Below are 55976 nucleotides of genomic sequence, written 5' to 3'. Positions count from 1 at the left end.
CGCTGGTGGTGGCGCCGGGGTTGGAGCTCGACTGGCAGGCGATCGAGGGGCTCGAAGAGAGCCTGGGCAGCCATGGCGTCACCTCCAACTACCGTTTCGATCTGGCGCCCTACACCTGGTCGCTGGTGCAGGCCATGCGCGGCGGCAAGGCGCTGTTCACTCAGCCGCCGATGCCGATCAAGTGCGCCGGGGCGCCGCAGAAGGCGATGTATCTCGCCTGCCATGAATGGGAAAAGCAGGGCGTCCTGGGCGATATCGAGGTCAACTTCCACAACGCCGGCGGGGCGATGTTCGGCGTTGCGGATTTCGTCCCGGCGCTGGATGCCTACGTTCAGCGCTACGGTATCCACAAACAGTTCCAGCAGGATCTCATCGCCGTGGATGGCTCGGCGCAGAAGGCGCGCTTTCGCGTCACCGCCGGGGAGACCAGCGAGGAGATCGAGACCGATTTCGACATGCTCCACGTGGTGCCGCCCCAGCGTGCCCCGCGGCTGGTGCGTGAATCGCCTCTGGCCAACGCCGGCGGCTGGCTCGATCTCGATGCCGAGACCCTTCAGCACAACCGTTTCAGCGATGTCTTCGGGCTCGGCGATGCCAGCGGTACCGGCAACGCCAAGACCGCCGCGGCGGTGCGCAAGCAGGCCCCGGTGGTGGCGGACAACCTGCTGGCGGCCCTCGATGGCAAGCCGATGCCCTCCGGCTATGCGGGCTATGGCGCCTGCCCGCTGACGGTCGAAAGGGGGCGCGTGGTGCTGGCGGAGTTCGGTTACGGCGGCCAATTGCAGCCGACATTCCCGTCCTGGCTCAATCAGGCCACCCGGCCGACCCGGCTCGGCTGGCACCTCAAGGCGCAGCAGTTGCCCTTCATCTACTGGCACCTGCTGCTCAAGGGGCGCGAATGGCTGGCCAGGCCGCAGGCGCGGGGGTGAGCATGCCGACGTGTCTGGGCCGGGGGTGCGCGGGTGGCGGGGGCGAGAACCGATGACCCCGCTGCCTCGGCGCGGCTGGGCACGCTGGCTGCCGATCCTCGACTGGGGGCGGCACTATCACGCCGGCTTGCTGGGTCAGGATCTGCTGGCGTCGGTCATCGTCGCGCTGATGCTGATTCCCCAGGCGCTGGCCTACGCCATGCTCGCCGGCCTGCCGCCGGTGGTGGGGCTCTACGCCAGTCTGGTACCGCTGGTGGTCTACACCCTGCTCGGCAGCAGCGCGACGCTCTCGGTCGGCCCGATGGCGGTGGTCTCGCTGATGACCGCCGCGGCCCTGGCACCGGTCGCCCCCGCCGGGTCGGCGGCGTATATCGCCGCGGCGCTGGTGCTGGCGCTGCTCTCCGGCGCCATTCTGCTGATCATGGGGCTGTGCCGGCTGGGCTTTCTGGTCAACTTTCTGAGCCACCCGGTGATGACCGGCTTCGTCAGCGCCTCGGGGCTGCTGATCGCGGCGAGCCAGCTCAAGTCGCTGCTCGGCATCGAGCTTGCCGGCGCCACGCTACCGGCACTGACGCAGGCGCTGCCCGCCGCACTGCCGGGGCTGAACCCGCCGACGCTGCTGGTCGGGCTGGGCTCGCTGGTGCTGTTGTGGGCGATCCGCCGCCACGGCAAGGCGCTGCTGGTGCGCTGCGGCGTACCCGCGCGCGTGGCCGCCGTGCTGGTCAAGCTGGGGCCGATCGTGACCATCGCGCTGGCCGCCGTCATTGCCGGGGCCGCCGGCTGGCTGGGCGGCGAGGTCGCGGTGATCGGCCCGATCCCCGCCGGGTTGCCGCCGCTGCACCTGCCCGCGTGGGACCCGGCGCTGTGGCGCTCGCTGCTGGGCTCGGCGGTTCTGATCAGCATCGTCGGCTATGTGGAGTCGGTCTCGGTGGCTCAGGCGCTGGCGCTGCGCCGCGGCGAGCGGGTCGACCCGGACCAGGAGCTGATCGGTCTGGGCGGCGCCAATCTGGCGGCGGCCTTCACCGGCGGCATGCCGATCACCGGCGGCTTCTCACGCTCAGTGGTCAACTTCGAGGCCGGCGCCCGCACCCCGGCGGCCAGCGCCTTCACCGCGGTAGGGGTCGCCCTGGCCATGCTGTGCCTGTCGCCGTGGCTGGGCGTGCTGCCGCTGGCGACCCTGGCGGCGATCATCGTCATCGCCACCCTGTCGCTGATCGATCTGCCGGCGTTCGCGCGGGTGTGGCGCTACGCCCGCGGCGAGGGCGTGGCGATGACCGCCACCGCCGTGGCGACGCTGATGCTGGGGGTGGACGTGGGCATCCTGGTCGGCGTGGGTATGTCGCTGGCGCTGCATCTCTACGGCACCAGCCGCCCGCACAGCGCCGAGGTGGGGCGCATTCCGGGGACCGAGCACTTTCGCAACGTGCGCCGCCACGCGGTGGAGACCGACACTGGGGTGGCCATTCTGCGCGTCGACGAGAGCCTCTATTTCGCCAACGTGCGCCATCTGGAAGATCTGGTCACTGCGGTGGTCAATCGCACGCCGCCGCCCCACGATCTGGTGCTGGCGTGCCAGGCGATCAACGTGATCGACGCCAGTGCGCTGGAGAGTCTCGAGGCGCTCAATCGGCGCCTGCGGGAGCGCGGCATCGGGCTGCATCTGGCCGAAGTGAAGGGGCCGGTGATGGATCGCCTGAGCCGCACCGAGCTGCTGGCGACGCTCAACGGCCGGGTCTTCCTGAGCACCTTCGACGCCTGGTGCGCCCTGCACGGCCGCGGGGCGGCGCCCTTGAGTCACCCCTGTATCGCCACGCCGGCCTGCCCGGCGACGAAGTGAGTCCGACCATCGCGGTATCGCGAATGTCATGAGAGGGGAGTGGTGATGGACCTATCGAGTGCACTGCACGGGTTGCTGGGCGGGGGGCTGATCGGGCTCGCCGCCACGCTGCTGATGGCGCTGCTGGGGCGGATCGCCGGTATCAGCGGCATTCTTTCCGGCGCGCTGTTCGAGCGCGGCAGTGACCGCGGTTGGCGGCTGGCGTTCCTGCTGGGGCTGGTCTCCGGCCCGGCGTTACTGCTGCTGTTGGGGCTCGACTGGGGCAATGTGGCGCCTCGCGGTGACGTGGCAGCGCTCGGCAGCGCGGTGGTCGGCACACCGCTCGCAGGCATGCCGACGATGCTGCTCGCCGGGCTGCTGGTCGGGCTGGGCACCGGGCTCGGCAGCGGCTGCACCAGCGGCCACGGGGTGTGCGGGCTGGCCCGGCTCTCGCCGCGCTCGCTGGCCGCCACGCTGGTCTTTCTGCTGATGGCGATGCTCACCGTATTCAGCGTGCACCAGCTGGCGGGAGGTGGTGCATGAAGCCCGTGGCCGGTTATCTCGCCGGGCTGCTGTTCGGGCTGGGTTTGGCGATCAGCGGCATGACCGACCCCGCCCGGGTGATCGGTTTTCTCGATGTCACTGGCGCCTGGGACCCGACCCTGATCTTCGTGCTCGGCGCGGCCGTGGTCACCACCTTCATCGGCTACCGCCTGGTGTGGCGCCGTGCCACGCCGCTGCTGGCGGGGCGCTTTCAACTGCCGAGCCGGCGCGACCTGGATGCCCGGCTGCTGGGCGGTGCCGCACTCTTCGGTATCGGCTGGGGGCTCTCCGGCTACTGCCCGGGCCCGGCGGTGGCCTCGTTGCCGGGGCTGAGCGGGCCGCTGGCGGCCTTCCTGGTGGCGCTGGTCATCGGCTGGTGGCTGGCGTGCCGGCTGGCGCCGGGCCATTGAAGGGCGGGTCGGCAATGCTCCTCCATCAGCGGGTGACCACCAGGAGCCCGATCAGCAGCGCCGCGCCACCCGCCAGGAAATTGGCGGTCAGCGGCTCGTCGAGCAGCAGCGCACCGAACAGGACACCGAAGATCGGTGAGAGGAACGAGAAGATGCCGAGCTGGGAGGCAAAATAGCGTCGCAGCAGGGCGAACCACAGCAGCAGGGCGGCGCAGGAGATCACCAGAGTCTGGAAGGCCAGGCTGGCGATCGCCACGCCGCTCAGCCGAATCTCGCCGAGATCCCCCAGCAGCGCGCTCGCCGGGAGCAGCAGCAGGCCTGCGACAATGAGCTGGTAGCAGAGTGTCTGCTCCGGTGGCACCTCGGAGAGCGAGGAGCGGCGAATCACCAGCGTGGTCGCCGCCCAGGCCAGCCCGGCCAGCAGCCCCAGCAGGTCACCGCGCAGGATGTCCGCGGTGTGCGCCAGCTCGGTCGCCGGGGCCAGCGCGAGGACCATGCCAGCGAAGGCGATACCCATCCCCAGCCACTGGCGCCGTGTCAGCTGCTCGCCCGGCACCAGCAGATGCAGCCCCAGGGCGGCGAAGATCGGCGCGGTGTAGAGGAACACCGACATGTGCGATGCCAGGGTGTAGTCGAGCCCCCAGGCGACGAACCCGAACTCGGCCACGAACCCCAGCCCCACCAGGATGCCTGGCCCGAGATGGGCGCGGAAATGGGTAACGCGTATCCCCCGGCGATAGGCCAGCGCCAGCACCAGCAGTGCCGCCATGGATGAGCGCAGGGCAATCTGGGTCAGTGGCGAGACATCCGCCGCGGCGAGCTTGATCGCTACCTGCTGAAAGCCCAGCGCCAGGCAGAACAGCACCATCAGGGCCCCGGCCTGCGCATCCAGACGCCGGCGTAGCGGGGCGTTGGCGTGTGGCGATGGCGGCCGGCGCGACGCTCGCGTCTGTGGCATGTCACTCTCCTGTGGGCATCGAGGCCCCATCAGAGCAGCTGGGCGCCGCGCCGCCAAGCGACTAATGTGGTGGCCAAGGCTCAGGAAAACTCACCCTATGAAAGTCGAACGTCTACCGCTGAATGCGCTGCGCGCCTTTGCCGAGGCGGCTCGGGCAGAGAGTTTCAAGCACGCCGCTGCGCGCCTGGGCGTCACGCCCGGCGCGGTGAGTCGGCAGATCAAGCAGCTCGAAGACCGGCTCGGCGTGGCGCTCTTCGCCCGCCACGCCAACGGCGTGGTGCTGAACGACGCCGGGCGGCATCTGGCCCGAGAGATCGACGGCGGCCTCGAGCGCATTGCCGCCGGGGTGAGAGCGGTGCGCGAGCGTGCCCGGCACGGGCCGATGCTCACGCTCAGTGCACCGCCCTCGTTTACCCAGCTCTGGCTGTTGCCGCGGCTGATGGGTTTCGAGGCCAGGGTCGGCGGTATCGAAATCTCGCTGGAGGCCACGCAGTCATTCACGCTGCCCGTCTGGCAGGGCGATGGCGCGCGTCTGGCGATTCGCTATGGCCGTGGCCCCTGGCCCGACGTCGCCAGCTACCCGCTGTTCGGCGACGTGCTGTTCCCGGTGTGCGCCCCGACACTGCTGGCGCATCAGGTTCGGCCCATGAGGCCCGCCGACCTGGCTCAGCATACCCTGCTCGAGGTCGGCTGGGATTCGCCCCAGGGCGTCGTCTTTCCCGGCTGGCGCGAATGGCTCGAGGCTGCCGGTGTCGCCGACCGCGTGGCGGCGCCGCAACGGCGCTACTCGCTCTCGGGGCTGGCCCTGGACCAGGCCATCGCCGGGCGCGGGGTCATGCTGGCCAATGCCCCGGTGGCGATGGATCGGCTGAAGAGCGGCGTATTGGTGCGCCCTTTCGGCGAGCGCTACGTGCTCGCCTCGCCGATGACCTACGAATTGCTGACCCCGCCCTCGGGCGACATGCCGCCCGCGGTGGCACGCTTCGTCGACTGGCTGCTGGCCGAGGCCAATGCCTTCTCTCGGCAGACGGCCGGGTAAGCGCCCCGGGGTGGCTGGCGCCTCGGGGGAATTCTTTCGCACCTTTCTCTGGCTGGGTCTTACTGCTTTCGGCGGCGCGGTGGGGCACCCGGGCTATTGCCGCCAGGCGTTGGGGGTACGCCTGCGCTGGGCTGGAGGACTAGATCAGCCGAGCGGTGACGAGAATATCGGCGATCTGCTGGAAGGTGCCGTCCGGGATGGGGTCGCCGTTACCCGCTCGGGTGGCGATCCTCTCCGCCAGCAGCGGGTCGTCGACCCGCGGGATGCGCCGCTGGTAGGCACTCTCCAGCAGGGCCGGGGCCTGGGCGGCGTTGGCCTTGCAGGTGATCACCGGCACCGGGGTTTCACCGCGCACGTAGCGGATGCCGACCAGCCAGCCGTCGCCGGTACCGACCATGAGCGAGGCGTGCTGCACGCCGAGCTTGGCGTTGAGCGTATGCATCTCGCGGCGCTGCTTGCGCCGCGCCTGATTCATCGTCGGGTCGCCCTCCTGATCCTTGCGCTCGCGCTTCTGCTCGGTCTTGGTCATGCGCTGATCGCGGCGGAACAGCCAGCGCTGCAGCAACACGTCGCCGGCGCCGACGATCAGGAAGGCGAGCAGGGCGGTGATCACCAGCGGCTGCAGCAGCGCCAGGAAAGTGCCCTGAACGCAGCCCAGCCCGCAGCGCGAGGACTCCATCAGCGCTTGCAGGCCCAGGCGATAGACCACGATCAGCGCCACCGCGAGCGCGGTCATCTTGAACAGCGACTTGAGGAACTCGGTCACCCCGCGCACCGAGAAGATGCGCTTGAAGCCTTCCACCGGGTTGATCTTCTCCGCCTTGGGCAGGACCGGCTCGGCGGCGAAGACGAACCCCTGGGAGGTGACCACGTTGGTCAGGATCACCACCAGCACGCTCAGTGCCACCAGCGGCAGGATCGACAGCACCAGTATCTCGCCGGCGGCCGTCACCAGGCGCGGCCACAGGGTGGCGAACGGCTCGGTATAGAGCCGGGCGGTCAGATCGATCAGCCCTTCGATACGGGCGACGATAGCGCCGGCGCTGATCGCGATATAGAGCGTACAGGCCAGCATCACCATCGCCGTGACCAGGTCGGCGCTCTTCACCACCTGGCCCTTCTTGCGCGCGTCGCGCAGCTTTTTCGCCGAGGGCGGCAGCGACTTCTCTTCGGAGGGCTGCTGGCTCATGGCGCTCCTCTCGCAAGATCAGGCACCGACTGTCGAGCCCTCATCCATGATGGTCTGCAGATTGTCGCCATCACCGGCATAGTCCTCGTGGGTGAAATCGTCCCAGCCCGCTTCGGGCAGATGGCCCTCGCGCAGGAAGAACTCGTATTCGTCGCGGCGGTAGTCGAAAAGGCTCTCGCCCTCGGGCGCATCGCGCTGGCCATAGCTTTGCACGTAGGCTTCCAGAAAGGCGTAGCGTTTGGCGCCGTCCTCGGTCAGCACGCCATCCTGATCGAGCGCCTCGATGAGGTCTTTCAGATCCGCCTCATGGCCTTCGAGGGCGCTGGTGCGCTTGATGTCCTGGACGATCGAGAAGGGCAGGGTGGCGAGCGTCAACGCGGCGGAGACCCAGAACAGTGGCCCGGAGGCGGCGCGCGCCACGGCGATGCCCTTGAGGGCGGCCAGCGATGAGGCGCCGCCGGCGAGGCCGAAGGCGCCGGCGGCGACGGTCACCGCCCCCTGGCCGATGGTGGCGCCGTCGCCGCTGTCGGCGCCGCGCTTGATCATCAGCCCTCCGAGAGCGATATCCAGGGCCCCGGTGGCCGAATTGGCCGCGCCGTCGAGCACGCGCAGGAAGGAGCTGATGGTGCGTGTCGTCGTCGTGGCTGCGGGCAGGGCCGGGTTCTTGGCGTATCCGTTCTGGGCACCCTCGACTATTTTCTTGGCGTCTTCGTAGGAAATATCCAGCTTCTTGGCCAGTGCCTTCTGATCCCCTACCGGGACATCATCGATGATCTGCTGGATGTTCTCGCTGAAACGCTCCCAGGTGTGGGCATCGGGTGCGGGCGCCTTGCCCTTGACCTTGTCGTCGGCCCAGATCTGCGGCAGCGTCTTGTCCAGCCCCAGCATGGCGTTGACGTTGGTGCCCTTGACCTTGTCCTTGATGTGGCTGCCAAGGTTGGTGAAGTGCTGGCTGGCGCCGAGGAAACTGATGAACTCCTTGGCCACGGCCATCCGCGCCTCGTCGCTGTCGGCCAGCTTGCTGCCGCCGCCGGCGAGTTGGTAGATGCCCGAGGCGAGCGAGATCAACCCGCCGGTCGAGCCCAGCGCGCCGTTGCTGTTGAGCGTGCTGATCAGTGACAGCATGCCACCGTTGGTCTTCTCGTTGAGCGCCTTGTAGACGCCGTTCTTCATCAGGCCGTCGATATCCGCCCGGGTGATGGCACCGTTTTTCTGGAAGCGGTCGCCGAGCTCCTGCAGCGCCTTGCCGAAGTTCTTCGCCGTCTGCTGATCGTTGAGATATTCGTTGACGAACTTGTCGATCGACTCCGCCGTGCGCCGCGGGATATCGACGCCACCACGCTTGAGCGCGGTCAGCACCATCTTGACCACGTCTTGGGTGGCGGTCGCGGTGTTGGCGTCGTTGATGTCATCGGGATTGGCGATCAGGTCGTCGAGATCGGTGATCATCGAGTCGAGCTGCAGGCTCTGGGCGAATTCGGCTGCCTTATCGCTCTCTTCCGTCGCCGGGAACAGCGCCGCGAGCGCATTGTAGGTTCGCGAGATATCCTGTTCGGCGAGTTCGCCCTGGCCGCTTTCACGCAGATCGTTGATGTAATCGATGTACGCCTCGCTGAAGGCGGTCTCCTCCAGTTGCGATGCGATCGTGTCCTTGTCGGCGACCTTGTCGATCGCGCCGCTCTGGGCTTTTACGTAATCCTTTTGCACCGACTCGGACGCGAACAGCTCGCCGAGGCGCTCGTCGAGCTTCTCGCCATCGATGACCGAGGCCAGATCATCACCGGTGACGTGATCGAGGCTCAGGCCTTCCGAGACATCGAGACCGACCAGGTCCAGCCCGTTGTCGAGCGCGCCCTGGGCGCGTAGCGCACGGTAGAACTGGGCGCGCTCGTCGTCGGCTGCGATGCTGCCGTCCTCGATCCCCGTCTTCCACGCTTCGATCAGGTTCTGCCAGGTCAGCTCGCTGACGGTCAGCTTGCGTGAACTGTCGTCCGGGTCGCTCTCGCTGGTCTCCATCGACTGGATATCGACATCGCTGAAGGCCGGCAGATCGTGATCGCGCCGCGCCGTGTCCAGCGCCGCGTTGTCGGACAAACGCTGGGCGTCGGTCTCGCCGCCGTGCCGCGACCAGTAACCGTCGAAGACATTCTGCACCGCCTTGCCATCGTCTCCGGCGGCGTGCTCGATCCGCTCGCGCAGGTCGTCGTTGACCTGGGCGGTGGCCTCCTCGCGGGAGGCACCGTCGCTCAGCTTGCTGTCGATCAGGTTCTGGTAGAGCTGTGACAGCGTCTCCGATGAATCGATATGCAGAATCTGGCGCGAGTCGGTCAGCGTACTCCCGGCCAGGCCGGATGAGAGCGCGTTGAGGTTGTCCTCGTAACTGGGGTTGTCGGTCACGGTGTGGTCGGCGAGGAAGTCGTCATAGGCGGCGTAGCCGGCAGCGATGGCGGCGTCCTCGCCGCCGTGGCGCTCCCAGTAGCCGTTGAGCACGTCGAGTCCGTCGGCGCTGTCCTTGTCGTTATCGGTCAAGGCGTTGCCGGTACGCACGAAGAGGTCTTCCCTGGCGTCGTCGATGGCCGCCTGGAGATCCGGGGCGTCGCCTCGCTCACGCTGCTGGTCGAGTTGATACGCCACCAGCTGGCGGAACTGGCTGGCGGCGTCTCCCGTCAGCGGCCTCACCGTGCGCGCATCGATATCGATGCCTTCGGCCATGTCTGCGGCGAGGGCATTCAGCGTGTCGTCGTAGGCGATGTCGGCCTCGTCGCGATTGGCCAGGTAGCTCTCCTGGGCAAGCTTCTCGGTGTCGGCTTCACCGCCGTGACGCTTGAAATAGCCGTCGAAGACATTGGCGACGTCGCCACCGCCGACGCTGTCGATGCGCTCGCGCAGATCGTCGTTGACGTGATCCATCGCTTCCTGGGGATCGTCGCCCTGATCGATCCGGTTCTGGATCAGATTCTTGTAGAGCTGGGAGAGCGTATCCGAGGCGTCGAGATGCAGGATCTTGCGCTGGTCGGTCAGCGTGGCGCCGGCCATCCCCAGGGCCAGCGCATTGAGGTTGTCCTCGTAATCGGGGTTGTCGGTCAGCGTGGTATCGGCCAGAAAGCCGTCGTAGGCGGCATAACCCGCGTCGATCGCGGCCTCTTCGCCACCATGGCGCTTCCAATAGCCTGCGAAGACATCCAGACCCTTGTCGGCGTCACGGTCGGCGTTGTCGAGGGCATGCCCGATGCGCGCGAACAGCGCTTCCTTGGCGTCGTCGATCGCCTGGGCAAGATCGGGGTTGTCGCCGTCGGCGCGCTGGGCATTGAGCTCAGCGACGACCAGCGTCTCGAACCTGTCCGCGGCGCCTCCCGTCAGGCTGGCAACCCGGCGCTTGTCGATGTCGATGCCGTCCGCCATGTCCTCTGCCAGCGAGTTCAGCGTCTCCTCGTAGGCCTGGCTGCCGGGTTCGAGAGTGTCTTTCTCCGCGCCGCCATCCTTGGCCATTTTCTGCGCCAGCTCGAGCAGACGGGAGAAGGCGCGCGGGGCGACGGACGAATTCGAGGGGCTGACCGGGGTGACATCGGGATCGACGCGCATGGTGCTCTCCTTGGCCGGGGGCTCGGGGCGGGGCGGAGAGCTCAGTCTGGGGCGCCCGGATGACGCCGGGATGGCAGCACGGCAACGCCGTGTAACACCCTGTTGGCCTAGGGTATCGGCGGGGCGGCGGTTCACTGCATCGCCCCGAGGATGGCCGCGAGGCGGGCCAGGTTGAGCTTGAGCACGTCGAGCTGATCCACCATCAGCGGGATCAGGAAGACCACGTAGAGCAGCATCAGGAAGCTGAACAGCAGGTTCTTGATCGGCAGCGATAGATCGAAGGCGTGCAGATTGGGTGCCATGCGTGCGACATAGGCGAGCATCAGGTCGGCCACCAGCAGGGCGATCACCAGCGGGGAGATCATCAGCACGCCGATTCGCATTACCTGATCGAGCAGGCCGAGCACCGCCATTGCCGAGGCGCGCGTCATCAGCGGGGTGAAGTCGATCGCCGGCCACAGCGCATAGCTGCGATAGAAGCCGTCGAGCAGCAGCATGAAACCGCCGGTGAGAAAGAACAGCGCCAGCAGGATGATCGACAGCAGCGTCGAGGTGACGCCGGTTTCGCTGGCGCCCATCGGGTCGAGAATCTGCGCCATGGTCGAACCGCGCTGCAGGTCGATCAGCTCGCCGGCCACCTCCGCGGCCCAGAACGGCACGCCGAAGACCAGACCGATCGCCACGCCGATCACCAGCTCCTTGATCACCAGCCCCATCAGCGCAACGCTCGCGATGTCGCGCAGGGCGGTGAAATCGGCGAACAGTGCGGCCATCAGCGGCAGCGAGATCGTCACTGCCACCGCCGAGCGGATCATGCCGGTCAGCCCGAGGCGGTTGAACGCCGGGGTCATCATCACCAGGCCCAGCGCCCGCGCGGTGCCGATCGCCAGCGCCGCGATCAGCGGGTAGGCGAAGTCGTTGAGGAAGTGGGCAAACGCTTCGTAGTTCATTGGTCTCCCGGATCTCGCGCGCCGCGTAACGTCACGATCCGCGCCTGCAGCCGGTCAGGCAGCGTTGCCTCAGCGCGACCAGGCGGCAAAATTGTCCAGCACCTGATCTGCCACGTTGACGATCTGCCCGGCCAGCAGCGGCCCGGTCAGGATCAGCACCAGCAGCACCGCGACCAGCTTCACCGCCTGTGGCAGCGTCTGGTCCTGAATCTGCGTCAGCGCCTGCAGCAGGCCGACGCCGAAGCCGATCACGATGGCCACCACCAGCGCCGGTGCCGAGACCAGCAGCACCGTCCACAGCGCGCTCTTCAGCAGTGACAGGAAGATAGCGTCGTCCATGTCAGCCTCCGCCATAGCTGAGAATGAGCCCGTGCATCAGCCGCGACCAGCCGTCCACGGCGACGAACAGGAAGATCTTCAACGGAATCGAGATCAGGGTCGGCGAGACCATCATCATGCCCATGGCCATCAGCACGTTGGAGACGATCAGGTCGATGATCAGAAACGGGATGTAGAGCAGAAAGCCGATCTCGAAGGCGCGGGTCAGCTCGGAGCTGACGAACGCCGGAATCAGTACGATCAGGTCGTCGTCGCGGAGCTCGCGGCGCGCCTCCTCGGACCACAGGCTGCGGGTGGCATCGATGAAGAAGGCCCGCTCGTGCTCGTTGGCGTAGCGCGAGAGATAGTCCTTGAGCGGTTCTCGCAGCGCCTCCCCGGCCTCCTTGATCTCGGTGATGCTGCCAAGCCCGGCCTGATGCGCCTCGAAGCGATGGGTCATCTCGCCGATCAGCGGCGTGGTGATATACACCGTCAGGATCAGGGCGATGCCGTAGAGCACCAGATTGGGTGGGGTCTGCTGCACGCCCAGGGCGTTGCGGATCAGGAACAGCACCACCGAGATCTTGAGAAAGCCGGTCATCGTCACCACCGCCAGCGGCACCAGGCCGATGGTGGCGACGACGATGATGATCGCGATCAGATTGGGCTGGAACTCGGTCATACGTCGGGCGCCTGGGTGTCGGGCGATTGGGCATCGGACGACGGGGCGTCGAGCGCCAGGCGCTCGATCTGCACGCCGAGATCATCGCCGATCATCACCAGGCGGCCCTGGCCCATACGCTGGCCGTTGACCATCAGATCGACCGCCCGCTCGGGTCGGCGAGCCAGCGGCAAGACGCTGCCCTGCCCCAGCTCGCGCAGCTCGCCCAGGGTCAGCGTCAGGCGTCCCAGTTCGCAGGTGAGCGCGACCGCCAGACTGTCGAAGTTATCCACATCCGGTTCCGGGGCGGTGTCGTCGCGCGGGCTATCCACAGGCGGTTGGGTCATGGCGGCAGCTTCCTGGTCTCGTTGGCGGGGAGCGGGGCGAGTGGCCGGGTGGCCACCCGCAGGGACGCGTGGCGGCGCCAGCAGACGCACGCCCTCGGCGGTCGGCGTGGCGGCGGCGCAACGGCCGGCGACACTGACGGCGAGCGTGTCCGGTTCGGCGTAGGGGGGCTCGAGCATGACCACGTCGCCGGGGCCCAGCGAGCGCCACTCGGCGAGGGTCAGCCACTGCTGACCGGCGTGGACGCGAGCGGTCACGGGCAGCGCCTGCGCCGGCGCGGGGCACGGCGGAAAGCGCGCCTCGAACAGCGGATGCAGACGCTCGGCCAGGGGCGCGCTCAGCGCCAGCGCCAGCGGGTAGCTGGTGGTGCCGAGGGTGTACGCCAGCGTTAGCGTCACGCTATTGGCGTGCGCTGTGTCGGCAGCGTCGCCGGCCTGGCCCTGAGGGTTAGCCATGGCCGGGGCGGGGGGCGCCAGCGGGTCGAGGCGGATGTCACAGTCGAGTGCGGCTTCCAGCGGCGCCAGCCAGGGCTGCCACAGCGCTTCCAGCCATAGCGCGGCCAATTCGGCATCGACGCTCGCCAGCGACCGGCGGCGGCCGGGATGGGCGCCGAGCGCTTCCAGCGTGCGCCAGCTCGTCGTCACGACCAGCATCTCGTCACCGATATGCAGCGGGCAGGCGATCTCGCGGGTGATGTCGGCTTGCTCGCCGAGCAGGCGTAGCTGCGCCGGCTCGGCGCTCGCCCCCGAGCGGGTGGGCAGCGTCAGCGGCTGGCGAGGGCGGTGCAGGGCGTTGTGCAATGCCAGCGTCTGCGGCGCGACGCGGGGCAGCCGGTAGGCGAGCGTGTCAGGGTCGATGCGCGGCGGTGAGTTCATGGGCGCGGCTCCCGGCCGCCGTGGCCCTCTTCGTGCTCCAGCTCGGCCAGACACTCGGCCGCACGCGTGTCACGCCGCTGCTGGTCCGCCTGCAGCTGCGCCAGCGCCTGCTGACGCTGGCGGCAGCGAGCCCACTCGCCACGCTGCGTCTGCTCACGCTGATGGGCCAGGCGAGCGGCCTGCTGACAGCGCTGCTGACGCTGGGCCAGAGCCGCCTGCAGCGCGGCCTGCTCAGCTCGGCTCTGCTGCCAGGCCAGGGTCTCGGCGGCGCTCAGCGGGCGCCCCGCGGCGGTATCGAAGCGCGCCTGCTCCTGCTGCTGCGCGGTGTGTGCCAGGCGCTGGCGCGCAGTGTCGAAGCGCTGGGTCTCGCGTGCCAGGTCGCGGCAGCGTGCCCGTTCGGCGGCCAGTTCGCGTTCGGCCAGGCGGGTGCGCTGGCGGCGCAGCGCGAGAAGACGTTCGAGGGCGTGTCGGGTCGTCATCGGGCCAGTCCTCCCAGGCGGTCGAGGGTGTCGTCGAAGGCGGCCGTTTCGCCCCGCGGCTGGCGCAGGAACGCTTCGATCTCGGCATGCTTGCGAATCGCCTCGTCGGTGGCCGCATCGCTGCCCTCGCGGTACTCGCCCACCTGCAGCAGCAGCTCGACTTCCTGATAGCGGGCCAGCAGGTCGCGCACCTTGGCGGCGTCACGACGGTGGGCCTCGGTGGCGACGCTATCCATCAGCCGGCTACGGCTGGCGAGCACGTCGATCGCCGGGAAGTGGTCGCGGCGGGCGAGTTCGGCACTGAGCACGATATGACCATCGAGAATGGCGCGGACTTCCTCGGCCACCGGGTCCAGGCTGGCATCGCCTTCGGTGAGCACCGTGTACAGCGCGGTGATGCTGCCCTGGCCCGAGATGCCCGGTCCGGCGCGTTCGAGCAGCCGCGGCAGGGCCGCGAACAGTGACGGCGGATAGCCGCGGCGGGTGGGCGGCTCGCCGGCGGCCAGGCCGATCTCGCGCTGGGCGCGGGCGAAGCGGGTGAGGCTGTCGACCAGCAGCAGCACGTCGCGGCCCTGATCGCGGAAGTACTCGGCCACGCTGGTGGCCACCAGGGCGGCGCGGGTGCGCTCGATGGCCGGGCGGTCCGAGGTGGCGACGACGCACACCGTGCGCGCCCGGGCCGCGGCATCGAGCTGGCCCTCGAGCAGTTCGCGCACCTCGCGGCCGCGCTCGCCGACCAGGCCGAGCACGACCACCTCGGCGCGGCTGCCGCGCACGATGGCGGAGAGCAGCGAGGACTTGCCCACGCCGGGTTCGCCGAATAGCCCCACGCGCTGGCCGCGGGCGACGGTGGTCAGCGCATCGATGGCGCGCACCCCCAGAGCCAGCGGTCGCTCGATCAACTGGCGTGTCAGGGGTGGCGGCGGCGCGGCGTGGACCGGGTAGTCGTGCAGCCCGCGGGGCGGCGGGGCCGCATCCAGCCACTCGCCGAGCGGGCTGATGACGCGGCCCAGTAGCGCCTCGCCGACCGCCACGCCCTGGGCGCACCCGGTGGCGATCACCTCGCTGCGGGTCGAAAGGCCGTGGAGTTCGCCGATCGGCGAGAGCACCGCATCTTCCTCTTCGAAGCCGATCACCTCAGCGGCCACGCGGCGGCCGCTGATCGGGTCGCGCAGATAGCACAGCTCGCCGATGCCGACGCCTTCGATGCTGGCGTGGATGAGCAGGCCGCGGATGCGCTTGACGCGACCGTTGGCCCGGCGCGTTTCTACCTCGGCCAGGCGTGCCTGGAGACGCGGCATGAGGCCGTCGAGCGGGGAGGTGGTCATGGGTCCTCCTGGGCCGGAGCCTGCAGTGCACTGGCCAGGGCATCGAGCTGGGCTTCCACGCCGATATCCATCACCGCGACGGGGCTGACCAGCAGGCACTGGGTCGGGCCGAGCTGCGGGTCGGCCTCGACCTGGTAGTCGACGCCCGCCGGTGGCCGCGCGGCCAGGCGCTCGCTCACCTGGCGTTCGAGCGACGGTGCGACCCGGATGCGCAGACGATGGGACTGATGCCACTCGCCGAGGGCGCGGCGCACGCTGCTGGCGATGCGCTCGGCGTCGTCGTACTCGTCCAGGATGCGTTGCACCAGGTCGAGGCAGAGCTGGGCCAGGGCCGGCTCCAGCTCGTCCAGGTAGCGCGCGACGTCGGCCTGGGTGGTGTCGAGCAGCGCTGCCGCCTGGCGCTCGCCGTCGCCGCGGCCGGCGGCGAACCCTTCGGCGTAGCCTGCCTCCCGCGCTGCCGCGGTGGCCGAGGCCTGGGCGTCGGCCTGTTCGCGGGCGCGCTCGAGAAAGGCGAAACCGTCGCGCCACGCCTGCGCTTCGGCGGCGCGCAGAATCACCTTGCCGGGGCGGCGGGGAAGCGTGTTCATGGTCTCTCCTCGTCGGCTGTGGCGTCGGCGCGAGTGCCCCCGCCGGGCGCCGGAGTCGGGTCGGCGTCCGTGACCAGGGTGGCGGCGTGTCGGGCGATGGCGCTGGCGGCGTCGCGCTGCGCCGTGGGGGGTAAGGCGTCGTCGTCGGTGGCGTCAGTGAACGCGACCGCGGGTGTGGTACGCCAGGCCAGCGCCAGCCAGGCTTGCCAGCCGCGCGGCTGGGCGTGGTACCAGGCGCCGACACAGCGCCAGCCGTCACGCTCGACCGCCGCCGCCAGCGCTTCGAGATCGCTGGCGGGCGGTGTGGTCTGCGGCTCGGGGCGGAGCTGGTCACGCTGCTCTAGTGCCAATCGATGCAGGACGTCGCCGAAACGTGCCCGCAGCGCGCTGACCAGTGGGGCTTCGATGGTGCCGGCGAAGGCATCGGCATGCACGATGACGCCGGCCGCTCGGGCGCAGGCCGCGAGCGCTGTCGTGTCGAGCCGGCAGAGACAGCGGTCCGCCGCGTCCAGCGGCGGCAGCTCGTCGGTTGCGGGCAGCCGGTGACGCGCCCTCAGGCGGGCGATCAGGCGCTGGCGGAAGCGCGCTTGCGCCAGCCACGGGCGCAGCTGGTCGTCGTCGGCGATGGCATCCAGGCAGTCGAGCCAGTGGCGTTCGCCGAGTGCGACCGGCAGCGCTGCGTCGGGCGGTATGGGCGGAGCCGGGGTGGGCGCGGGTGTCATGATTCGCGCTCCGCGCCGCTGGGTGACGTCGCCGGGGTAGCCAAGGCGTAGGGACGCTGGCGCTGCTGACGCCACACCAGCCAGATCACCGCGGCGGCGAGCGCGAGCAGAGCGGCGACCAGGGCGCCGACGAGCCAGGTGATCCGGGTCGCGCTGGTGGCGGGCATGGCGATTCCCAGGAAGGCGTCCATCGCCGGGAGTGCCTTGCCCTGGGGGGCTTCGGCGAGCTTCGAGGCGACCGGCACCACCGAGACGTTGTCGTAGGAGAGGCCGGCGATGCCGTTGGCGACCAGTGTCTTGATCTGCGGGATCAGCGGGTCGATGTCCAGCGATGCCAGGTAGCGGACGAAGACCGATGCCGACGAGGGCGTACTGTTGCGCTTCAGCAGGTCGTTGTCCGGCAGCACCACATGGACCCGTGCCGCGAGCACGCCATCGATCTGCGACACGGTGTGGGAGAGCTCCTGGCTCAGCGCATAGATCATCTGGGCCCGTTCCTGCACCGGCGAGGAGACCAGGCCGTTGCCCTTGAACACCTCACCGAGGTTGGCGAACTTGTGCGTCGGCAGCCCCGCGCGGTCGAGGATATCCACGGCATCGGCAAAACGGCTCTCGTCGACACTGACCGTCATCTGCCCCGACTCTTCCGCGTGTCGCTGGGCGGCGATGCCGTGGCGCGCCAGCGTGGCCACGATCACGTTGGCCTCGCGCTCGTCGAGATGGGTGTAGAGCTCGGTGTCGCACGCCTGCAGCAGCAGCGCCAGAGCGATCAGCAGCAGCCACCGGCCCGGGCGACGCAGGGCGGCGGTGAACGGATGGGGAAGCAGCGATTCGTAGCGCAAGCGTCATTGACCTCGCAGCAGCGTATTGGCCGAGCCCGAGACCTGGGTCGCGCCACGCACGACCATGGTGGTCTCGATCGAGTGGTCGAATACCCGAGCCAGGGTATCGGCGACCCGGGTCACGCTGGCGTCGTCGAGCGCCGTAGGGGTGTCGCTGGCATCGCCGGGCGCGGTGGCCTGCGCCGCGCTGTCGGGGGCATGGCCTGGCAGCGTCGAGGTCAGGCGCTCGGGGGCCTCGGCGGTGGCGGGCACCTGGGCATCGCGCGAGAAGGCGTTGACGCGTTCGATGAAGCCATCGAGGTTGTCGAGCAGATCACTGCCCAACTGGCCGGGGCTGGGGCCCTGCGCCGGCTGGCCGGCCAGGTTCGCCATGTGCTCGAACAGGTTCTGCGACTCGAGCGTCTGGGTGTCTGGCGTCGGCAGCGGCATGGGCGTGCCGGCGCCGGGGGGAGTCACCGGTGTCATGGGTCACCTCTGTGCGCGGCACGCCGGCCGGTGGCAAGCGTGTCTGACGCGTTGGTTGAATGGAGCGCCGCCGTCGTCGGCAGCGTGACTGGCTGGCCAGGCCGAGACCTGGCCAGCCGCGGCAGCGCTGGCTCAGCCCTCGCCGCCGGACATCGCCTCGCCGAGCATCTCCTTCATCATCGGCATCAGAATCAGCTGCCCGCCGACCTGGACCATGCCCTTGACCATGGCGTCCTGGAACTCGGCCTGATCGAGGGCATCGTCGAAGGAGGGGGCGTTCGGCGTCCCGCCGTTGGGGTTGGTGCCATCTATGGAGTCGATTGCCATCTGGATTCTCCTGTCGTGGATCGTCGTCATGGAGCGTGTCAGCGGCTGACATAGCCGCTGCACGCCTGCCCGTTGGCCGCGGCCGCCGGGGTACCTCACTTGCTCGTCGCCGGCGGCGTGGCCACGCTGCCGCGGTAGATCTTGACGCCACCGCTGGGGGCTGCCGGCGGCGCCGGTCGGCGCAGCCCCTCGAGGCGCTGCGCGACGCTGGTGATCCAGGCCGGTGGGCCGGAGACTTCGAGGCGTGCGCCGTCGTCGATCAGGGTCGCGTCGAGCGGTGCGCCGATCTCGCTGCGCGCGAGGGCGGCCAGCAGCCGCTCGCGGTCGACACCGTCGAGATCGAACAGGCGCTGGCTCAGCTCGCCGCGGGTGGCGACGTGCAGCACATAGCCGTCGTAGAACCAGGCCAGGCCATTGGCGGCGCACACCTGGCGCAGAAAGTCGCCGGCCCGGGTGGCGTCGATGTCGCCGTTGACCTCGCCGGTGACGGCGTCGCTCATGGCCACCGGCAGTGACAGATTGCGGCCGAACTCCTTGAGCACCTCGCGTACGTCCTGCTGGATCACCACGTAGCGAAAGTCGCGTCCGGCCCAGGGGGCCTCGGCGGCGCGCACCGGCGCCGCGACCAGCAGCGTCACGATCAGCAGTGCTACGCTCGGCAGCGCCAGGGCCACGCCCAGCATCGGCCGCCGCTGCCCAAGCAGCGCCAATCTCGGGTAGGCTGTGGCTCTTCTTCCGCGACCGTTGGAGCCCTGGCTGCATGTCGTCATCGACCCTCTCCCCGACATTCGCGCTGGCCCGTGTACTGGCCACCGTCGTGCTCGGCCTGACGCTCACCGCCTGCGCCGGGGGGCCCACCTCGGCGCCGAGCGATGACGCCGGGCGCCTGATCCAGCTCGCCGACACGGTCGCCCAGCGCGGCGACCCGGCCACCGCCGCCGCCCTCTACGCGCGGGCGATCGACCAGGGCGATGACGCCGCCGACGTCCGACTCAAGCTCGGCAACGCGCGGCTGGCGAGCGGTGACGACGCCGGCGCCGCCGAGGCCTTTCGCGATGCCCTGCGTGAGCAGATCACGCTGGCGCCGGCGCTGCTCGGGCTGGGCACCGCCCAGCTGCGACTGGGCGAGCCGGAAGCGGCGCTGAAGAGTCTGACCCCGGCCGCACCGGTGGTGAACAGCGTCGCGGCCTGGAGCCGCCTGGGGGCCGCGCGCGCGCTGGCCGGGCAGAGCGAGGCGGCGGTCGAGGCCTTTGCGCGGGCCGCCGCGCTGGCCCCGAACGATCTCGACGTGCGCACCAATCTCGCTCTGGCGCAGGCCCTCGCCGGCGATGCCGAGCGCGCCAGCGACGGTATCCGGCGTATCGTCGACTCGCCGCTGGCGGAGCCGCGCCACTACCGCAATGCCCTGCTGGTACTGGTGCTGGCCGGGCGCGCGGCAGCGGCCGAACGGCTCACGATTCCCGATATGCGTGCTGCCGAACGTACGCGCCTGATCGCCCAGGCGCAGCGCATCGCGGCGCTGCCCACCCCCGCGGCGCGCGCCCGCGCGCTGAAACTGGCGCAGGCGGCCGCGGGATGAGCCGCGCGGCCCGCGTGGCGGCCGCGGGCGTCTAGAGACCATCGGTGGTCGCGCTGCTGCCCATCGCCTGGCGCGCCTCGTTTTCGAGCCTGACGCGCCGCTCATTGGCGCGCCCACGGTTGTCGAGCCGCTGACTGGCCGCGGCCGCGAGCGGTGCCGCCCGCGCCGGGCCCATCGCCCTGCCATGGGTCAGATCGCCCGGGTCGACCACCATCAGCTGCAGGTTGAGGTCGTTGGCACAGCCGGGTGGCAGGGGGATCAGCCCCGACTGCTCGGGTTCGCTCTGACACAGGTTCGCCAGCGTGCGCGTCGTCGTGCCCTGGCCGTCGGGTGTGGCGAGCGTTACCTCGCGATAGCCGCTGGTCCAGCTCATCGGCCCCAGCGACGACTGACAGCCGGCGAGCAGTGCCAGCGTCAGCAGCGTCGCGGCTTTCGTCGCCGGCGGCGTCATCAGGCCGACCTTGGGTGCGGCGGTGCGTGGGGTTGTCAGCATGGCGCGCCTCATTGCAGATAGAACCCGAACGGATCGTCGACGCCGGCTGAGCGGGCATGCTGGGCGCGGTCATCAGCGAGGCGCGGTGCGCTCGCCACCCGCGCCTGGTCGAGCGGGGTGCGCGGTGCCGGGGCCGAAGAGGGGGCGACCAGATAGGGTGTGATCAGGATCACCAGTTCGGTCTCGTTGCGCTGGAAGCGGCGCGAGCGGAACAGCTGGCCAAGGATCGGGATGTCGCCGAGTACCGGGATGCGCTCGAGCTGGTTGGAGGCCTGGCGCTGGAACAGCCCGGCGATGGCGAAGGTTTGACCGCTGCCGACCTCGACCACGGTGTCGGCGCGGCGCACCTGCAGCGAGGGCACGTCGTAGCCGGCGATCTGCACGTTCTCGCTGGCGATGCTGCTCACCTCGGGGCGCACCTCCATCGAGATCCGGCCGTTGGGCAGCAGCGTCGGCGTGCTCAGCAGCGAGACCCCGTACTGCTTGTACTGAATGCCGACCAGGTCGCGGTTGACCGGTACCGGGATCGGAATCTCGCCGCCGGCCAGGAAGCTCGCGGTCTGGCCCGAGACCGTGGTGATATTGGGCTCGGCCAGGATCTGCAGCAGGTTGTTCTGCTGCAGCGCCTGCAGCAGGCCATCGACACCTTCGGCGCTGGGGCTGCTGGCGATACTGCTGGTGAGCACACCGAACGAGAACGAGCCGTTGTTGATCAGCGCATTCCAGCTGATGCCGTAGCGCAGCAGCTCGTCCCGGGCGACCTCGGCGAAGCGCACGCGAATATTGATCTGGGTCGCGCCGGCATAGGTCGTGCGGTCCAGGCCGGCGCCATCCGGCGCCACCGCGTCGAGCGTGGAGCGGGTCGCCATGGCGCTGTCGAGGGAGCGCTGCTGACCCTCGGCGACGAGCCGGTCGCCGGCCATGCGCAGGTGAATCTGCGCCTCGCCACCGCTGCCGCGCAGCGTCTCGCGGGCGCCTTCGACGCCGTCGCGTACCCGCAGGCGCAGCGAGGCCTGGTTGCGATCGTCGGCGTCGAGCGCGATCAGGTTGGTATCACCGGCGCGCTTGCCGAACAGATAGATCACGCCGGGGGAGACGACCTGGACGTCGGCGACCTCAGGGTTGGCGACCAGCACCGAGGCGATCTCGCGCTCGAAGCGCAGGATGCGGCCCTGGCCGGTCTCGAGGGCCAGCCCCCGGCCGCCGGCATCCACCGTCACATCACCCCGGGCGGTGCCCGACAGCCCGGCGCACAGCGCGCACAGCAGCAGCGCCGCGGCGAGCAGTACCGGGGGCGCTTGCCACCGGGCAAGCGGGGAACGTCTCGTGGTCGAAGTCATGAGCTCTGTCGCCACCCGATCATGTGATGCCTCCCATCGCCAAGCTCCCTGAATCTGGTTGTCGTTGTGTGTCGTGCCAGCGTGAACGGCGCTGTCGTGAAGGTCATGGCGTCACCCTGCCCGGGCCGACGTTTCCGCCTCGCGGCGAGGACTTGGCTTGGCCAGGCGGAGCTGGGCGATGGCCTGCAGATGGAACTCCGGGGCGATCTCTTGCCAGGCGATCACCGCCAGCCCCAGCTCCTGCTGCCTGACCCACTGCTGCAGCGTCGCGCGCACATCATGGGCGATGACCACGACCGGCTTGAGCTCGCCTTCCAGCGCATCCAGGTGCTGTTCGAACCAGGCACTCAGCGCGCGCGACAAGGGAGACGGCAAACCGCCCCGCGCGGCGGGCGCTTCGGTATGGCGCTGGGCGCTGCGCAGCGCCTCTTCCAGCGGCCGCGTCGCGACCCAGGCCGGTAGCACGCGGTCGTGGCGGGCATGGCGGTGGCAGATCTGACGCGCCAGGGCGATGCGAATCTGATCGGCGAGCCGGGCGGTATTGGGCTCCTGGCTGCCGTTGGCCACCATTGCCTCCAGAATGGCGCGCAGGGCGCGTACCGGTACGCCCTCGCTGACCAGCCGGCGCAGGATGTCGGCCATCTTCTGCAGCGACACCACCCGTACCGCCTCACTGACCAGCTCGGCATAGTGGCTCTCCATCTCGGAGAGCAGCGTGCGCGCTTCCTGAATGCCCAGGAACTCGCCGGCATAGCGCGCGAACACCGATTCGAGGCAGCGTGCCAGCACCTGCACCGGGGTGAGGTAGCGGATGCCGGCGGCGTCGAGGGCGTCCGCACGGGTGTCGTCGAGCCACTGCCACTGGCCACGCCCCACCAGCGCCGGCCGCGGCGTGGCGGTGAGCTCGACCACCGCGAGCAGGCTGGGGTCGTCATCGAGCAGCAGCGTTTCCGGTGGCAGTTCGCCGGCGAGCACCGGGACGTCATCCAGCTCGATGGTGAAGTGTCCGGCCTCCAGCGTCGGTTCGATGCGCAGGCCCGGCGCGGGCAGGGCGATGCCCAGATCGCGCTCGATGCGCTGGGTGGCGTGCTGCAGCGCCTCGCGCAGCAGGTCGAGGGACAGGGTGTCGGCCAGCGGGGCGCTCAAGCCGAGCATGACGCGATGCTGGCGCGGATCGTCATCGGCCATGGCGAACGCCGCTGACTGGCCCTCCGCCTGCGGCGGCTGAGCGGCGGCGGAGGCCGTGGATGCCGGGCCAGTGGACGGGGCATGGGTGGAGAGATCGTTGGTGGACAGGGCGCTGGTGGAAGCATCGCCGCTGGATGGCGCTTCACTGGCCGCCGCACGGCGCTGACGGCGGCGCAGATAGAACGCCGCGCCACCGAGCAGGGCGGCGAGGGCAAGAAACACCCCGGTGGCGAAACCGGGTACGAAGGCGGCGCAGAAGAGCACGGCAGCGGTCAGCCCCAACGCCTTGGCATTGCTGCCGAGCTGGCCGACGATCTCGCTGCCCAGGTCGCTGGCGTTGTCGGAGCTGACGCGGGTCACCACGGTGCCGGCACCGATCGAGATCAACAGCGCCGGAATCTGCGCGATCAAGCCATCGCCGACGGTGAGCAGCGAGTAGGTTTCGACGGCATCGTTGAAGGCCATGTCGTGCTGCAGCATGCCGATCAGCAGGCCCCCGATCAGGTTGACGAAGAGGATCACCAGCCCGGCGATGGCGTCGCCCTTGACGAACTTCATGGCGCCGTCCATCGCGCCGTAGAGCTGGCTTTCACTCTCCAGGCGCGAGCGCCGCCGGCGCGCCTCCTGGGTGTCGATATCGCCGTTGCGCAGATCGTTGTCGATGCTCATCTGCTTGCCGGGCATGGCATCGAGGGTGAAGCGCGCGGCGACCTCGGCCACCCGCTCCGACCCTTTGGTGATCACCAGGAACTGCGCCACGGTGATGATCAGAAACACCACCATGCCGATGACCACTTCGCCGGCGATGACGAAGTTGCCGAAAGCGGCGACGATCTGGCCGGCATCGGCGTCGAGCAGAATCAGCCGCGTGGTGGTGATCGACAGCGCCAGGCGGAAGAGCGTGGCGAGGAGAATGATCGGTGGCAGCGAGGAGAACTCCACCGGATGGGAGATATAGAAGGCGACCACCAGGACCAGCAGGCTGAAGCCGATGTTGATGCCGATCAGCGCGTCGACCAGCGCGGTGGGCAGCGGAATGATCATCATCACCACTGCCAGCACCATGAAGGCGGCGATGATCACGTCGCTGCGCTGGGCGGCGCGCTGGGCCAGGCGGTTGAGCCGCGCGAGCAGGGGCATCATGCCTCACCTCCGGCACCGGTATGAGGTGTCGTTCTATCGGCGCTCGCCCGGCGGGCGAGATAGTCACGGTAGCTCTGCCGCGCCAGCTCGGGGGCGCCCACGAGGGTCTGGGCTCGCCCCCTCAGCAGCGCCAGCGCGGGATCGGCAGCCGCTCCGGCCTGTGCTTCGAGCCGCTCGATCGTGTGTAGTGCGCGCTGTCCCTGGCCGCTGGCCAGGAACCCTTGGCACAGCGCGTGCAGCAGGCCGCTGTGGTCCGGGGCCAGGCGCTGGGCGATGAGCAGTAGCACCAGACCACGCTGGGTCTGGCCGCTCTGCAGATAGAGGTGGCCGATGAGATGGAGCAGGTCGGCGGCGTCGCGATCGTCGCGCTGACTCATGATCTCTCCTCCGGTGTTTCGCCGTCGGTTGCGCGTTCGCTGGCGAGCGGCACGTGGAGGCGGTTCTCCCACGCCTGCCGCCAGGCGATCTCTTCGTCGAGAATCGTCGTGGCGTCGGCCAGCGTGGCGGCGTCGGCCTCGAGGCGCGGCAGGACGCTGTCGACGACGTGCTGGAGCAGGTCGAGGCTGCGCGCGGGCGAGAAGCTGGCCGGATCGCTGGGCGCCGGGCTGGCCAGGGCTGCCAGCTGTTGGTGCAGTGCCGGATGCTCCCCGCGCCGTTGCTGAGCGCGATCGACAGCGTGGGTGAAGTCACCACCGGCGGGCGTTTGACGCTCGCGCGGCGCTGGTGCGTCCGTCACCCCTGGCGCAAGGCGCTGGCCTGCGTCGGGCGCCTCCCGTTCGCCGATTCTCATGCCATCGTCCTCATCACGCTGTGGCTATAGCGTCAGCGCGTACTGCTCGTCGCCATGGCGGAGCAGGACGCGCTGGGCGTCGATGGAGGAGACGACCCAGCCCGAGGGCAGGGCCGCGCCGGGGTAGAGACGCTTGCCGTGGTGGTCGATCAGATAGGGGTTGTCACCGAGCCATACGGCGCTGAGCCGCAGATCGGGGGGGCTGGTGGCGGGCTGCGGCTCCACTGCGTTGAGCAGCACGTGGCGGCTGCCGAAGTGTTGATCGAACCAGCGCTGCGTCTCCTCCCAGGCCACGCGCTGCCCCGGCGTGTAATGCCCCGCGACGCTCAGGTAGCGGTCGTGCTGGCTGAGCGTGATGGTATTCAGGCCGGCCGCGGCGAGATGCGCGCGCAGTGCCTGCGCGGGCGACGAGGCCGCGCGCTCGGCCAGCTGTCGGGCACCGGCAATGGCCTGTTCGTCGATGCGTGAGTTGTCGCTTGCAGGCTCGGCATGCGGGGCGACGCTGCCGATGTTGGCGCCGGCCTGATTGACGTCGACGAACTCGTAAAGTCCCAGCACGCCCAGCGTGACGAGTAGTGCGCTCACGGGGGCGGCGCGGTTGAGCGAGCGTCTCCAGCGCAGGGTAAATGCCGGGAGACGCGGCAGGGCGCTCAGCAGCGACGGTGTGGCCGGGCGCGTCAGCGTCAGCGCCACCTCGCCGACGTGCAGCGTCGCTGGCGCGGTGCAGCGCAGCCCGGTCCCCTGCGTGACTCGCTGGCCGTTGACGACGATATCGCCGCCCACGGCTTCGACCGCCAGCTGGCGGCCATGAAATCTGAGCACGAGGTGCTCCGGCGACAGCCCCGTATCGCCCAGCCAGACATCGGCGTTATCGGCGCTGCCGATCCGGCAGACCGGCTCATGTAGCGTGATGACGGCGCCCCGGTGCAGGCCGGTGGTGACTGTCAGAATCATGACGACGTCCACTGTCGACGCCGTCGGGGCGTTGTCTGAGGCGTTGACGATGCTCATAAACGATCTCGCGCGATATACGAGAGGAGCGGCGTCCGGGGGCGATCAGTCTGCCGTTGGCGAAGACATGACCTGGACAATGCCGCAAACGGCCAGAGTGTCGGTGCCATCCGGTGCCTGGAGTCAGAACCGCCGCGGGTACCACGCCCCTTGCCGATGACACGACGGGTTGGCGAGATGGACCCCCGGCGGGGCCGGATGACGACGCGGGCCGTAGCGAGCCCGCGACAGGCCGATATCAGTTCTGCGGGCGCTGTTTGGTCGCGTCCAGCATGGTCTTTTTCTCGGTCGTGACCTTGGTGATTTCTGCCGATTTCTCGATGGCCTGATCGAAGACGGCTTTCAGCTGGCCGATAGCAGAATCGGCGCTGTCGTTGGAAGTGCTCGGGTCGATGGAGGGTACATCTGCCATGTCATGACTCCTGAGAAGTATTGGTTTGAGAAGTTCATCTCGCCCGGAAGCGTAGCGGTCATGAGAGCACGGGGCGGACTCGATGATCCGTTATCTTCCGGCACAATTCATACTAAGGAGCACGCAATGACAAAGCGAAGTTGTCGGCGTAATTTTTTTTATCGAAGTGTTTCTCTTTTCAGGCACGTTGCTGCGCGACTCGCTAAGCGAGATCGAATGTGATTCAAAATTATTATGATATTGAACGGTCAATCAAAAATACTTTTGAGATCATTGCTTTGTGAGATCTCAAATCGAATTCGACGAGGTGGTGCATCGAGCCGGGACGTGTCGTGATGGCAACTTGGCTGTCGCGCTCGGGTAAGCCCGCGGCGGCAGTAGTCGTGTAAGGCAATGTAGCTTTACGGATACAGTCAAATTTGGCGAATTGGTGCTTTTTTCCTGCTTTTGACATTTTTACAGTATTTTTTTCTGCTTCCATGGTTTTTTGATTTGTCTTGTTCCTGATTTCTTGGTTTTTCAAACTATGGTCATGTTGTCTTCATCCGCTTTTGCCGATGCCATTTACCCCTTATGTTTGAGGGAAAGATACGGATATCGGTGAGTGCCTAGCCGCCTCATGGGAGCGTTAGACAGGGGCTGGCTTATCTCGCGATCAGGGAGACATGCCGCTGGTGGCGTCTCGAGTAGGGGGTGGCCTTCACGCAAGGCGTACTCGATATCGGGACCATGGCAGATGCATCAGCCCGCTTGATGAGTCGCGCCATCGGCTTTTTTCTCATCGCTAAGGCTTTTTTCTCATCGCTAAAGTGGCGGCCTCGAGACGCGACGGTGGTGCCTTGGTCGCAAGCGAAAGGCTGACTATCGACAGGGGTTCTCGACGATCGACATCGGAGAGTGCCTTCGGAAACGACATGAAAAGACCGGGAGATCCTGACAATGGCTGGAGAAATTACGCTCAAGAATTCGTCTTATATCCCCGATGCGGATACTCCCGGCAGGCAGAATTCACCCCCCGAAGGCTGGCGAGTGAAGCTGTCACAGGCGATGTTGACGAGTCGAAAATCTGATCGTGAAGAGGGGTCGGAAACGCAACAGAAGGAGGTCGCTGACAGTAATACCAAAGCGCCCAGAAACCTGAAAGATTACAACCAGATCGTGACTATCGGCGAGGACCGCATCCGCTACGAGACCAAGGGCGGCAAGACCGTCGAGGTCGACCGCCACGCCACGCCGGCGCTGTTCGAGACGGTCAACCAGGACGCCGCCCAGATGACCGCGCTCAACCAGAGCGGGGAGGATGGCTACGGCGTATTGCCGCTGGATGCCGAGCCTCCCGGCAAGCTGAGCGACTACCGCTTCATCGGCCCTCCCGACGAAGTCGCCAAGGGCATCGTCCGCTACGAGATGCAGAACGGCGCCCGTGTCGTGGTTGCCGAACGCGCCAACCCAGAACTCTTCGCTGCCATCAAGAAGGATTATGAAAGCCTGATCGGCATCAATAAAAGCGAGTCGGATGGCTACGAGCGCATCACCGGCGACGCCACGCCACCGCCCTACTACAACACCGAAGTCGGCGCGCCCGGCGAGATGGGCCCGGAGGTGATTCGCTACGAGCATGACGGCAAGAAGTTCGTCGTCGCGCGCAGCGACAATCCGGAACTCTATGACTACCTGAGCGAGCAGCACGCCACCCTGGGGGGCAACGCCGAGCATCAGGATGCCATCGACATTGCGGTCGAGGATGGCGCCACCATTGCCGGCGCCGATACCGACGCACCCGACTTCAATGACTACAAGCGATTCCACTGGCAGAACGATGCACGGGACGACGTCATTCGCTTCACCACTCACGATGGCAAGGACGTGGTGGTATCGAAGGCGTTGACGCCGGCCCTGTTCGAGACGGTTTCCACCGCGCAGCAGACCTGGAAACGGATCCACGAACTCGAGGACGACGGCTACAAGCTGCGCTCCGCCGACGAGGACATCCCCGTGCTGGGCAAGGGCGACAGCGTCAAGAGTGCCACCGACGAGCACGGCGACGTCATCGAGGGACTCAAGCTGGTCGAGGTCGACGGCGAGAAGTTCATCGTCTCAAAGGGGGTGACGCCGGAGCATTTCGAGGCCGCCTCCAGCTTCCAGCAGACCTCGAGCGAGGATGTCATCGACGATGTGTTCGCCGACCACGACCTGCCCAGCTCGGAAGAGACCAACCTGATGGGCCAGGAGACCACCGTCGAGAACGACGATGGCGAGGCCAAGACGGTCACCGAACTCTACATGGAGAAGCTGGAGGAGAAGGCGGAGAACTCGGACAACGAGAACTTCAAGAAATATGCCCGGCTGCTCGAGCTCAAGTCCCAACTGGATGATGGTAGCTTCCAGTACCTGCCCTACATGACGGTCAATCACGGCGGCGACTGGACCTACTACGCCAGCGATACCCAGGGCATGGACCCGGCCGACCTGCGTGGCCTGATCCACGAGGAGAAGCTTGGCGAGGAGCTTGCCAAGCTGCTCGGGGACGAGGAGATCGCCAAGTTCACCGACGAGGCGATGGCGGAGGCCCAGAGCAAGATCAAGGATCGCGACGGGCTCGCCGACAAGATCTACGACTCGTTGACCGGCGACAAGGGCGCGGACTATCTCGATGCCATCGAGGACCTGCGCGACAAGGGTTTCGGGGACGAGGCCGCCACCCGGCTGAACAATGACCTGAATACGCTGCAGGCCCTCGACCCCGAGCGCGCGGCCGAGGCGAGAGGCAGCATCACGGCGGCCAGTACCGCCCGGGGCCTCGAGGAGGAACTCGCCGACATCGACGCCGAATACGATGCTTCTCAGAACGGCGACGACATATCGCCGGAGAGCGAGGAGGCCGCGGAGCAGGTCGCCGCCGACATGGTGCCGACCATTCTCACCGGCATCACCTACAGCACCTTCGGCATTCAAACCACCGATGGCGTCTGGAACGCGGTGAAGGATGCGCTCTCCGCCGACAAGACCGATCCCAAGGGCACGGTACCGCCCAATCTGTCGGCGGACGAGAAGCTGCAGTTCACCAAGATCATGGCGATCGCCGCCGGCCTCAAGGAGGTCATCAAGAAGGCGGCGTTGAGCGGGAGCAATGTCGAGACGGCGCTGAAGGATTCGTCTCTCATGCGCGATGTCATGAAGAAGGTGAACGAGCGGCTGCGCAACATGACTACCAGCCGCGACGGCCAGCCGCCCATCGTCGAGCTCAGCGACAGCGAGCGCGCCAACGTTCAGGGCTCGCTGAAATCCCAGTTCCGCAGCCTGATGAACTCGAACACGATGTTCGCGATCGGCGGCACCGCAGCGCTGGTCAACGCCATCTATCGCCGCTCGGGTGACGATTTCGGCGACACCTGGCAAGAGCGCATGACCGTCGCGCGCGGCATGCTGGTGTTCATCGGCACCACGCCTTTCGCGCTCAAGGGCATCACCGATGCGGTGGGCCCCAAGCTCGATGAAGGCGGCCGGCTGGGCAAGCTGTTCGGCACCACCAACATCACACAGGCGCTCGGTCTCGACAAGGAGATGGGCGATGTCCTGCGCGAGCGCTTCCCCGGCACCTTCAATGGCGACAAGGCGCCCTCTCTCAACCCGGGCGAGCAGGCGCGGGGCAAACTGGACGACATTCGCGGCAAGCTTGAGTCGTTCGACACCCTCCTCGATCAGCGGGATGCTCCCGACTTCGAGCAGAAGGCCCAGGGCCTGGTCGACGACATCCAGGGTCAACTCGACGAGGTCGACCGCATCGTCAAGGCATCCGACTCGCTCAGCGACGACGAGAAAAAGGAGATCCAGCAGCGCCTGGATACGATCGAGGATCGGCTCGACAAGGTCGAGATGAAGAAGGAGGGTCTGGCGCCCCAGAATGCGGACGACCTCAGGGGACTCGTCGACGACCTGTTCGAGGAGATCCAGCCTTTCGCCTCTTCGGTGACACCCTCGGAGCAGCGCTTCGCCCAGATCGACGACTTCGACCGGGCGGTGGCGGAGTACCGCGAGCTGCTGGATGCCGACGGCAAGGGTAAGGGCAAGATGCCGGAACAGGCGCCGGCACTATTTGATGACATCATGGAAAAGCACCGAGCCATTCGCTCGTCGATCGAATCCGACCCAACGCTCTCCGATGCCGATCGCGCGCAGCAGCTCGAGCGGCTGGACGATATCGCCAGCCGTCTGGATGATGTCCGCCCGACGGACGGCGGGACCCTGCCCAGCGGCGCCGGCGACGCGCTGGACGACCTCGACAGCCTCAGCGACGACCTGCACCAGCGCTTCGATCCGGCCAACGGCGAGTCGTCGAAATCCGCCATGCAACCCTTCAACCAGGCGCTGGATAGCGAAGCCGACGTGATGACCAATGGTGATCGCGCCGCGGGTGGCTCGTCGCCCGACAGCCCTGGAGGCACCGGTGGTACCAGCGGCGATGGCGATGTCGGCAGCAAGAAGAAGGCGCTCATCGGCCCGGCGCTCAAGGGCCTGGCCTATATGACGGACTTCGCCGGGGGGATTCTCGACACCGTCGTCGCGGGTGTCGGGCTGAACCAACTGATCAAGAACGGTGGCACGCCGATGGAGTTCGCCGCCAGCTCGACCGGGGTGGTCTCCGGCTCGTTCTTCACCATCGGCGGCGCCGCCGAAATCGGGGCATCGTTACAGACCGCGTCCCGGGTGCTTTCCGGGCTGGGCGCGGGCCTGCGCGCGGCCGGACCCATCGGCAACCTGATCGGGCTGGGCGTGGGCTTCGCCAGCCTGATCCTCAATGCCGTGATGGCGCAGAAGAAAGGCGCCGAGACCGAAGGCAAGATCCGCGACCAGTTCGAGCAGTTCGCCGAGGATGGCGTGACGGAGGATGATTGGGGCGAGAAGTTCAACTACCTGATCAACTCCAGCTATGGCTTCAAGGAGATGATGCACGCCGGCGACGACGACAAGGAGCCCGACCCCTTGTTCAAGGAGTGGTTCCCCGAGGACATGGCGGCGTGGGAAGCGCAGCCGGAGCAGTATGAGAAGTTCACCCAGGAGATCCGTGAGAACGGCAACGTCGGCGACTTCTTCTTCGACATCGACAAGGATCAGATGCAGCTCAATATCCACGGCCAGGCGTTCTATCAGGAGCACAAGGAGATCATCGATACTATTTTGACCAATTGGGGCAAGGGGGACGGCGGCAGCAATTGGGCAGGCTTGGAAGATGGCGATGATATTGTCAGCTGGGACGACCTCAAAGACATCTCGGAAGGTGAATACGGTTCCTCTCAGTCGGAAAAAGACGCTGCCGACTTCCTGCTCAAGAACGAAGAGTTCTTCGCCCTGCTGGATACGCTGCACAAGCAGGATGGCGCGGACAACAAGATCAGCAGCGCCGACATCGACTCCTGGATGCAGCTGATCGGCGAGCGCGAGATCACCGACGACAACCCCGCCTTCGAAGAGGGCAGCCCCTGGGACAACCCGGCGTGGTACAGAGGCTGAAGCTACGGGCCACGAGCTGCGGGCGATCAAAAGCGGGCCATACCTCTCCTCGAAACGTGGCCCGCCGTCGTTGCAGGTTGGGCTGACCGGCGAGGCTCACCCAAACTCAACGCTCACCCGAACTGGTTCATGGTGTTGAGCCCGCCGCCTTCGAGAGAGGTGGGCGCTACTCGATATTCTGGATCTGCTCGCGCATCTGTTCAATCAGCACCTTCAGCTCCACCGCGCAGCGGGTGGTTTCGGCCACCACGGCCTTGGAAGAGAGGGTATTGGCTTCGCGGTTGAGCTCCTGCATCAGAAAGTCCAGCCGCCGGCCGATGGGGCCTTTTTGCTTGAGTTGACGCTCGACCTCGCCGACATGGGTCTCCAGACGGTCGAGCTCTTCGGCGACGTCGGCCTTCTGCGCTACCAGCACCATCTCCGCTTCCAGCCGCTGCGGGTCGAGTTCGGCGCGGGCGCTTTCCAGGCGTTCGAGCAGCAGGGCGCGCTGGCGTTCGAGCATCGCCGGCAGGTGGGCACGCACGTTGGCGATCTGCTCGCGCACGCCGTCCAGACGTTCACGGATCAGCGCCGCCAGGCGCTCGCCCTCGCGGGCGCGGCCTTGTTCCAGATCGCTCAGCGCCGTCTCGAACAGCGCCAGGGCGGCGGCCTTGACCGCATCCAGGTCGAGGCGCTGGCTGGCCATGACGCCGGGGTGGGCGAGCAGTTCGAGCGCATTGGGCATCGCTGCTTCCGGCAGCGTGCGGCGTACTTGGCCGAGTGCCTGGGCCAGCGCTGCCAACTGAGCCTCGTTGATCTCCGGGGTGGCGCCGCCTTCCGCCGGCTCGAAGCGCAGCGCGCACTCCACCTTGCCGCGCGAGAGCCGCTGGCGCAGGGCATCGCGGTAGGCGGGTTCGAGATCGCGCAGCGCATCGGCGAGGCGAAAGTGCGGCTCCAGATAGCGCTGGTTCACCGAGCGCAGCTCCAGCTGCAGGCTGCCCCATTCGGCTTCATGGGTCTGGCGGGAGAAGGCGGTCATGCTGTGCGGCATGGGAAATCCTTGGCGGCGTTTGGCGTGCGTCGCACGCGTTTGGCATCGAGTGTAACCCATCGCCGTCGGGGGATACGCACCCGAGCCGGCGGGGAATTCGTCGCGTAGTCGGGTAGAATGCGGCGTCTCAATTCACAGGTTTTCGATGAGGCTTTCATGCGCCCGAGTGGACGACGCCCCGACCAGCCCCGCGAGGTCACACTGATCCGCGGTTTCACCCGCCACGCCGAGGGCTCGGTGCTGGTGAGCTTCGGTGACACCCAGGTGCTCTGCAACGCCAGCGTCGAGGCCGGCGTGCCGCGCTGGCTGCGCGGCAAGAACCAGGGCTGGGTCACCGCCGAGTACGGCATGCTGCCGCGCGCCACCCACACCCGCGGCGGGCGTGAGGCGGCGCGTGGCAAGCAGGGCGGTCGCACGCTGGAGATTCAGCGTCTGATCGGCCGCAGCCTGCGCGCCGCGGTGGATCTGAAGAAGCTGGGTGAGTTCACCATCACCGTCGACTGCGACGTGCTCCAGGCCGACGGCGGCACGCGTACCGCCTCGATCACCGGGGCCTGCGTGGCGCTGGTCGAGGCGCTGCAGCACATGCAGCGCAAGAAGTTGATCAAGTCCGACCCCTTTCGCCAGCTGGTCAGCTCGATCTCGGTCGGGGTCTACAAGAATACCCCGGTGCTCGATCTGGACTACCCCGAGGACAGCGCCGCCGATACCGACATGAACGTGGTGATGACCGAGGACGGCAAGCTGATCGAAGTGCAGGGCACCGCCGAGGCCGAGGCGTTCTCCCGCGCCGAACTCAACGCCATGCTCGATCTCGCCGAGAGCGGCTGTCAGACCCTGTTCGAAAAGCAGCGCGAGGTGCTCGGCGTGCTCCGCTGAGCGGGTGACTGCGCTTCCCGATCTGGCTCGCACGGTGAGTGGTGTCGACTAGACTAAAGTTCTGGTTGTCATCATCAGTCACCGGGCCGAGCCAGGCGCTGCGCCGGCGCGGCCACTATTGCCAGGAGAGCAGCGTGGCCGAGTTCACCATTGCGGATCTGATCGTCGATACCCTCGCCCGTGCCGGCGTGCGTCATATCTGGGGCCTGCCGGGGGATTCCCTCAACGGTCTCACCGAGAGTCTGCGGCGTCAGGAGCAGATTCGCTGGCGCGGCGTGCGCCACGAGGAGGTGGCGGCGCTGGCCGCCAGTGCCGAGGCCGATGCCACCCAGTCGCTGAGCGTGTGTGCCGGCTCCTGCGGGCCGGGTAACCTGCATCTGATCAACGGCCTCTACGAGGCCCAGCGCGCCGGCGTGCCGATGCTGGCGATCGCGGCGCAGATTCCCTCCAGCGAGATCGGCCTGGGCTATTTCCAGGAGACCCACCCCGAGACCCTGTTCCGCGAGTGCAGCGACTACTGCGAGCTGGTCTCTTCCCCCGAGCAGATGCCGCAGGTGCTGGAGACCGCCATGAACACCGCGCTGACCCAGCGCCGGGTGGCGGTGATCGTGGTGCCGGGGGATGTCGCGCTCAAGCCCGCACCGGTCAAGCAGGCGAGCTGGAATGCCCCGGTACGCGGCGTGACGGTGCCGCCAGCGGCGGCGCTGGATACGCTGGCCGAGCAGCTTTCCGGCCACTCCCGCATCGCGATTCTCGGCGGCTATGGCTGTCATGGTCATCATGCCCAGGTAATCGCGCTGGCCGAGCGGCTCAAGGCGCCGGTGATCCACGCGCTGCGCGGCAAGCAGTCGCTGGAGTATGACAACCCTTTCGATGTCGGCATGACCGGGCTGATCGGCTTCAGCTCCGGCTATCAGGCCCTCAAGCAGTGCGACTTCCTGCTGATGCTGGGGACCAACTTCCCCTATCGCGACTTCTTCCCCGAGCACGGCAATATCGTCCAGATCGACGAGCGCGGCGCGCATCTCGGGCGGCGCTGCCCGCTATTGCAGGGGCTCGTCGGGGATATCGGCGCGACGCTGGAGGCGCTGCTGCCGCGGCTGAGCGAGCAGACCGATCGCAGCTTCCTCGAAGAGACCCAGGCGCACTACCGCAAGGCGCGCCAGGGTCTCGACGAGTTGGCTACGCCGCGCGCCGAGGGCGAGCCGCTGCATCCGCAGTATCTGACCGCGCGGGTCAGCGCCCTGGCCGCCGCGGATACGGTATTCACCTGCGACGTGGGCACGCCGACGGTGTGGGCGGCGCGCTATCTGGCGATGAACGGCCAGCGGCGCCTGACCGGCTCGTTCATGCACGGCTCGATGGCCACCGCGACGCCGCAGGCGATGGGGTGGCAGGCAGCCTTTCCCGAGCGCCAGGTGGTGGCGCTGGCCGGCGACGGCGGTATCAGCATGCTGATGGGCGATCTGATCACCCTGGTCGAGCAGCAGCTGCCGGTGAAGATCGTGGTCTACAACAACCAGACCCTGGGGTTCGTGGCGATGGAGATGAAGGCGGCGGGGTTCGTCGACGAGGTGACCGATCTGCCGCCGGCGAACTTCGCCGAGGTGGCCGCATCGCTGGGCCTGTTCAGCCAGCGGGTGGACTCTTCCGAGCAGCTCGATGCGGCGCTGACGGCGGCATTCGAGCATCCGGGGCCGGCGCTGATCGACGTGCGCACGGCCAAGCAGGAGCTGTCGATTCCGCCGCGCATCCAGGCCGAGCAGGCCAAGGGCTTCAGCCTCTATACCCTGCGCGCGATCATGAGTGGCCGGGGTGACGAGGTGATCGATCTAGTCAAGACCAACTGGCCCTGGCAGCGCGGCTAGCCCCCGCTGCCAGGCGGTGCGCCGCTACATAGCGCTCAACGCAAGACGCCCCGCATTGGCGGGGCGTCTACGCGTCGAGACCAACGGTCTAGATCAGAGTTCGAGATCGTACTCCACGATCAGCGGGGCGAACTCGCTGAAGGTAGCCTCGGTATCGATCCAGGCGTCCTTCACGTGGCGGCGGAAGTTGGGGCCGACCACCTGATAGTCGAGACGCCAGCCTTCCTGGCGGGCACGCGGCACTTCCTGGTCGAGCTTGGGCCACCAGGTGTACTGGTTGGCGTCGCGGTTGACCTCGCGGAAGGTGTCGATGAACCCGGTGGGGCCGAAGACCTGATCCATCCACGCCCGCTCTTCCGGCTTGAAGCCCGGGGTCGTCTGGTTGTCGGTCCAGTTGGCCAGGTCGAGCGTCTTGTGCGCGATGTGCCAGGTGCCGCAGATGATGTACTCGCGCCGCTTGCGCGCCATCTTGTTCAGATACTCGAGGTACTGGGTCATGAACGTCTGCTTGGCGGCCGGGTCCTGGCCATCCGGCATCAGGAAGGTGGCGATGCTGAAGCGGTCGTAGTCCGCCTGCAGAAAGCGCCCTTCGTGATCGCACTGCTCGAAGCCCAGGCCATACATGATCGCCTTGGGGATCTTGCGACAATAGAGCCCGACGCCGGAGAAGCCGTCCTGCTCGGCGTCCAGGAAGTAGCCTTCGTAACCCTCCGGATAGAGGATGCTGTCGTCCAGCTCGAAGCTCTTGGCCTTCAGGTTCTGCACGCAGACGACATCGGCATCCTGCTCGGCCAGCCAATCGAGAAAGCCTCGTTCGACGGCGTCACGGATCCCGTTGACATTGATGCTGGCGATTTTCATACCGTGTTCCTTCTTCGTCGCGCGTGTATGATACCCGAGCTTGCGACATTTAGGTAAAAGCGAAACGCCCTAGATGGGGGCGCAAGCGACACAAGACAACGGCCGAGACTGACACAGGGGGGCTCGAGTGAGCGCGGAGATCCAACCATATCAACGGGAGTTCATCGAATTTGCCATCGCCGAAGGGGCGCTGCGGTTCGGTGAGTTCACGCTCAAGTCCGGTCGGGTCAGCCCCTATTTCTTCAATGCCGGCCTGTTCCGCTCCGGCCGCGCCCTGGCCAGGCTGGGGCGTTTCTACGCCAGCGCCATCGCCGACAGCGGGATCGAGACAGATGTACTGTTTGGTCCAGCTTACAAGGGTATCTCGCTGGCGGCGAGTGCAGCCATTGCCCTGGCCGACCACCATGACCGCGATATTCCCTTTGCTTTCAACCGCAAGGAAGCCAAGGATCACGGCGAGGGCGGCAACATCGTCGGCGCCGAACTGCGCGGCCGGGTGCTGATCGTCGACGATGTCATCACCGCTGGCACCGCCATTCGCGAAGTCATGCAGCTGATCGAGGCTGCCGGCGCGCGCGCCGCTGGCGTGGTGATCGCGCTGGACCGCCAGGAGCGTGGCCAAGCTGACGATGGCCTCAAGCCGCACAGCGCCATCCAGGAGGTCGAAGCGGCCTACGCCATGCCGGTGATCAGCATCGTCAATCTCGACCAGATGCTCGCCTATCTCGAAGCGCGCGAGCCCGGTGCCGGCGAACCCGACGACTTCAGCCGCCACGCCGAGGCGATCCGCGCTTACCGTGACCGCTACGGCGTAAACCCTGCGGCGTAACCCGGGCGCGCGGTTTTTGACGCCGGGTTTTCACGCATCGGCCGAGCCGCTCCCCCGGCGGCTCGGGCTGAACGTCGGGGGATTACAAACGGTTTAGAAAACACCGTTTGATAATTTGCCGGATTATGTCACGCTTAAACCGCAAGGCCAACGCGTTTCGGCGCGACTTTCTGGAGACGTGACATGATCAAGCGCAGCCATTTCAAACCTTTGGGCTTCGCCCTCGCTACCGCCACCTTCGTTTTCGCCAGTCAGCAGGCGATGGCGCTGAGCGTATCCGCCAACGGCGGCAAGGACTCCTTCGGGGTCGAGGCCAGCCAGACCATTCTGCCCAGCCTGCGTGCCGGGGTGGGTTATCTCAATACCGATGACAGCGGCCACAACGCCAAGGCGTACTCCGGCTCGCTGATGTTCACGCCGTGGCTGCCTGGGGTCGATCTCTCGGTCGGTGGGCGCTATCAGTACCAGGACACCCACTACGGCAACGGTGGCGGCCTGGGTCTGGGCGGTTCGGCCTTCGTCGATACCCCGATTCCGCTCACCTCGGTGGGTGCCTACGGCTTCTATACGCCCAAGGGCCTGGCCCATGGCGATATCGACAAGAGCTACGAGTACGGTGCCCAGGCGCGGGTGAACATCATCTCGCACACCTACCTCTACGGCGGTTACCGCTATATGCGCACCGATTTCGACAACGACGACGGTCACACCCTGGACAGCGGGCCGGTGCTGGGCGTCAGCGTCGGCTTCTGATGCCCCGTAGCTGCCGTCAGGCCGGCGACACCCAGCCTGTGTGACCGGCCACGCTAACTGGCCCCGCCATCGGCGCCCCATGTGGGCGCCGATGGCGTATCATGCGCTGGGCACTGTCTGAAAAGTACTGCGCTCGCCCATGCGGCGTTAAAAATCGGCTCAAAATGCTCATTTACACCCCGTAAACTCCGCGTCTTCGCCGATTTTTGCCTTGCCTGGCCTTCGCTCGTCGACTTTCAGACAGCACCCAGGTTTCGTACGAGTGGTTTTCGTACCAAGCCTAACGCCCGTCACCGCGAGGCTGCCGCCATGCTCGATATCGTCCTGTTCGAACCCGAGATTCCGCCCAATACCGGCAATATCATCCGGCTCTGTGCCAATACCGGCTTCCGGCTGCACCTGATCGAGCCGATGGCGTTCGAGCTGGAGGACAAGCGGCTGCGCCGCGCCGGGCTCGACTATCACGAGTGGGCGCGGGTCCAGGTGCACGCCAACTGGGCGGCGTTTCTCGAAACCGTCGGCCCGGAGCGGGTCTTTGCGGTCTCGACCCGCGGCCGCCACGGCTACCACCATATCCACTATCGCGAGGGCGATGCGCTGGTCTTCGGTCCCGAGACCCGCGGCCTGCCCCAGGAGATGCTGGATGCCCTGCCGCCGGCCCAGCGTCTGCGCATTCCCATGCTGGCCGACAGCCGCAGCCTGAACCTCTCCAACGCCTGCGCCATCATCGTCTTCGAGGCGTGGCGCCAGCTCGACTTCGCCGGCGCGGTGGATGTCTGAGCGCGGTATGGGGTGGCGGCCTCATAGGCGCCGGGTCATGAACACGCTGTAGGGGTCTTCGACGTAATCGCCGAAGGGCCCGCATTCGGCGAACCCCGCGGCCGCGTAGAAGTGTCGGGCGGGCACGAAGTGCGCTACCGAGCCGGTCTCCAGGCTCAGGCGCTCGAACCCCGCCGCCCGCGCTTCCGCGATCAGCCGGGTGAGCAGCGCTCGGGCCACGCCTCGGCGCAGATGCCGCGAGTCGGTGCGCATCGACTTGAGTTCAGCATGCCGCGCATCGAGGCGCTTGAACGCGCCGCAGCCGAGCAGCTCGCCATCTTCCCAGGCGGTATAGAAGTGAACCTCCGGGCGTCGCAGCCCGTCGAGATCCAGCGCGTGGCGGCTCTCCGGCGGGGAGTGGGGCGCAAAGTCGGCCAGATGCGCTTCAAGTAGCGCAGCGATCTCGGGGCCGCGTAAATCGTCTCGGATGATCTGCATGAGGTGTATCATTCCCCCTCTGTTGTTCTCACTGTCAGCGTTCTGATCTCACCGTTCCTACCTCAGCGATTCTGCCGCCATGTCCGATATTCGCCAACGCCTCGCCAAGCTCAACCCGCGCCAGCAGGAAGCGGTGCGCTATATCGATGGCCCCTGTCTGGTCCTGGCCGGGGCCGGTTCGGGCAAGACCAGCGTGATCACCACCAAGATCGCCTATCTGGTCCAGGAGTGCGGGATGAGCGCGCGCAAGATCGCCGCGGTCACCTTCACCAACAAGGCGGCCCGCGAGATGAAGGAGCGCGTGGGGCAGATGCTCAAGGGGCGCGAGGGGCACGGGCTCACCGTTTCCACCTTCCACAACCTGGGGCTCAACATCATCCGCCGCGAGCTCAAGGCGCTGGGCTTCCGCCCGGGCTTCTCGCTGTTCGACCCGGAAGATGCCAAGGCGCTGCTGCGCGACCTGATGCAGAAGGAGGCCGACACCGATGCCGAGCAGATCGGCGCGGTGCAGAGCCAGATCTCCCAGTGGAAGAACGACCTGGTGCTGCCGGGGCACGCGATCTCCCACGCTGCGGACGAGGACGAGCAGTACGCCGCGCGGGTCTACGAGGCCTACAACCGCCATCTCAAGGCCTACAACGCGGTCGACTTCGACGACCTGATCATGCTGCCGGTGGTGCTGCTGTCGAGCGACCCCGAGGCCCTGGCGCGCTGGCGCAAGCGTATCCACTACATGCTGGTGGACGAGTACCAGGACACCAACGTCAGCCAGTACCAGCTGGTGAAGATGCTGATGGACGAGCGCGCCACCTTCACCGTGGTCGGCGATGACGATCAGTCGATCTACGCCTGGCGTGGCGCCCGCCCGGAGAACCTGGTCACCCTGGGCGAGGACTTTCCACGCCTGAACGTGATCAAGCTGGAGCAGAACTACCGCTCCACCGCGACCATCCTGCGTGCCGCCAATACCCTGATCGCCAACAACCCCCACGTCTACGACAAGACGCTGTGGTCGGACATGGGCCAGGGCGACGCGATCCGCGTGATCGTCAATCGTCACGAAGAGGCCGAGGCCGAGCGCGTGGCCACCGAGATTCTCACCCGGCGGATCAAGGAGCGCGCCGAGTGGCGCGACTTCGCCGTGCTCTACCGCGGCAACTTCCAGGCGCGGCTTTTGGAACTCAAGCTGCAGCACCATCAGATCCCCTACAAGCTCTCCGGCGGTACCTCGTTCTTCTCGCGCAACGAGATCAAGGATGCGATGGCCTATCTGCGTCTGCTGATCAATCCGGACGACGACAACGCCTTCCTGCGTATCGTCAACGTGCCGCGCCGGGAGATCGGCCCCGGCACGCTGGAAAAACTCGCCAACTACGCCTCTGAACGCGGCGGCTCGATGTTCTCCGCCTGCCATGAGATGGGGCTGGAGCAGGTGCTGCCGACGCGTGCCGTCGAAAGGCTAGGGCGCTTTGCCCACTTCATCGATGGTGTGCGCAAGCGCATGGACCAGGGCGACGCCATCGCCGCGATCCGCGAGATGATCCGCGACATGGACTACGAAGCCTGGCTCTACCAGAACGCCAGCGCGCCGACCATCGCCGAGCGGCGCATGGCCAACGTCTGGACGCTGATCGACCAGCTCGAGAAGTCGATGCACCGCGACGATGAGGAGGGCGAGGCCAGCGAAGAGACCGATGACGTGCAGTCGGCGATCTCGCGCCTGGTCCTGCGCGACATCCTCGAGCAGCAGGCCGAGGAAGACGACTCCGACCGCGTGCAGCTGCTCACCATGCACGCCTCCAAGGGGCTCGAATTCCCCCATGTCTATCTGATGGGGCTGGAGGAGGAGCTGCTGCCGCACCGCAACGCGATCGAGGCCGGCACCATCGAAGAGGAGCGCCGCCTGGCCTATGTCGGCATCACCCGCGCCCGGCGTACGCTGACGCTGACCCTGGCACGCCAGCGCAAGGCCTACGGCGAGCTGCTCGACTGCACCCCGAGCCGCTTCCTCGACGAGCTGCCGGCGGACGACCTGGAGTGGGAAGGCCGCGCCGACAAGGAGAACCCGGAGCGCAAGCAGGAGCGTGGCCAAAGCGCCATCGCCGGGCTGAGGTCGCTGCTGGGCTGAGATACGGCTGTATGGGGGCGGTGCCAAGCGGGTGACGCGCGCTGCCGATAGCGGGGCGGCAGCACAAAAAAGGCCTGGCTGATGGGCCAGGCCTAAGACTGTCACGAGCGAACAGGGTCACGATCGAACGGGTGAATCGGGGCGCTGACGCCGCCGGTTCGATGCGAACCGGCGGCCGAGCGGGATCAGAAGGTCGTCCACTCCTCTTCCTGCGGCTGGGCGGCTGCCTTGGGCTTGCCGGTCTTGGCATTCGCCAGACGGGCCTGAGGGGCGCTCATCGACGGCTGCGGGCGACGCTTGGCTGACCCGGTGCGGTCTTCCGCCACCTTGAAGAAGGCCATCTCTTCGGACAGCGACTGGGCGTGTGCCTGCAGCTGGCGGCTGGAGGTGCTCGACTGGTCGACCAGCCCGGCGTTCTGCTGCGTGGCGGTATCCATCTGCGATACCGCCTGGTTGACCTGGTCGATACCCTGGGATTGCTCGCGGCTGGCCACGGCGATCTCGCCCATCAGGTCGTTGACCCGCTTGACCCCCTCGACGATCTCGTTGAGCGCGTTGCCGGCGTCGTCCACCAGGCGCGTGCCCGAACCAACCTTCTCCACGCTCTCCTTCACCAGATCCTTGATCTCCTTGGCGGCATCGGCGCTGCGTCCGGCCAGGGTGCGCACCTCGCCGGCGACCACCGCGAAACCACGACCCTGCTCGCCGGCGCGTGCTGCTTCCACCGAGGCGTTGAGTGCCAGCAGATTGGTCTGGAAGGCGATGTTGTCGATCAGCCCGACGATGCTGGAGATGCGCTGGCTGGACTCATTGATCTCAGACATTGCCTGCATTGCCTGCTTGGCCACCACGCCGCCCTGCTGGGCGCGCAGGCTGACTTCGTCGACCAGCGAATCGGCCTGAGAGGAGTTATCGGCGTTGTGGCGCACGGTGGCGGTGATTTCGTCCATCGAAGCGGCGGTCTGCTCGAGACTCGCGGCCTGCTCCTGAGTGCGGCGGTTGAGGTCGTCGGTGCCCTGGGCGATCTCGTCGGCCGCCTGCTGCACGGATTCGGCGTTGTGGCGCACGGCAGTGACGACCTGAGTCAGGCGTGCCTGCATCGTGGTGAGGTCGCGCAGCATGTCGCCGAACTCATCCTGGCAGGTGACCTCGATATGGGTATCCAGACGCCCTTCGGAGAGGGCCGTGGCCAGTTGCCGCGCCTTGCCCAGCGGGGTCATCACGCCGCGTATCAGCCACAGTGTGAGCAAACCGGCCAGCAGGGTGGCGAGCACGATACTGCCGATGATCAGCAGGCGCAGATTGCTGAAACTCTTCTCAGCCGCGGCGAAGCCGTTGTCGGCCTGGGTGATATTGGCCTGGATCGCCTGCTGCAGGCTCCCGAGAATGTCCTTGTAGCTCTGCCTCACGGGGCCGTTCATGGTTGCCGTGGCGCTGGCGAGATTGCCGGCTTTGAGGTCGCGCAGCACGTCGTCGAGCTGAGACTCCAGCGTGTCGTGATACCCAGGAAACGCCTTGGCGGCCGCCGCTTCGGCACCATCCTTGACGCTCGTCTGGTCGTAGCGGGTCCAGTTCTCGCTGATCCGCTGGCGGTTCTCGCTGATCCGCTGGCTGATGTCGGTCAGGTCAGCGTCCTGGCCCGAGAGCATCGCCTCGCTCGTCAAACCGAGGTTGAGCAGAAGGTCGGTGCGCACCTGGCCCAGCGTGGTGATGGGCAGCAGGTTGTTGGTATAGGTGGCTTCGACTTGGTCACGCTCCTGGCTGGCGCCATAGAGCCCGATCAGGCCGGTGGCGATCAGCATGGCGATACACAGGCCCAGACTCGTACCGAGCCTGAGTTTGACGCTGCGCTTGAGGATAGACATGGCGATAGGGTCCTTGGATGGTGGCTCCGCTGCCCTCACGCTAGGCCTCGCGGATTCTAGGCGCCGATTCGACGGCGCTCTTTTTTTCGTTGCTGCGTGTTCAGTCGCTATATCGACAGAAAATTGAGCTAAGTTCAATTAATGTTTCTTAATGTAACAATTTTTTAGATTTGCGTAGGCATGGGACGGCGGTGCCTGGTCGCTCTGACGTAGGCCAAAGCCCGAGGCTGGACACCCCGCAGGCGAGCAGGTAGGATGGCCGCGCCGCAAACGGGCGAACACCGTCTTGCGACAATCTGCACTACGCGCCCTTAGGCTCAGCTGGGCGTAGCCGGAAGCGCAAAAGCTCGCTTTTGCCCGGCGAAGCGGCCACTGCGATGCAGCGCAGTGGACCGGACCCGAAGGCGCAGCCGGAGGGAAGCGTTGCCCGCCGTTCGCAGAACGGCCCAGCGCTGGGTGAGCCACCGCTTGTGACAACTGCAATACGCGCCCTTAGCTCAGCTGGATAGAGCGTTGCCCTCCGGAGGCAAAGGTCAAAGGTTCGAATCCTTTAGGGCGCGCCATTTTTTGACGAAAACCGCCACCCGTGCTCACGCCGGGTGGCGGTTTTGTTTTTGTTCCCGCGCTATGCGATCAGCCCTCGCCCAATATGGGGCTGAAATGTCATGCTCGTCGACAGTCCCCGAAGCCTCGGCCTAGAGATCTTGCCTAAACGCGACATTCAACCAATCGACAAGACATTATGAGATTCCTGCTAAAGCCTGAATCGTGTTAAGTGTTCCTGTATGGCTACGCTTGTGGCAGCCGTGGTCGCTACAGGGGGCTGGAACGGCGGATTTTTCGTCTGCTGCGACGGTTTGCTGTCGATTCCCCGTCTGCGCGCTAAATCGCTGGTTTTGAGAGAGCTAGGCCACCCCAATACTGGGTAGTAAGAATATTTTGAGGTAGGCTCAGCAGTGCTAGGTTTAGGCTCTTTGTTTTGATATGGATGTCTTTAATTTATCTTTAATGTTAGGTTGTGAATTGTTAAGATAATCAAGAAGGTAGAGATTAATTATTTTAGATCAATCTACTCTGTTGACTTGAAAGGGGTTGACGACCTAAATATCCTTATAGGAAATAATGATAGCGGGAAGTCGAATGTATTAAAGGCGCTAAATATGTTTTTCAATAACAAGACTGAACTTGGTCAGGTTTATTATTTTACGGATGACCTGACGAGGAAAAGAGAACAAGAGGCTAGAGATACAAAGGGTAGGGCGACCATTTGGATAAAAGTACATTTTTATAATTTTCTTGGTTGGAGGTCTTTGCCTGACGAGTTCGTGATAAAAAAGGTCTGGAATAGATATTCCGATCAGCCTGAAACTACATATCCTAAAGATCTGCCATCAACAGCTATAGCTCGATTTCTGAATAAAATCGCATTCCATTATGTCCCTGCGGTACGAGGTAGAGATATTTTTAGTCACTATTTGTCGTTGCTCCACGATGCGCTGCTGGAAGACGAGAAGGCAGGTCTTATAACTTCGACAGAGGAGTTGATGAATAGCTTGAATGAAAGCACTATGGACATGAGTGAGCAAATAGAGCAAGGGGTAGGGATAAAAAGCAATATCCAGCCACCAACAAATTTACGTGTGCTCTTCAATGCTTTGGATTTTTCTACTGGGTATGGTGACCACAACGTACCCTTACAAAAGAGAGGGGATGGTATTCAGAGCAGACACATTCCTTATATCCTGGATTTTATCGCCTCTCACACTAAGACTCATCATATATGGGCTTACGAAGAGCCGGAGACATCTCTGGAACTTGGCCCTGCTTTTGAACTTGCAAAGCAATTTAGAGAAGGTTTTTGTCAAGATAATCAAATTTTCCTTACAACTCATTCCCCCGCTTTTTATGACCTGAAAGGACCAGGGGTTTCTAAGTGGTATGTATATCAAGAGATTGCAGAGGATGGGAACGAGACTAGAGTGGAAAAAGTCTCTTTGAAAGATGTGCTTGATAGGAAGCTAGGCGTCGCGGCACTTGTTGCCGATAGGGCTAGAGAGGCTTATGAGCAAATTGAATCTCTCAAAGAAACTGTTACAAGGTTGGATAGGGAGCTTGGGCAGCATGAAATTCCTCATGTTATAGTTGAAGGGGTTACAGATAAAATTATTTTAGACGAGGCGTATTCAAAGCTTTACCCAGGGGATGAGCCTTTTTGTGAATTTCTACATGCAGAAGGTGCCACAAATATACCTCCATACTTGAAGTCAGCCAAGGTTCTTTCTAAAGAGTTTTCACATGCGGTGATTGGGCTTTTTGATAGGGATCAAGAAGGAAGGAAGCAAATAAAAGAGTTCACCTCTTTCCCAAGAGTAGATGGGACCGAGTTTCTTGAGTTTTGTCCTGACAGGTTGCTGTACGCTGGTATCTTGCCAATGCCGGAAGAGTTTCAGACTCTTGAGAATAAAGTTGTTGACGCTCTGGGTGGTAATTTAAACTTGCCAGTGGCTATTGAATACATGTTTCCTTCGGAAGTGATCGAAAAAGCCATTGCTGAAGGTCGAATTGAAGTTGAAGATAGGGTTGCAAAAATAAGCGATCCTGATTTCTCAACTACTATTAATCTGACGGATCTGTTGTCTCTCCACCTTCCGGAAGGCAAAAATTACTTTTCAAAAAAAGTGGCTAAGCGAACTAAGAGAAGATTTGCGGACTGGGTTGTTGGTCAGCCAGCACAGAGTTTTGAGAATTTCAGACCCCTTTTTGAACAGTTGAGAACGGTTTGTTGTAGTTAAAATGGCTGAGGTTTATGCCCTGGGTCGCTACTTTTTATATGGGTGGGGTTTTATGTTGCCTAGGACGCGTATCTAAAAAATTTAGATGCGCTGTGGGGCTGAGCGGAAGAGGATGGTCGGATAAGTTTTTATGATATAGGTAGTGTTGTCTATGTCGGCGTGCTTTGGATTTTTTTCTTGGTTGCCATAGTCGCTTGTAGCCACATTCAAGTCCTTTTGCGCGACATCTTTTGACGAAAACCGCCACCCGTGCTCATGCCGGGTGGCGGTTTTCGTTTATGACGTGCTCGGTTGTATCCCGCGTTGTATTCCGTCTCGATCCCAGCCGTCTCAATCACCGCAACAGGACTTCGAACCGCAACAGCCATTGGCTTCGACGTTGCTGTCAGGTCGAGGTGTCTCGTCGCGGACTGATTCCGGCGTTCGCCAGGCGGCTATCGCCTCGCGCCCGATCCGCCAGGCCGAGTGCAGAAACAGCGCGGCGATGGCCAGCCCGACGATCACATCGGGCCAGAGTGTCCCGGTGACGCTGACCGCGACCGCCGCCAGCACCACGCTGCCATTGGCGATGAGATCGTTGCGCGAGCAGAGCCAGGTCGAGCGCATATTGAGGTCCGCCGAGCGGTAGCGCAGCAGCATGCAGAAGCAGGCCGTGTTGGCCGCCAGAGCCAGCCCGCCGATGGCGCCCATGGCGCTGGCTTCGGGCACGCTACCGGTGAGGCTCTTGTGGATGGCCTCGGCGATGACCGCCAGGCCGAAGAGCAGCATGAACAGGCTCTTGATCAGCGCCGCGCCGGCCCGCGTCCTGTCGCTGCGGTCGAGCGCATAAAGCGTCAGCGCGTAGATGGTGGCATCTCCGAACATGTCGAGCGAGTCTGCCAGCAGGGCGGTCGAGCCGATCAGCCAGCCCGCCACGAATTCGATCACGAACATCGTGGCGTTGATACCGAGCACCCAATACAACACCCTGGCCTGGGCGCCACGTAGTTGCGCCAGTTCGCCAGCCTTGCTCTCGCAGCAGGCGTCCATATCGATACCTCCTCGAATGACCGACTGCTAGCATGAAGGTTCTAGTGGCTATAGGGTCAAGCGTCATGGAGTCGCGGCTCACCATCGGTCAGCTCGCCGAGGCAACGGGGACCAAGGCGGTGACCATTCGCTATTACGAGCGTGTCGGGCTGATATCGCCGGCCACCCGAACGCCGGGCGGTTATCGCTTGTACACGGCGCGCGAGCGGGACCGTCTGATCTTCATCAGGCGCGCCCGGCATCTGGGGCTGAGTCTCGAGGAGGTAAAGTCGCTACTCGGCCTCGCCGACGACGAAAACGCGCCATGTCGGCAGGTCGATTCGATCATTCGGGAACAGCTCGAGCGAGTCAGGTCCAGATTGCAGGATCTTCGGCAACTGGAGCAGGAACTCGACCGGCTCGATCGCTGCTGCAGGGCGGATACGGTGGCTCACTGTAAAATCATCGAGTCCCTCTCGCGCACCCAAGAGACCTGAACGCGCCCGCCCGGCAGGCGGGTCTCTCTTTCAGCGGTCGCCTTGCAGTTATCGTCGCTCAGCGATCGCCGAGCGCGAAGGCCAGCCCCATCTCCACGTGCAGTGCCGTGGTGTCATAGAGCGGCAGGGCGCTGTCCCGCGGGCGCAGCAGCAGGGCGATTTCGGTGCAGCCGAGAATGATCGCGTGGGCGCCGCGAGCGTGCAGATTGGCGACGATCTCGCGGTAGCGCTCGCGGGAGTCGTCGTTCACGACGCCCTGTACCAGCTCCTCGAAGATGATGCGGTGGATAACCTCGCGTTCTTCCTCGTCGGGGATCAGGCAGTCGATGCCGTAGCGTTCGCTGAGGCGTTCCCGGTAGAAGGGCTGTTCCATGGTGAAGCGCGTACCCAGTAGCCCGACCTGCTCGATGCCGTCCGCCGCGAGGCGTTCGCCGGTGGCGTCGGCAATGTGCAGCAGCGGCATGTTCAGTGCCGCCTCGATCGCCGGGGCGACCTTGTGCATGGTGTTGGTGGCCAGCAGCAGGCACTCGGCGCCGGCGGCTTCCACTTGCCCTGCCGCTGTGGCGAGCCGTTGCCCCGCTTCTTCCCACTGGCCGCTGCGCTGGAGCGCTTCGATCTCGGCGAAGTCGACGCTCACCAGCGCGATCCTGGCCGAATGGTGCCCGCCCAGGCGCTGACGCACGCCTTCATTGAGCAGGCGGTAGTAGCTTTGGGTCGATTCCCAGCTCATGCCGCCGAGTACGCCGATCGTCTTCATGATTCCCTCCGTGTTGGCCAGACACTACATCATCGATGCTGACGCGACGCCAGTGGGGGCGCGAGCGGTGGCGTTTCAGCCGGGGCGCCAGGGCGGCGGCGCGCGATGATGAGTTCGCGTATGCGGTCTGCGATCCACGCTTTGGCGTGGCGCGCCAGCGTGAAGCGGTGGTCGATGACGATGATGGCGTGGTGCCGGCTCGGCACATAGAGCGCCGGCTGATAGACCCCGTCAGGTGGCGGGATATACGCGCAGTAGACCGTATCGATATCGGGAGTGCCGGCCTGGCAGATATGACTATCGTAGATCGTGGCGATCTGCCGGCCGGTATAGCGAAAGCACTGTGGCGATATCGGCATATCGAGCCGCAGCCAGTCTTCATCCAGCACCAGCGTGTCTTTGCAGCGAAAACGGATCATGGCGCCCTCTTGGTCAACACCTGAGTCAGGTCGCGCGACGGAATCGATGGGTTATTACTACAAATGTACTATAAGTACATATTAAAAGTACTATAAGTTCAATCTTTTTTGGCGATATCGGCGAAGATACCGGCAACAGTGCCGGGAAGGGCGTCGTGAAAGCTGTCGGAAAGGGCGTCATGAGAGATAGCGTCAGGACAATGGAGCGATCTGCCCCGCAGCGCGGATGTGGCGGCGAGGTCAGGCGTCGGCGTCGTCCCGCGGCTCAGCGGCGTTCTGGCCGGTGCGCCGCAGGCGCTGTACCAGTTGCTCCAGCAGCAGCAGATCAGCGTCTTCCAGCTCGCCGGCCTGCACTGCCGCTTCGATCAGCGACAGCGTCTGCGCGGCGCGCACCGGCGACGGCTCGGCGACGCGCAGCGTGTTGCCGGGGGGGCGTGGATAGGCTGCCTCGCGCTCGTCGTCATCGCGCAGCATACGGCCCTGGCCGTAGTCCAGCCAGGCTTCGCTTACCCCCAGCCAGCGTGCCAGTGCGATCTTCTTGGCGTGGCTTGGGCGCGCTTCGCCGTTGATCCATTTGCTCGCCGCCTTGGGCGTGACGCGCACGGCTCGGGCTAGGCGAGCGCCCATCCCGTGGCCGTCCTTACCTGCGTGACGGAGTGCTTCGAGCAGACGATCGCTGAAATCGTCTCGATGACCATTGTGAACCATAGGTTCAATAGTCTCACTGCTTGAATGTACTTTCAGTGCCTGATATGTGTGTACTTACAGTACATGCCCAGCGAGGGGAGCATGAGTGCCATTCGATTTGCGGTGGAGCGGGTGGGTGGGGTGTCGCGCTGCGCGCGAATCTGCCGGGTCTCTCCCTCCGCCGTGTGCAAGTGGTTGCGCCGCGACTGCTTGCCGCGTACGGAGTACACCGGTGAGACGTGCCACGCGCAGCGCATGGCCATGGCCAGCGAGGGGGCGTTCAGCGCAGCATGGCTGCTGGCGCATGCCAAGCCTGTTGCACTAACCGGCCGAGGGATGAAGCCGAGAGACAGCGGCTCGAGTGGCGTAGAGGCATGGCGGGAGAATGGCGCACAAAAAAGCCCAGCCGAAGCCAGGCAATATTCAGACCATGAGGGGCCATCATAGCGATCTGGCGTTGGCAGTTAAAATACAAATACCTAATGAGTCGACGCATTTTCCAAGAGTCGTCTTATCGTGGCATGGTGCCGGTTTTTTGTAGATAAGGTGTTTTTCATGTTGTGCGTTTTGAGAGAAATAACTCGATATCATAAGTGCCAGGGTCGATTTGGCTGAAAATCAGTCCAGGACTTGGGTAAGCGCCTTTGAACTTGCCAGCTAACACGGGATTGATCTCCGACAAGTCGTGCGGCGGTGGGCACCGCGATTCAGGGTTGTGATGCGGTGGGCTGCGCTGAGGCCGCCGGGCTGATGACGCATCGGCGATGGTCTTGTGTCGGAGCGGGCCGGGAAAATGGGCATCGGCTTGTCGTAGCGCCAGCTGGCGGATGGCGATCAGCCCTGCGTTCGGTTGCTTGAAGGGGCAAGCTGTCATCGGCTCAGCCATTCGTCACGCTATGAACACGAAACCGCCGGCACTGGGCCGGCGGTTCGTGATGCGATAAGCCTTTTCGGCGTATCGATTTACAGGTTGGAGAAGCTCACGCTGCCATTGCCCTGGCCGGTCTGGTTGGCGTTGGTCAGACCTTGGGCGGCTGCGACACTGTGGCCCTGAGCGACCAGGGCGCTACCGCCGGCCGAGATCTGAGTCGAGAGCTGGGTCTCTTCGGCAACGTTGTGCAGGGCCTGATCGGCTGCGGCGCTGTGGCCACCGCTGACGGTGTCGACGCTGTAGGCGGTCGGCAGCGCCTGGTACTGAGCGGTCTGCTGGGTGTTGAGATGCTCGCTCTGCTGCTCGAAGATCTGCTCGTTGATGAAGCTGTTGGCCTGGGCGGCGGTCGGCAGTGCAACGGCAAGTGCGACAGCGGCGAGAATACGTGCTTTCATGGTGTTACCTCCAATCATATCTTTATGTGACCCGCTATTGGCGGTCACTCTTTCGGGTCGTCGCGGTGCGACGTCGAAAGCGGCTCCTAGCCGTTTTCGGGGGGCGGCTCCTTGCCCCCGACCGTTGACGACAGTATGGAGACGGTTACGTTAGTCTGCTAATCAAGTCTGGCGAATTCGATTATCGATGCGATTGATACAAAAGTTGTATCTCGCCGTGCCCTGGCCTTGCGCGGGCGCGCCGGCACGCTAGGATGGGCCGCGATTGCTCGCCCACGCACCTTCAGGAATCTGCCCATGTCTTCACCCCCCCCCGCTGCTGGCCCGAGCGCCGAGCCCCACGCCAATGTGGGCGAGGTCGCCTATCTCCGCGTGTCGCGGGTGACGGATATCGGTGCCTTCCTGAACTGGGGCCGGCCCAAGGAGCTCTTGCTGCCGTTCGGCGAGCAGCGCTTCCGACCCGACGAGGGCAAGCGCGTGCTGGTGATGATCTACGTCGACGATCGCATGCGGCCGGTGGCGAGCATGAAGCTCGACCGCTTTCTGCAGGACGAGTCCGAAGGGCTGGCCGCCGGCGACGCTGTGTGGCTGACCATCGCCGATCTCACCGATCTGGGCGCCAAGGCGGTGGTCAATCACCGCTTCTGGGGCCTGCTCTATCACGATGACATCAGCCGCCCGCTGCGCCGGGGCGATAGTGTCCAGGGCTACGTGAAGCGGGTGCGCGAGGATGGCCGGCTCGATCTCTCGCTGCTGCCGCCGGGAGCGGCGCGGCTCGACGTGGTGGGCGAGAAGATCCTCGCCGAACTGGCTCGCCATGACGGTTTTCTGGCGCTCGGTGACAAGAGCCCGGCGGAGACGATCAAGGCCCGCCTCGGCGTCAGCAAGAACGCCTTCAAGCAGGCCATCGGCCGGCTCTACAAGCAGCGCCGGATCGTGATCGAAGACGACGGCATCCGCCTGCGCGCGGACGCCGAGTGAGTCAGGTGGCGCGGTATCTCAGCGCCACGCTGCCAGGCCATGTCTGAAAAGGACTGCGCTTGCCCATGCGGTGTTAAAAATCGGCTCAAGATGCTCATTTACGCCCCGTAAACTCCACTCTTTCGCCGATTTTTGCCTTGCCTGGTCTTCGCTCGTCGACTTTTCAGACATGGCCTAGCCAGCCCAGACCCGCTTCGGTCTCCCCCCTCGGCCGATACTCGCAGCCCAGCCAGCCGGCGTAGCCCGCGGCATCGAGCTGGGCGAACAGCCAGGGGTAGTTGACCTCGCCGGTGTCCGGCTCGTGGCGTTCCGGCACCCCGGCGATCTGAATATGGCCGACCCCGTCACGGTAGCGCTGGTAGGTCTTCCAGATGTCTCCGTCCATGATCTGGGTATGGTAGAAGTCCATCTGCACCTTGACGTTGGGTTCGCCGAGCTCGGCGAGCAGCGCATGCCCGTCGGCCTGATGATTGAGGAAGTAGCCCGGCATGTCGCGGGTGTTGATCGGTTCGATCAGCAGCGTGCGCCCGTGCTCGGCCAGCTTGCGCGCGGCGACGCGCAGGTTCTCCAGATAGGTCTCGCGCATCGCCTGGGGCGAGACGCCCTCCACGACCAGCCCAGCCATGGCGTGCAGCCGGATGCAGCCGAGCGCCTCGGCGTAGCGCAGCGCGGTGTCGATACTGGCGCGGAACTCCGCCTCGCGCCCCGGCAGCGCTGCCAGGCCCCGCTCACCCGCCTCCCAGTCTCCCGGCGGCAGATTGAACAGCACCTGGGCCAGCCCGTGGCGCTTCAGTTCGGCGGCGATGTCCGCCGGTTCGCAGGCATAGGGGAACAGGAACTCGACCCCGGCGAAGCCGCACTCGGCGGCGCGGGCGAAGCGCTCGAGAAACGGCACCTCGTTGAACATCATGCTCAGGTTGGCGGCAAAGCGTGGCATGGCGTGGCTCTCTCGTCGGTTCAACTAGGGTCGTTGGCGGCGCTGCCGGGCAGGCTGATGCCCGGATAGACCTTGACCACCGCCGAGTCGTCTTCGCGCCCCAGGCCCTGGGCGGAGGCGAGGGTGAACTGGTTGAGCGCCTGGGCGGTCAGCGGCAGCGGGAACTTGTCGCGATGGGCGGTATCGTGAACGATCCCCAAGTCCTTGACGAAGATATCCACCGCCGAGTGCGGGGTGTAGTCGCCAGCCAGGATATGCGGCACCCGGTTCTCGAACATCCACGAGTTGCCGGCGCTCTGGGTGATCACCTCGTAGAGGGTCTGCGGGTCGCAGCCGCCGCGAATGCCGTAGGCCATCGCCTCGGCGGCGGCGGCGATGTGCACACCCGCCAGTAGTTGATTGACCAGCTTCACCTGGGAGCCCTGGCCGAGCTCGTCGCCGAGCCGGAAGACCTTGGCCGCCAGCGCATCGAGCACCGCGCCGGCGCGCGCATAGAGCGCCTCGGGGCCGGAGGTCATCATCGTCAGCTGGCCCTGGGCGGCTTTCACCGAGCCGCCGGAGATCGGCGCATCGAGCAGCTGGATATCGTGGGCGGCGAGTTCTGTGCCGAGTTCGCGCACCGCTTCCGGGGCGCAGGTGGCACACGAGATCACCACGCTGCCCGGCGCCAGCCCTCCTTGCGCCTGTACCAGCCCGGCGTCGCCGAACAGCGCGTCACGCGTCTGCGCGGCATTGACCACCACGGTGAGCACGATCTCGACCTCGGCGGCCATCTCGGCCGGCGTGGCGACGGCGTGGCCGCCGGCGGCGGCGAACTGCTCGCGGGCCTCCGGGCGCAGGTCGCAGCCCCAGGTCTCGAAGCCCGCCTTGACCAGCGAGGTGGCCATGCCCATGCCCATCGAACCGAGCCCGATCAGGCCGACCTTGGGGCTGACGCCGGTGCTGGCATCGCCGGCGGTGTGGTGCTGTGTCATGCCTTCTCTCCTTGATTGTCTTTGCCTGGCCTGTCTTTGGCTTGTCTGTCTTTGCCTTGCCTTTGTTTATTCCGGCGCGCTCGGGCGCTGTGCCTGGATGCGCGCGATCAGATCCTCGGGCGCTTGGCGCAGACGCACCTCGGCGTGTTCCAGATGGCGTGCGGCGGCCTGCGCCGCGGCCTCGGCATCGCCGGCGGCAATCGCATCGACGATCGCCTGGTGCTCGGCGACCACCTGCTGCATGAAGGTCTCGCGCAGGGATTCGTTGGTCCGCGTGACCTGGATCGCGTGGTGCAGGAAGCGGTTGTAGAAGTCGAGCACCGCGGTGAAGTGGGCGTTGTGCGCCGCCTCGGCAATGGCGCGGTGGAAGGCCAGGTCCTGCTCCACGCCGGAGTGGCCGGCCTCCACCGCTTCGTCGATATCCACCATGGCGTTGCGGATGCGCCGCAGCTGCGAGGGCGTACGCCGGCTGGCGGCGAGCCGTGCGGCTTCCACCTCCAGTGGCCGGCGTAGCTCGAGCACTTCGATCACCGAGGCGAGATCCGAGTCGGGCAGGGCCAGGCGCAGGGACACGGTCGGCGCGTCGGCGACGAAGCTGCCGCTGCCGCGACGCGAGGTGACCAGGCCGGCGTTGCGCAGCATCGAGATCGCCTCGCGCACCACCGAACGGCTGATGCCGAAGCGCTGGCCCAGCGCGGCCTCGGTGGGCAGGCGTTCGCCGCGGGCCCACTCGCCGCTCTGGATCGCTTCGCTCAGCCGTGTGGCCACCTGCTCCGAGAGCTGTGGGCCGCGCGAGGGTGCCGAGATGTCTCCACTCAAGGGGGGCTCCTTATACAAGGGGTGCTCCTTATACGTTGGTCGTAGCTTTGGGTCGGGGAACGCCGTCGTGGCGCCTGTCGTAGACCCTATCCGACCAATGGCGATGTTGCTGCCAAGCATAATTTGTCAGACAAGATGCTAAATCTCAAACGCCCGCGCCATTCGCCTTTGGTCAGGCAGCGCCTAAGGCAGGGCGCTCAACCAGGAGAACCAGCATGCATGTCATCGTCACAGGAGGCGCCGGCTTTCTCGGCGCCAGACTGATCAGCCGGCTGCTGTCGGGAGAGATCACCATCGACGGAGAGGCGGTCACCCGGGTGACCTCGATCGATCTGGCGGCGTGCCCGCTGGCCGATGCGCGGATCGAGTCGCTGAGCGGAGATGTCGCCGACCCGGCGCTGGTGGCCTCGGCGTTCGCCGCGGACACCGGCGCCGTGTGCCATCTGGCCGCGGTGGTGAGCGCCCAGGCCGAGGCCGATTTCGAACTCGGCATGCGGGTCAACCTGGAGGCGACGCGCACGCTGCTCGACGCCTGCCGTGAGCGTCCGCAGCCGCTGCGCTTCCTGTTCGCCAGCTCGCTGGCGGTGTTCGGGCCGGGGCTCGAACAGCCGGTAGCCGAGGCGATCGGCCCACAGCCGCGCTCCTCCTATGGCGCGCAGAAGGCGATCGGCGAGCTGCTGGTCAACGACTACAGCCGGCGCGGCTTCGTCGACGGCCGGGTCTGCCGTCTGCCCACCATCGTGGTACGCCCGGGCAAGCCCAATCAGGCGGCGTCGTCGTTCGCCAGCGCAATCATCCGCGAGCCGCTGGCCGGGGTCGAGACCACCTGCCCGGTGTCCGGTGAGCTGCCGCTGTGGCTCTCCTCGCCGCGCACCGTGGTCGAGAACCTGGCCCAGACGCTGGCGCTGCCGGCGGAGCGGCTCGGCGCCTGGCGCACCCTCAACCTGCCCGGCATCACGGTCACGGTGAACGAGATGCTGGCGGCGCTGGAGCGCAGCGCCGGTGCGGCCGCGCGTGAGCGGGTGCGCTTCGTACCCGATGCGCGCATCGACGCCATCGTCGCCAGTTGGCCCGGTGGGCTGGAAGTCACGCACTCGCTGGCCCTGGGCCTGCGCGCGGATGCCGACTTCGACGCCATCATCCGCGCCTACCGCGAAGACGAACTCAACGATAAATCCAATCAAGGAGTCCACCCATGACAGACGCTGCTGTCGCAGGTCCTCAGGTCATCATTGGCCTGGGTATCGCCATCTTCGTGATGATCGCGCTGGTCATCAAAACCCGGGTGCACACGCTGCTGGCGCTGGTGATCGCCGCTTCGATCGCCGGGCTGATCGGTGGCATGTCGCCCAATGCGGTGATCGATGCGATCACCACCGGCTTTGGCAAGACGCTCTCCACCATCGGCCTGGTGATCGGTTTCGGGGTGATGATGGGGCGGATTCTGGAAGTCTCCGGGGCGGGGCAGCGCATGGCC

53 protein-coding genes and 1 tRNA gene (2 of these 54 cut by a window edge) are annotated in these 55976 nt (G+C 65.7%); 19 read left to right on the top strand and 35 right to left on the bottom strand.

The features are described from left to right. The 4 genes in view from ABV408_RS18700 to ABV408_RS18685 are tightly spaced (at most 52 nt apart) and all read left to right on the top strand, a layout consistent with a single transcriptional unit that may run on beyond the window. Positions 1-929: the 3' portion of an FAD/NAD(P)-binding oxidoreductase gene (locus ABV408_RS18700; RefSeq protein WP_353980381.1), read on the top strand. Its footprint begins 334 nt before the window's first position; the window shows 929 of its 1263 coding nt (coding positions 335-1263); its start codon lies off the left edge, out of view; its stop codon occupies positions 927-929. A 52-nt stretch (positions 930-981) separates the two neighbouring features. Next, a complete protein-coding gene (locus tag ABV408_RS18695; RefSeq protein ID WP_353980380.1) occupies positions 982-2766 on the top strand; it encodes a sulfate permease in 1785 nt (594 codons plus the stop codon). 45 nt (positions 2767-2811) lie between these two features. After that, complete coding sequence (locus ABV408_RS18690) at positions 2812-3288, top strand: YeeE/YedE family protein (protein ID WP_353980379.1); 477 nt, start codon at positions 2812-2814, stop codon at positions 3286-3288. Next, complete coding sequence (locus ABV408_RS18685) at positions 3285-3698, top strand: DUF6691 family protein (protein WP_353980378.1); 414 nt, start codon at positions 3285-3287, stop codon at positions 3696-3698. The genes ABV408_RS18690 and ABV408_RS18685 overlap by 4 nt, the downstream gene beginning before the upstream one ends. 25 nt (positions 3699-3723) lie before the next feature. Here the strand turns inward: ABV408_RS18685 and ABV408_RS18680 are convergent, their stop codons facing one another. Then, on the bottom strand, positions 3724-4656 hold the full coding sequence (locus ABV408_RS18680) for a DMT family transporter (RefSeq protein ID WP_353980377.1): 933 nt from the start codon (positions 4654-4656) through the stop codon (positions 3724-3726). Between the two features lie 97 nt (positions 4657-4753). Here ABV408_RS18680 and ABV408_RS18675 point away from each other — a divergent pair, with 97 nt between their 5' ends. Continuing rightward, the gene (locus ABV408_RS18675; RefSeq protein ID WP_353980376.1) at positions 4754-5695 is read left to right on the top strand and encodes a LysR substrate-binding domain-containing protein; all 942 of its coding nucleotides are present in this window, start codon (positions 4754-4756) and stop codon (positions 5693-5695) included. A gap of 139 nt (positions 5696-5834) precedes the next feature. Here the strand turns inward: ABV408_RS18675 and ABV408_RS18670 are convergent, their stop codons facing one another. The 14 genes from ABV408_RS18670 to ABV408_RS18605 all read right to left on the bottom strand — a co-directional run bounded on the left by ABV408_RS18670 (position 5835) and on the right by ABV408_RS18605 (position 19135). Beyond that, entirely contained in the window at positions 5835-6884 is a 1050-nt protein-coding gene (locus ABV408_RS18670) for an EscU/YscU/HrcU family type III secretion system export apparatus switch protein (protein WP_353980375.1), read from the bottom strand. 18 nt (positions 6885-6902) lie between these two features. Beyond that, a complete protein-coding gene (locus ABV408_RS18665) occupies positions 6903-10466 on the bottom strand; it encodes a hypothetical protein (protein ID WP_353980374.1) in 3564 nt (1187 codons plus the stop codon). A 131-nt stretch (positions 10467-10597) separates the two neighbouring features. After that, positions 10598-11416 (bottom strand): type III secretion system export apparatus subunit SctT, encoded by an 819-nt coding sequence (sctT, locus tag ABV408_RS18660; protein ID WP_353980373.1) that lies wholly within the window; start codon positions 11414-11416, stop codon positions 10598-10600. Between the two features lie 69 nt (positions 11417-11485). Continuing rightward, the gene (sctS, locus tag ABV408_RS18655) at positions 11486-11755 is read right to left on the bottom strand and encodes a type III secretion system export apparatus subunit SctS (protein WP_353980372.1); all 270 of its coding nucleotides are present in this window, start codon (positions 11753-11755) and stop codon (positions 11486-11488) included. 1 nt (position 11756) lies between these two features. Continuing rightward, complete coding sequence (gene sctR / locus ABV408_RS18650; protein ID WP_353980371.1) at positions 11757-12416, bottom strand: type III secretion system export apparatus subunit SctR; 660 nt, start codon at positions 12414-12416, stop codon at positions 11757-11759. Continuing rightward, on the bottom strand, positions 12413-13615 hold the full coding sequence (sctQ, locus tag ABV408_RS18645) for a type III secretion system cytoplasmic ring protein SctQ (protein ID WP_353980370.1): 1203 nt from the start codon (positions 13613-13615) through the stop codon (positions 12413-12415). Before sctQ ends, sctR begins: the two co-directional genes overlap by 4 nt. Then, positions 13612-14094 carry a hypothetical protein gene (locus tag ABV408_RS18640; RefSeq protein ID WP_353980369.1) on the bottom strand — a complete coding sequence of 161 codons (483 nt, stop codon included), beginning with the start codon at positions 14092-14094 and terminating at the stop codon, positions 13612-13614. The genes sctQ and ABV408_RS18640 overlap by 4 nt, the downstream gene beginning before the upstream one ends. After that, a complete protein-coding gene (locus ABV408_RS18635) occupies positions 14091-15422 on the bottom strand; it encodes a FliI/YscN family ATPase (protein WP_353980368.1) in 1332 nt (443 codons plus the stop codon). The genes ABV408_RS18640 and ABV408_RS18635 overlap by 4 nt, the downstream gene beginning before the upstream one ends. Further along, the gene (locus tag ABV408_RS18630; RefSeq protein WP_353980367.1) at positions 15419-16009 is read right to left on the bottom strand and encodes an HrpE/YscL family type III secretion apparatus protein; all 591 of its coding nucleotides are present in this window, start codon (positions 16007-16009) and stop codon (positions 15419-15421) included. The genes ABV408_RS18635 and ABV408_RS18630 overlap by 4 nt, the downstream gene beginning before the upstream one ends. Next, positions 16006-16731 (bottom strand): hypothetical protein, encoded by a 726-nt coding sequence (locus ABV408_RS18625; protein WP_353980366.1) that lies wholly within the window; start codon positions 16729-16731, stop codon positions 16006-16008. Before ABV408_RS18625 ends, ABV408_RS18630 begins: the two co-directional genes overlap by 4 nt. Further along, complete coding sequence (sctJ, locus tag ABV408_RS18620) at positions 16728-17573, bottom strand: type III secretion system inner membrane ring lipoprotein SctJ (RefSeq protein ID WP_353980365.1); 846 nt, start codon at positions 17571-17573, stop codon at positions 16728-16730. Before sctJ ends, ABV408_RS18625 begins: the two co-directional genes overlap by 4 nt. Before the next feature lie 3 nt (positions 17574-17576). Further along, positions 17577-18038, bottom strand: a complete 462-nt coding sequence (locus ABV408_RS18615; RefSeq protein WP_353980364.1) for a hypothetical protein — start codon at positions 18036-18038, stop codon at positions 17577-17579. A gap of 132 nt (positions 18039-18170) precedes the next feature. After that, entirely contained in the window at positions 18171-18365 is a 195-nt protein-coding gene (locus tag ABV408_RS18610; protein WP_353980363.1) for a hypothetical protein, read from the bottom strand. Between the two features lie 95 nt (positions 18366-18460). After that, a complete protein-coding gene (locus tag ABV408_RS18605) occupies positions 18461-19135 on the bottom strand; it encodes a hypothetical protein (protein ID WP_353980362.1) in 675 nt (224 codons plus the stop codon). Between ABV408_RS18605 and ABV408_RS18600 the strand changes: the two genes are divergently transcribed. Continuing rightward, positions 19126-19944 carry a tetratricopeptide repeat protein gene (locus tag ABV408_RS18600; protein WP_353980361.1) on the top strand — a complete coding sequence of 273 codons (819 nt, stop codon included), beginning with the start codon at positions 19126-19128 and terminating at the stop codon, positions 19942-19944. The two genes, ABV408_RS18605 and ABV408_RS18600, sit on opposite strands and share 10 nt — an antisense overlap. A 31-nt stretch (positions 19945-19975) precedes the next feature. On the opposite strand, the gene ABV408_RS18595 is transcribed toward ABV408_RS18600, so the two are convergent. The 8 genes from ABV408_RS18595 to ABV408_RS18560 form a co-directional block, all read right to left on the bottom strand. After that, complete coding sequence (locus ABV408_RS18595) at positions 19976-20437, bottom strand: hypothetical protein (RefSeq protein WP_353980360.1); 462 nt, start codon at positions 20435-20437, stop codon at positions 19976-19978. Between the two features lie 8 nt (positions 20438-20445). After that, on the bottom strand, positions 20446-21777 hold the full coding sequence (locus ABV408_RS18590; protein WP_353980359.1) for a type II and III secretion system protein family protein: 1332 nt from the start codon (positions 21775-21777) through the stop codon (positions 20446-20448). Between the two features lie 111 nt (positions 21778-21888). Then, positions 21889-24108, bottom strand: a complete 2220-nt coding sequence (sctV, locus tag ABV408_RS18585; RefSeq protein ID WP_353980358.1) for a type III secretion system export apparatus subunit SctV — start codon at positions 24106-24108, stop codon at positions 21889-21891. After that, entirely contained in the window at positions 24105-24485 is a 381-nt protein-coding gene (locus ABV408_RS18580) for a hypothetical protein (RefSeq protein ID WP_353980357.1), read from the bottom strand. Before ABV408_RS18580 ends, sctV begins: the two co-directional genes overlap by 4 nt. Further along, positions 24482-24898, bottom strand: a complete 417-nt coding sequence (locus ABV408_RS18575; RefSeq protein ID WP_353980356.1) for a hypothetical protein — start codon at positions 24896-24898, stop codon at positions 24482-24484. Before ABV408_RS18575 ends, ABV408_RS18580 begins: the two co-directional genes overlap by 4 nt. A 24-nt stretch (positions 24899-24922) precedes the next feature. Next, positions 24923-25852, bottom strand: coding sequence for an FHA domain-containing protein (locus ABV408_RS18570; protein ID WP_353980355.1), 930 nt, complete (start codon positions 25850-25852; stop codon positions 24923-24925). Between the two features lie 295 nt (positions 25853-26147). Beyond that, a complete protein-coding gene (locus ABV408_RS18565; RefSeq protein ID WP_353980354.1) occupies positions 26148-26321 on the bottom strand; it encodes a hypothetical protein in 174 nt (57 codons plus the stop codon). A 232-nt stretch (positions 26322-26553) separates the two neighbouring features. Beyond that, positions 26554-26802, bottom strand: coding sequence for a hypothetical protein (locus ABV408_RS18560; RefSeq protein ID WP_353980353.1), 249 nt, complete (start codon positions 26800-26802; stop codon positions 26554-26556). A 677-nt stretch (positions 26803-27479) separates the two neighbouring features. Here ABV408_RS18560 and ABV408_RS18555 point away from each other — a divergent pair. Next, the gene (locus ABV408_RS18555; RefSeq protein WP_353980352.1) at positions 27480-31832 is read left to right on the top strand and encodes a hypothetical protein; all 4353 of its coding nucleotides are present in this window, start codon (positions 27480-27482) and stop codon (positions 31830-31832) included. A 166-nt stretch (positions 31833-31998) separates the two neighbouring features. On the opposite strand, the gene ABV408_RS18550 is transcribed toward ABV408_RS18555, so the two are convergent. Continuing rightward, on the bottom strand, positions 31999-32862 hold the full coding sequence (locus ABV408_RS18550; protein ID WP_353980351.1) for a YicC/YloC family endoribonuclease: 864 nt from the start codon (positions 32860-32862) through the stop codon (positions 31999-32001). A gap of 156 nt (positions 32863-33018) precedes the next feature. On the opposite strand from ABV408_RS18550, the gene rph reads away from it, so the two are divergent. Then, positions 33019-33741 (top strand): ribonuclease PH, encoded by a 723-nt coding sequence (gene rph, locus ABV408_RS18545; protein WP_353980350.1) that lies wholly within the window; start codon positions 33019-33021, stop codon positions 33739-33741. 134 nt (positions 33742-33875) lie between these two features. Then, positions 33876-35609 (top strand): ubiquinone-dependent pyruvate dehydrogenase, encoded by a 1734-nt coding sequence (gene poxB / locus ABV408_RS18540; protein ID WP_353980349.1) that lies wholly within the window; start codon positions 33876-33878, stop codon positions 35607-35609. Positions 35610-35702: 93 nt separating this feature from the next. On the opposite strand, the gene ABV408_RS18535 is transcribed toward poxB, so the two are convergent. Next, entirely contained in the window at positions 35703-36470 is a 768-nt protein-coding gene (locus ABV408_RS18535) for an exodeoxyribonuclease III (protein WP_353980348.1), read from the bottom strand. A 127-nt stretch (positions 36471-36597) separates the two neighbouring features. Here ABV408_RS18535 and pyrE point away from each other — a divergent pair, with 127 nt between their 5' ends. The 3 genes from pyrE (at position 36598) to trmL (ending at position 38832) form a co-directional block, all read left to right on the top strand. Continuing rightward, the gene (gene pyrE, locus ABV408_RS18530) at positions 36598-37299 is read left to right on the top strand and encodes an orotate phosphoribosyltransferase (RefSeq protein ID WP_353980347.1); all 702 of its coding nucleotides are present in this window, start codon (positions 36598-36600) and stop codon (positions 37297-37299) included. A 183-nt stretch (positions 37300-37482) separates the two neighbouring features. Then, complete coding sequence (locus ABV408_RS18525; RefSeq protein WP_035470217.1) at positions 37483-38052, top strand: YfaZ family outer membrane protein; 570 nt, start codon at positions 37483-37485, stop codon at positions 38050-38052. A 309-nt stretch (positions 38053-38361) separates the two neighbouring features. Then, a complete protein-coding gene (gene trmL / locus ABV408_RS18520) occupies positions 38362-38832 on the top strand; it encodes a tRNA (uridine(34)/cytosine(34)/5-carboxymethylaminomethyluridine(34)-2'-O)-methyltransferase TrmL (RefSeq protein ID WP_353980346.1) in 471 nt (156 codons plus the stop codon). 21 nt (positions 38833-38853) lie between these two features. Here the strand turns inward: trmL and ABV408_RS18515 are convergent, their stop codons facing one another. Next, positions 38854-39309, bottom strand: a complete 456-nt coding sequence (locus ABV408_RS18515) for a GNAT family N-acetyltransferase (protein ID WP_353980345.1) — start codon at positions 39307-39309, stop codon at positions 38854-38856. Positions 39310-39388: 79 nt separating this feature from the next. On the opposite strand from ABV408_RS18515, the gene rep reads away from it, so the two are divergent. Beyond that, positions 39389-41437: a DNA helicase Rep gene (gene rep, locus ABV408_RS18510; RefSeq protein ID WP_353980344.1), complete on the top strand. Its 2049-nt coding sequence runs from the start codon at positions 39389-39391 to the stop codon at positions 41435-41437. Between the two features lie 185 nt (positions 41438-41622). On the opposite strand, the gene ABV408_RS18505 is transcribed toward rep, so the two are convergent. Next, positions 41623-43302, bottom strand: a complete 1680-nt coding sequence (locus ABV408_RS18505; protein WP_353980343.1) for a methyl-accepting chemotaxis protein — start codon at positions 43300-43302, stop codon at positions 41623-41625. A 486-nt stretch (positions 43303-43788) separates the two neighbouring features. Between ABV408_RS18505 and ABV408_RS18500 the strand changes: the two genes are divergently transcribed. After that, a tRNA-Arg gene (locus tag ABV408_RS18500) sits at positions 43789-43865 on the top strand. Positions 43866-44384: 519 nt separating this feature from the next. Further along, the gene (locus ABV408_RS18495; protein ID WP_353980342.1) at positions 44385-46094 is read left to right on the top strand and encodes an AAA family ATPase; all 1710 of its coding nucleotides are present in this window, start codon (positions 44385-44387) and stop codon (positions 46092-46094) included. A 330-nt stretch (positions 46095-46424) separates the two neighbouring features. Here the strand turns inward: ABV408_RS18495 and ABV408_RS18490 are convergent, their stop codons facing one another. Then, positions 46425-47123, bottom strand: a complete 699-nt coding sequence (locus ABV408_RS18490; protein WP_353980341.1) for a cation diffusion facilitator family transporter — start codon at positions 47121-47123, stop codon at positions 46425-46427. A gap of 65 nt (positions 47124-47188) precedes the next feature. On the opposite strand from ABV408_RS18490, the gene ABV408_RS18485 reads away from it, so the two are divergent. After that, positions 47189-47599 carry a helix-turn-helix domain-containing protein gene (locus ABV408_RS18485; protein WP_353980340.1) on the top strand — a complete coding sequence of 137 codons (411 nt, stop codon included), beginning with the start codon at positions 47189-47191 and terminating at the stop codon, positions 47597-47599. A gap of 58 nt (positions 47600-47657) precedes the next feature. On the opposite strand, the gene ABV408_RS18480 is transcribed toward ABV408_RS18485, so the two are convergent. The 4 genes from ABV408_RS18480 to ABV408_RS18465 form a co-directional block, all read right to left on the bottom strand. Then, on the bottom strand, positions 47658-48356 hold the full coding sequence (locus ABV408_RS18480; protein WP_353980339.1) for an aspartate/glutamate racemase family protein: 699 nt from the start codon (positions 48354-48356) through the stop codon (positions 47658-47660). A gap of 29 nt (positions 48357-48385) precedes the next feature. Next, positions 48386-48775 (bottom strand): hypothetical protein, encoded by a 390-nt coding sequence (locus tag ABV408_RS18475; protein ID WP_353980338.1) that lies wholly within the window; start codon positions 48773-48775, stop codon positions 48386-48388. A 240-nt stretch (positions 48776-49015) separates the two neighbouring features. Continuing rightward, complete coding sequence (locus ABV408_RS18470) at positions 49016-49402, bottom strand: helix-turn-helix transcriptional regulator (protein WP_353980337.1); 387 nt, start codon at positions 49400-49402, stop codon at positions 49016-49018. Positions 49403-50425: 1023 nt separating this feature from the next. Beyond that, positions 50426-50788, bottom strand: a complete 363-nt coding sequence (locus ABV408_RS18465) for a hypothetical protein (RefSeq protein WP_353980336.1) — start codon at positions 50786-50788, stop codon at positions 50426-50428. Positions 50789-51085: 297 nt separating this feature from the next. On the opposite strand from ABV408_RS18465, the gene ABV408_RS18460 reads away from it, so the two are divergent. Next, positions 51086-51769, top strand: a complete 684-nt coding sequence (locus ABV408_RS18460; protein WP_353980335.1) for a S1-like domain-containing RNA-binding protein — start codon at positions 51086-51088, stop codon at positions 51767-51769. Positions 51770-51932: 163 nt separating this feature from the next. Here the strand turns inward: ABV408_RS18460 and otnI are convergent, their stop codons facing one another. The 3 genes from otnI to ABV408_RS18445 form a co-directional block, all read right to left on the bottom strand. Further along, positions 51933-52706: a 2-oxo-tetronate isomerase gene (gene otnI, locus ABV408_RS18455; protein WP_353980334.1), complete on the bottom strand. Its 774-nt coding sequence runs from the start codon at positions 52704-52706 to the stop codon at positions 51933-51935. A gap of 20 nt (positions 52707-52726) precedes the next feature. Then, positions 52727-53680 (bottom strand): L-threonate dehydrogenase, encoded by a 954-nt coding sequence (gene ltnD / locus ABV408_RS18450; RefSeq protein WP_353980333.1) that lies wholly within the window; start codon positions 53678-53680, stop codon positions 52727-52729. Positions 53681-53746: 66 nt separating this feature from the next. Then, positions 53747-54499, bottom strand: a complete 753-nt coding sequence (locus ABV408_RS18445) for a FadR/GntR family transcriptional regulator (protein ID WP_353980332.1) — start codon at positions 54497-54499, stop codon at positions 53747-53749. 215 nt (positions 54500-54714) lie between these two features. Here ABV408_RS18445 and denD point away from each other — a divergent pair, with 215 nt between their 5' ends. After that, entirely contained in the window at positions 54715-55698 is a 984-nt protein-coding gene (gene denD, locus ABV408_RS18440) for a D-erythronate dehydrogenase (protein WP_353980331.1), read from the top strand. After that, positions 55695-55976, top strand: the start of a protein-coding gene (locus tag ABV408_RS18435) for a gluconate:H+ symporter (RefSeq protein ID WP_353980330.1). Its footprint extends 1104 nt past the window's final position; 282 of the gene's 1386 nt are visible here — the first part of the coding sequence; its start codon is at positions 55695-55697; its stop codon lies beyond the right edge, outside the window. Before denD ends, ABV408_RS18435 begins: the two co-directional genes overlap by 4 nt.

This window comes from Salinicola endophyticus (assembly GCF_040536835.1).
Lineage (GTDB): Bacteria > Pseudomonadota > Gammaproteobacteria > Pseudomonadales > Halomonadaceae > Salinicola > Salinicola endophyticus_A.
This window is presented reverse-complemented; position numbering and strand designations above follow the sequence as displayed.

Coding starts and splice junctions, on each gene's coding strand:
- ABV408_RS18695 (WP_353980380.1), top strand. CDS start 982: ATGACCCCGCTGCCTCGGCGCGGCTGGGCACGCTGGCTGCCGATCCTC.
- ABV408_RS18690 (WP_353980379.1), top strand. CDS start 2,812: ATGGACCTATCGAGTGCACTGCACGGGTTGCTGGGCGGGGGGCTGATC.
- ABV408_RS18685 (WP_353980378.1), top strand. CDS start 3,285: ATGAAGCCCGTGGCCGGTTATCTCGCCGGGCTGCTGTTCGGGCTGGGT.
- ABV408_RS18680 (WP_353980377.1), bottom strand. CDS start 4,656: ATGCCACAGACGCGAGCGTCGCGCCGGCCGCCATCGCCACACGCCAAC.
- ABV408_RS18675 (WP_353980376.1), top strand. CDS start 4,754: ATGAAAGTCGAACGTCTACCGCTGAATGCGCTGCGCGCCTTTGCCGAG.
- ABV408_RS18670 (WP_353980375.1), bottom strand. CDS start 6,884: ATGAGCCAGCAGCCCTCCGAAGAGAAGTCGCTGCCGCCCTCGGCGAAA.
- ABV408_RS18665 (WP_353980374.1), bottom strand. CDS start 10,466: ATGCGCGTCGATCCCGATGTCACCCCGGTCAGCCCCTCGAATTCGTCC.
- sctT (WP_353980373.1), bottom strand. CDS start 11,416: ATGAACTACGAAGCGTTTGCCCACTTCCTCAACGACTTCGCCTACCCG.
- sctS (WP_353980372.1), bottom strand. CDS start 11,755: ATGGACGACGCTATCTTCCTGTCACTGCTGAAGAGCGCGCTGTGGACG.
- sctR (WP_353980371.1), bottom strand. CDS start 12,416: ATGACCGAGTTCCAGCCCAATCTGATCGCGATCATCATCGTCGTCGCC.
- sctQ (WP_353980370.1), bottom strand. CDS start 13,615: ATGAACTCACCGCCGCGCATCGACCCTGACACGCTCGCCTACCGGCTG.
- ABV408_RS18640 (WP_353980369.1), bottom strand. CDS start 14,094: ATGACGACCCGACACGCCCTCGAACGTCTTCTCGCGCTGCGCCGCCAG.
- ABV408_RS18635 (WP_353980368.1), bottom strand. CDS start 15,422: ATGACCACCTCCCCGCTCGACGGCCTCATGCCGCGTCTCCAGGCACGC.
- ABV408_RS18630 (WP_353980367.1), bottom strand. CDS start 16,009: ATGAACACGCTTCCCCGCCGCCCCGGCAAGGTGATTCTGCGCGCCGCC.
- ABV408_RS18625 (WP_353980366.1), bottom strand. CDS start 16,731: ATGACACCCGCGCCCACCCCGGCTCCGCCCATACCGCCCGACGCAGCG.
- ABV408_RS18615 (WP_353980364.1), bottom strand. CDS start 18,038: ATGACACCGGTGACTCCCCCCGGCGCCGGCACGCCCATGCCGCTGCCG.
- ABV408_RS18610 (WP_353980363.1), bottom strand. CDS start 18,365: ATGGCAATCGACTCCATAGATGGCACCAACCCCAACGGCGGGACGCCG.
- ABV408_RS18600 (WP_353980361.1), top strand. CDS start 19,126: ATGTCGTCATCGACCCTCTCCCCGACATTCGCGCTGGCCCGTGTACTG.
- ABV408_RS18605 (WP_353980362.1), bottom strand. CDS start 19,135: ATGACGACATGCAGCCAGGGCTCCAACGGTCGCGGAAGAAGAGCCACA.
- ABV408_RS18595 (WP_353980360.1), bottom strand. CDS start 20,437: ATGCTGACAACCCCACGCACCGCCGCACCCAAGGTCGGCCTGATGACG.
- ABV408_RS18590 (WP_353980359.1), bottom strand. CDS start 21,777: ATGACTTCGACCACGAGACGTTCCCCGCTTGCCCGGTGGCAAGCGCCC.
- sctV (WP_353980358.1), bottom strand. CDS start 24,108: ATGATGCCCCTGCTCGCGCGGCTCAACCGCCTGGCCCAGCGCGCCGCC.
- ABV408_RS18580 (WP_353980357.1), bottom strand. CDS start 24,485: ATGAGTCAGCGCGACGATCGCGACGCCGCCGACCTGCTCCATCTCATC.
- ABV408_RS18575 (WP_353980356.1), bottom strand. CDS start 24,898: ATGAGAATCGGCGAACGGGAGGCGCCCGACGCAGGCCAGCGCCTTGCG.
- ABV408_RS18570 (WP_353980355.1), bottom strand. CDS start 25,852: ATGATTCTGACAGTCACCACCGGCCTGCACCGGGGCGCCGTCATCACG.
- ABV408_RS18565 (WP_353980354.1), bottom strand. CDS start 26,321: ATGGCAGATGTACCCTCCATCGACCCGAGCACTTCCAACGACAGCGCC.
- ABV408_RS18560 (WP_353980353.1), bottom strand. CDS start 26,802: ATGGAAGCAGAAAAAAATACTGTAAAAATGTCAAAAGCAGGAAAAAAG.
- ABV408_RS18550 (WP_353980351.1), bottom strand. CDS start 32,862: ATGCCGCACAGCATGACCGCCTTCTCCCGCCAGACCCATGAAGCCGAA.
- rph (WP_353980350.1), top strand. CDS start 33,019: ATGCGCCCGAGTGGACGACGCCCCGACCAGCCCCGCGAGGTCACACTG.
- ABV408_RS18535 (WP_353980348.1), bottom strand. CDS start 36,470: ATGAAAATCGCCAGCATCAATGTCAACGGGATCCGTGACGCCGTCGAA.
- ABV408_RS18525 (WP_035470217.1), top strand. CDS start 37,483: ATGATCAAGCGCAGCCATTTCAAACCTTTGGGCTTCGCCCTCGCTACC.
- trmL (WP_353980346.1), top strand. CDS start 38,362: ATGCTCGATATCGTCCTGTTCGAACCCGAGATTCCGCCCAATACCGGC.
- ABV408_RS18515 (WP_353980345.1), bottom strand. CDS start 39,309: ATGCAGATCATCCGAGACGATTTACGCGGCCCCGAGATCGCTGCGCTA.
- rep (WP_353980344.1), top strand. CDS start 39,389: ATGTCCGATATTCGCCAACGCCTCGCCAAGCTCAACCCGCGCCAGCAG.
- ABV408_RS18505 (WP_353980343.1), bottom strand. CDS start 43,302: ATGTCTATCCTCAAGCGCAGCGTCAAACTCAGGCTCGGTACGAGTCTG.
- ABV408_RS18490 (WP_353980341.1), bottom strand. CDS start 47,123: ATGGACGCCTGCTGCGAGAGCAAGGCTGGCGAACTGGCGCAACTACGT.
- ABV408_RS18485 (WP_353980340.1), top strand. CDS start 47,189: ATGGAGTCGCGGCTCACCATCGGTCAGCTCGCCGAGGCAACGGGGACC.
- ABV408_RS18480 (WP_353980339.1), bottom strand. CDS start 48,356: ATGAAGACGATCGGCGTACTCGGCGGCATGAGCTGGGAATCGACCCAA.
- ABV408_RS18475 (WP_353980338.1), bottom strand. CDS start 48,775: ATGATCCGTTTTCGCTGCAAAGACACGCTGGTGCTGGATGAAGACTGG.
- ABV408_RS18470 (WP_353980337.1), bottom strand. CDS start 49,402: ATGGGCGCTCGCCTAGCCCGAGCCGTGCGCGTCACGCCCAAGGCGGCG.
- ABV408_RS18465 (WP_353980336.1), bottom strand. CDS start 50,788: ATGAAAGCACGTATTCTCGCCGCTGTCGCACTTGCCGTTGCACTGCCG.
- ABV408_RS18460 (WP_353980335.1), top strand. CDS start 51,086: ATGTCTTCACCCCCCCCCGCTGCTGGCCCGAGCGCCGAGCCCCACGCC.
- otnI (WP_353980334.1), bottom strand. CDS start 52,706: ATGCCACGCTTTGCCGCCAACCTGAGCATGATGTTCAACGAGGTGCCG.
- ltnD (WP_353980333.1), bottom strand. CDS start 53,680: ATGACACAGCACCACACCGCCGGCGATGCCAGCACCGGCGTCAGCCCC.
- denD (WP_353980331.1), top strand. CDS start 54,715: ATGCATGTCATCGTCACAGGAGGCGCCGGCTTTCTCGGCGCCAGACTG.